Genomic DNA, 42,290 nt, shown 5'->3' with positions numbered 1-42,290 from the left:
CAATCGACGGGCGCCCAATCGGGCTGTAGAAGTCGGCGAGGTGATGGCGCAAATCACTCAGATCGAGACACCGATCAATGCTGCGCAGAAGGTGATTGGCTGGGATGTGATCTTCAAGGTTGAACGAGTAAAACAGTCGCTCCTGCCCACTCGATAACTGTCCCATCATGCTGTGTGATCCCCCGCCGGCCAATGCAGCAATTTTGCCGCAGCCCAGACATGGGAGCTACTTTTTCAACAGAATCGGCCGTTTTCTGCCTGTCACGAGGGGCAGAAAACGACCCCAAGCGGACGGTTCGCAGAAAGTATAAAGCGAATGTTGCGCGCTTTTTACTGGGGCACTAGCTCCGACCACAAAATGCTGCGCCCGATTCCCCTCATTAGCGTTCCGTAGTCTTCAAACTTACCGACGTTGACTTCCTCTTGGCTTTTCCATGTCGCTTCACACTCCTCGCAGACCCACAGCAAGATATTCGTAGAACGGATACGCATAGCTTGGACTGAACCTTGACCGCACCTTTTGCACTCAACCGGCATTCTAATAATCTCGAATTATTTTCTGACGCAAACCAGGCCGACGTGTCCGCCTTTGGCCGTTTTTTGCCCGTCGCGAAGGACAGAAAACGACTCAGAGTTGTCTGTCAGGCTGAATCCTCTCCTATGCATTCGCGACTAGAGTTTCACTGCCGACTATTCTAAAACCAGATTCTAAAATCAGGTCCTGTTTCAACGGTACAACGTCAGGACACGAGCGCTATTTCAGCCTCTGGGAAACCGGTATGACAAGTCCGCAAGATAAAACCGAACCTGAGGAGGATTTAGCTCAGATGGTTATAGGGCTAGGGCCCTGCACCTATCTATTGCTGCTCTTACTAGGGTTGATCCTTGTGTTTCCCTTTCTTGAGGAGGGCACGTTTGCTCGCACGTTGCTCGGCATTCTGTTTTCCATCGTGCTGCTCGTGGGTGCTTTCGCCACCAGGCAGACTCGGCAAGGGTTCATCCTCAAACTGGGCCTGGCATTGCTTGGGGTTGGCCTTCAATGGGCCGCTTTGTGGGCTGAGAGCATCGCCATTCTTAACCTCGCCGGAATATCTTATGCGGCKTCTCTTGCCGTCTCGTTTAGCGCAGTGCTTAGCTATATTCTCAAGCGCGGGCCAATTACAGCCGACAAACTGCATGGCGCGCTTGCGGGGTACATCATGCTGGCCTTCGTTTGGTCCTTCGTTTATGCCCTGGTCGAGATATCCAACGCTGGCTCATTCGGCCCTGGTCACCTCGATTTCGTACAGCCCGGCACTTTCTTCAAGCTGATTTATTTTAGCCTCACGACGCTCACAACCACCGGTTACGGTGATGTTATCCCGTTGACTAACCACGCCCGCTCACTTGTGATGGTCGAAGAGTTTTCAGGCGTCTTTTACGTTGGTGTTGTGATTGCGCGGCTTGCCGGTCTTTATCCATCGAATCAGATGAAGTGACTCTCGATTTGCCTGAGCCACCTCCGACCGAATGCAAATGGCCGGTTTCAGTCCATCACCACCGGCTGCAAACAAACCCTGGTGGGTAAAAAAGAACGTTTTTACAGCTCCCGTGAGGGGCCGATATCAGCCTTGAGAGCCGCTCTCAGAGGAAATGATGACGTCTTGACCGGACTCAGCCGCAAGCTTCAATCGGTCCGCTTTACTGATGTATTTAGAGGTGTTTCGTGGTGCCAGTTTGGCGCTGGCCTTTTTGGCGTGGGCCTTCAATAACTGCTTTATTTTTTTCTGGCGGTTCATCTTTTTCAACTCGGCTCGTAAATGTTTGAATGATATCAGCTTAAGGTATTGGGCCAGACTCCCGTGGCGCGCACCGAGTGCATAACGTTACACACCTTGCGATATGGACTGGACGCGTCGGCAACTCAAGCGCACGAGGTAAAACAACGCAACGGATCTGCTTCATCACTCCTCTTCTCGAAGTGCATTAATCCGCCCTGATTTTTCTGCGGCGATAAGCGCGGCATGATCTTTCGCATTCTGATTGGCATAGGCGATGGCAAATTTGCCGATGACCTGGTCGAAGGAGTCCGACTTGCCCAAGTAACCACTGATCAGTGCCGCATCCCCGGATTTGGCGTGGGCACGCGCCAGGGTATGACCGCACCACTCGGCATACATTTTCATCCGTGCGGCGGACATGCCTTCAATGGGCGCTGACATTTTCATGTCTCGTAACTGGCGTACAAAAAAATGCCGATCGTTTTTACCGCGTGTCCAGCCCAGAAAAATGTCGCTGGAAGACTGCATCAACCGTTGCCCCGTGACCACGCGTTGCCCTTGGTTCTCGTACTCGCTCTTGCCGGCATAGGGCGCCAGTACCGAGGGGCAGGCTTCCTTGAATTGCAGGAGCAACGGGTGGTTTTCCGCGGAAAAGAACAGGCCGACGAAACAATAGGTGCCGACGCTGCCGATCCCGACCGCTTTGACTGCAATGTCCTCGAGGCGGTAACGATCGAAAAGCACGCGTCGTTCATGGGGCAGTGACAAGCGATAATCCAGCAGTGCCAAACGGACGCGCTGGTTGAAGCCTTTTTCATACACATGGAACAGTAAGGGCGGTTGATCGATCAGCCGTCGACGCCCACCCACTTCGCTGCTGATTTTTGGAAAAAGGTAATCGCCAAGACGCGTCTTGGCCTTGGCGACCACTTGCTCACGAGTTTTCTTTATTTCAGCATTGGGCGCCATATCGATGATCGCTTGGGCATCCAGGCAGTCATACCAGACCTCCAGCGGGCCCATTTTCGAAAATTTGCGCAGGCCTTCGCGGTAGGCACAAACGCATTTGGCAGCAATGGCCCGAGCGTCTTTATCGCTGAGTCGGTTATCGCGTGCGGCCACGGCAAAACTGATCGCCAGGCGTTTCACATCCCACTCCCAGGGGCCGGGGAGTGTTTCGTCGAAATCGTTGATGTCAAAAATCAGATTGCGCTCGGGTGTCGCGAACAACCCGAAGTTCATCAGGTGGCAATCCCCGCAGGCCTGAACCTCAATTCCAGTGGTCGGGATCGTGGCCAGGTCATGGGCCATCAAACCTGCAGAACCGCGCAAAAAGGTGAAGGGACTGCGCAACATGCGCCCGTAGCGCAGTGGCACCAGGTTGGGCATTCGATAGCGGTTGGACTCTTCGAGAAGCTCTATGGGGTCGCGGTGTTTGCTCGGTGGTTTCCAGACGGAGTGAACCGCATGTGGCAGACGCTCGCGTAATTGCTCACCCGCGTACAGACGCTCCTTGCGCGAGAGAAAGATTGACTCGTCACCTGTGTTTTCCGATGGCCTTGTCAGGCTGCTGGCAGGCCTGCTTTTGCGGGGGGGCATGTCCACTCCTTTGCTCAACGAAGTCAAACTTGCGCGGGCACAGGATCTGGTAATGCGACTGTTCCATCAGCCCACAGAGCGCGCGTGCACCGGTGTCCAGGAAAGCGCTAAAAGGCTATTTGTTTGAAGCGTAGCAGCTGGTAAAACCGGCGCCTGTAGAAATGAGGTGGTTGTTACAGCGGGTACTTCTGACAGTTATTCCTGCGCTCACCGACCAGCGGAAACCCGCTTCCTTGTAGGGCCGCCTACGTCGTCTATCGTTAAATTCCACCCTGTGAGGAGTGTTTTTGTTTGCACGCTACAACAGCTCCCGTCCGCCCYGTGCGATGAGTGATTGGGGCACAACGGGATCGATGACTCTGGAAGGAGGAACATCATGATTCGCAAACGTTATTTGCCTGTGTTGGTCACGCTGGCCATTGCTGCGGGCAGTTGCTGGGCGCCGACGCTGGCCTATGCGACCGACCAGGCTGACCAGCGCCGGGATTCGCGCGACACCAAGCAGGAAGGGCGCGACACTGCCCGGGAAACCAAGCAAGCCTGCAAGTCTGGCGATGAAAAGAGTCGTCCTGATTGCCGCCAGGACAAGCGCGACACCAAGCAGGACACGCGCGACACTGCGCGTGACATCAAATATTAATAATCTGGATCATGCCCCCGAGCATCGCTGGGGGGCTGAGAAGGTTGATCCTGCCGGCCATTGAATGCCGACCAGGTCTGTAGCTACCGCGATCACTGGGCGCTGGCGTTGACTTCGTGCTCGTCTGCAAAGGCCATGAGCACTTCCAGATCGAGCACATCCAGCTTGATTCGGGAGATAAACGCCGAGAAGGCCAGGTTGGCGGCGAGCAGGCGCAGGTCGCTGGCCCAGGCCGGAAGATGGGTGGGGCCCTGAAGCCAGCCTGATTCGAACAGTGGCGCCAGACGCACGGTGTCACCCAGAGTGAGGCGCCCCGCAAACAAGTGGCTCACCAGTTCCGGACGGTTGTCGCGGATGGCAATGCGCAACAGCGTGTGGACCCCGATCAATCCGGTCAAGTAAGCGGCATCCTTGGTAAACGCCGAGCCGCCCTGCAGGTTGGCGCCCCGAAAAATCCGTTGGGTGGAACGGAAAGACTCCTCTTGGGATTGCCCGGCCGCCAGAAAACCTTCGAATACCTGGATAAAATCGGCGCCATCCAGCGCTTGCTGAACCGCGAGCACGCGCAGGGCGAGGCGACGCAAGCGGTTGATGTCCATGCTGCCGGTGAACAGTTCGGCCAGCGTGGCGATGCCCTCTTGAGTCTGGGTTGTACGTGGTGCTCCCAGGCCCAGGCTTCGAAGGTTGGGTTGGCGCGCGCCGTTTTGGGCCGTGGCGACATGCACGAAGGCCTCATGCTGCAAAAGCTGATGCTTGTCCAATTCGCTAAACAGAGCACTGGTACGCAGGCGGATGCGGCTTGAGCCGGCGATGGCCTTGGCGGCCAGACTCGAATCGAGCACCACCGTGATCCGGCCCGGGCCGAAAAACCGGTCCAGTTCCGGCTGCATCCAGGCGGCGAAAGCCTCGGCCGGGATGTCGGCCTGGCTCGCTGGAATTCGGGCATTGCCCAGCAGGGCGTCAGTGGTCTTGAGGAAAAAGCGGGCCGCGTCGAGCATGCTCAGGTTCAGGCGTGGGTAGTAGAAATCCGGCCGCCGGTACAGCGCTGATGAATACTGAGTAAACGCGGGGGTGCCTATGGCGCCCAACAGGCGGCCGGCCGTGGCATAGCTTTGCGCGGTCATGGCCAGGTGATTCCCGGCCGGATGCCCCAGGTCGCAACGGCTGACAAAATCTTCCAGGGCAGCAATGTCGGTGCTGTGGTCGCGCGGGTGCAATTCGACGGTGGGCAGTTTTGCCCGTCCGCCGCGCCAATGCGCCAGGAAGCTTTCCTCGACGCCATCCGGCCAGGACAGCGCATCCAGCACGCGGATCTTGCGCGCCAGGCAGGGCAGGGCTGCATCGAGTTCGGACAGGGGCGCGGCGCTCATGGACGTCTCCTTGAGAGGCGAGGTTCAGTCGCTAAAGCTTAGTCGTTGTCGTCCCGGAATCATTTATTGTGGTCACTGCGTTTCTCGGCCACCAACAGCAACGATTGAGGCACAGGACTTTGCGGGTGCTGCGGCTCTTGCAGCGCGGCGAGGCAAAAACCGGCCATGTCCAATGCATTGAACCAACTRGACAAGGTCCGCAAATACCACGGCATGGGTTGCCATTGCCCGTTGAACCCGGCAAAGGTTTCTTCGCGCCAGCCATCCTGATAGTCGCCCGCCGCGACGCTCCATGGATGCAACGTCTGGATCACCAGCGCGCCGCCGGGGGCGAGCAGTGCGTTCATGGCGGCAAGCAGCGCAATGATGTCCTGATGCAGCAGGGCGAAGTTGGCGCAGATCAGATCGTAGTCGCGGCCGACGTCCACCTTCGCCTCCACCAGATCTGCATAGCTCGCCAAATACACTGGCGAAGCGCTCGCCGCCCGCGCGGCCTCCACCAGCGTCGCATCGCCATCCACGCCGACCGCGGTGATGCCTCGTTCAGTCAGCGCCCGCAACAACCAGCCCTCGCCACAGCCCAGGTCGAGCACGCGTTCGGGCTGGCGGCCCAGAACCGCCAGCACCATGGCCTGGTCGGTGACCTGAACGCGGCTTGCGAGGGTGCCGCTGCGAATGGCTTCGATCCAGGCGCGGGCGTTGTGGTGCCAACTCTGGAGGAGGGTGGATTCGGGATCGGGCATTTCATTGTTCGCATCGATGGGTTTGATGCAAGGATAGGACACATGCCGGTGGCGCGGGAGCCAGGGCCGGTTAAATGACGCTGCAGCAACCATAAACGAGTGCCAGCACCGCAGCGATGGCAAAGGCTCCCACTGCTTTTTCAATGGCATGGTGCGCGGGCTCGGACTCGGTCGATTGTTGCCAGAAGGGCTCTGAATACGCCGACTGTTGGGAGCGGCGTTGGGCGATGACCTTGTAGGCGTATCGCGAACTGATCAGCAGAAACAGAGCGATCAGGCTCAAGACAATCCGGCGAGTGACAACCGGTTTGAGGTCTGACTGGTATTCGTGAAGGCAGGCAGCACTCTCGACTTCCACAACGCTGATTCGCCCTAAGGCCATTGGGGACTGCTGGGCGCCAGTGTGGATGATCGGCTGTTGTTCCATGTCCAGCGCCTGATACTTCCAGAGTGTTAACGAGCCTTCCCGGCAGTAGGTGAACGTCATGGGAGTCGCCGCCGCAATAATGCAAGCGTCGTTGATGTTCAGTTTTTTCAGCGTTTGGTCAGCTGACCTTGTGAAATCGAGATCGATGACAGGAATGACCCCGTTGGCAGAAACCATGGCCGAAAAGAGCACGCTGAACGCAAGGCACACTGTTGAAGCCTTCAAGGTTAGCTTTCCTTGTTTTTCATCAACATAGGGGATGGCGTATGGAGCGGGGCTCCGCCTGATTCGATGAGTCTAGAAGACGGTTGGCCGCTGAATGAGTGATAGCAATTAAAGCGTCTAAAATGGCGTAAATGGCCTCAATAGGGGGGGTGGCGGTCGGGCGACTCAATTGCTCATTCCATCTTCGATCGCGATCCCTTGCGCGCGCATTTCCTTGATCAACTCTGCCCGTGTGCCCGGCAGGTTCAGCATGGCTTTGTGGCGTAACTCCGCAACTTCCTCCGCGCTGTAAGGCTGGTAGTTTGCTGGCGTGCTTTTGCCCGCCAGGCCGTCTTCGCGCATCAACCAGTTGAGTAGATCGGCCAACTGCGCATTGTTCAGTGCCGATTGCGACATGCCGGGCACACGCACCAGAAACTCTCGGCCCCCCGGCACCTTCAGAAAGTTGCCGACAAATCCGGTGAGCCGAGGCGTGTCATTGGCGGCCGAGCCCATGCCGTTGCCCAAGTGGCAACCAGCGCATTGCAGCTGGTAATTCACGCCAACGCCGTAGCCGGCCTCGGCGATGGGTTTTTGCGGTGCTTCGTTGCCCGGCGCATGTCGCTGCGCCGGGTCGGGAATGGCACGGGCATAGGCGAGCGGGGCGCTCATGACGCAGACCAGACCGAGAAAGAGCAACTTACGCATGACAAGCACCTCTACGGTAAAACACACGTTTATGTAGCAGCTGGCGAAGCCTGCGTCGGCCGGTCCGCGCTCGGGCGCAGCAGCCGTAAAATCAGCGCACACGGTTTTTCAGGAAGACCTTGTTCACAGGGTTTACGACTGCTTTGCCCGAGCGCGGACCGGCCGACGCAGGCTTCGCCAGCTGCTACAGGGATTGCGTTGGGCACAAAAAAAGCCGTCGATTGCGTGAGCAACCGACGGCAATGCGCGTTAAACGGCGACGCCACGGATGATCGAAACGGTGCAGTGGTAGATGTGCGATTTGGCGGCCAGGCACCAGTTCACATCGTTGTTGTTGAACGGGCGATAAGCCGGTTCTTCACTGTCGTTACGGGTGCAGGCGCACTGGGCGCAGCTTTGCTTACCGCAGCAGTCGTTGTACGAAATGATGTAGTCCTTGCCGTCCGCCGGGTTGCGGCAGGTACCGATCCAGGTCACTTGCGAGGCTTCGGTGCCGGGTGGGCAAGAGGTCACCGACCCGCCGCAGCAGCTGCACAAGAAACCGTCGATGGAGCAATAGCGCCAGTAGTCGCAGCTGTTGGGATCGCCCGGGTCACCGGCCTTCGGGTTATCGGCGGCCAGGGCTTTGCTGGTGCGGTCCAGCGGCAACAGCAGCGGCAATGCGGCACCGGCGACCATCAAGGAACCCATGCGCGACAACAATTTGCGGCGTGAGGTGGTGTCGGCCACTCGACGTGTCGAGCGCTCGAACAGCAGGTCTAGCAGTTTCATAAAAATCTCCCTGCCTTAATCAGTGGCTATGGCCGTGGCTGTGGTCGTGTGGGTGCGGCTGGCTGTTGAGGTATTCCTGCAGCGTGGACTTTTTCAGGTGCTCGACTTCGAACAGGCTGTCCAGGTGCTCGCGGGAATTGACCAGGCCTTTGGCGCGCAGGGTGCCGGACTTATCGATCAGGGCGGCGTAAGGGAGCTTGCCGATCTGATAGGTCATGCCGACTTCCGGCCCGACCACGTAGGTGGCGTCTTCCAGTTTGTGTTCGCGGATCAGCTTTTGTTGGGCGTCCATGTCGCCGTCACTGATAAACACCACGTCCAGGCGATCAGCCTGCTCCTTGGCAATGGACTTGATCGCCGGCAACAGCGATTTGCAGATCGGGCAGGTCGGCGAGAGGAAGAACAGCAGCTGATTCTTTTCGCCGGCATAACCGAAGTTCACCGGGCGACCGTTACGGTCGGACGCGGTGACTTGCGGCGCGGCTTCGTTGACCGCCACGCCTTTGTCCATCATCAGCGCCCCGGCCGGAGCCAGGCGGCCGTGCAGGACACCAATCTGACGCACCAGGCCCATGACGGCAAACGCCACGGCCGCGAGCAGAATCCAGAGCAAAATGTTGGAAACAATTAAGCCTTCCATTGATCACCTACCAATCAGTTTGAGCAGAAGAGGGGAGTTCGCCAGCAAGCCATCGGCTGCGGCGTACAGGAGCAGCGCAACGGCGCTGGCGGCAACGGTGACGAAGCCATCAAAAAAACCAAGGTCGCGAGCCATCGGCAGGGTGCTGGCCAACAGCGCCAACCCCACCAGCACGCTGTTGCGCAGCAGCAGGACCGGGCGCAGCGGTTGCGCCTGGTCCGGACCGGCACAGCCGCAGTCGATGTCGCGGCGACCGCGCCACAGGTTGATGCCAATGGCGGCGGCGTACAGCGCAATCAGGCTGGCTGCCGTCAACGCTGCCCAATGCCGGCTGACCGGCACCAGCAGCGCAAACGCGATCGCCAGTTCTACCACCGGGATCACACGGGCAACGGGACGCACCAGCGCGTCGGGCAGCAGTTGGTAGTCCGCCAACTGTTTGGCAAAGCGTGCCGGAGCGCGCACCTTGTGCGTCGCGGCACTGGCCAGCAACACCGCAATGGTGAGGGCGCAGGCAATGATGAAGATCGGATCTAAAAGCATGGCCGAACCTCGTTTAGTAGCTCATGACCTGAGTCGCGGTTTTGGCGACTTTTGGCATGCTGGCGGTGAGCTTGTTGGTCTTCAGATCAAAAATCTGCAAACCGCCCTCGACGTCGGCGCCCAGCAACAGCGGCTTGTCATCGCCAGTGGCTTGCATGCTCCAGACCGGCGCCGGCGCTTCCAGCGTCGCCACTTTTTTGTGGGTCTTGAGGTCGAACGCCCAGATCAGCGGGCTCGGGTCTTCCCACTTCATCGGTTCGTGCGCGTCATGCATCAGCACGTACAAACGGTCGAGCTTCGGCGCCACGGCCATCAACTGCCAGCCACCTGGCGCCCAACCGGCTTTCTTTTCCGCGTCGGTGGTCAACGACCACGACGGCAGGATCTTTGGCGCATCGGCCGAGAAATCCACCGGGCGAACGGTGCCGGTCGTGGTGGTGAAGTAGTACGTATCGCCGACGTTTACCGCGCGCTCGATGAGCTTTTCAGCATTCGGGTCGAAGAACGGCGTGCGGCTGCGCGCGGTTTCCTGGCCCTGATCGTTCAGCGTGATCACCTGCAAACTGCCATCGCCGCACAGCGAAGCGAAGCGACGAGCGCCGACCGGGTAGTTGAGCACGCAGCCCGGAATCGCCAGTTCGCCGGCGACCGACTTGGTCTGGGTGTCGACCACGGTCACCGACGTCGACGGCGTGAAGTTGTAGACGTAGACGAAGCGGTCATCGCTGCTGGTGCCCAAGCCAAAGCGCTGGGTCAGCGATTCGGCCCGCTTGGTCGGAATCAACAGCTCCCAGGCCGGCGCCAGGGTCGACGTGTCCCACGCGGTCAGCACATCGGTGCGCGTGCCGCGGGTGCCGCGCGAGTAAAAGATGTCGGCGCTGTAGAGGGTTTTCTTGTCGCGGCTGAGCGTCGAAGGCGCGGCAAAGCCCGTCGGCACCATACCGAGGATGCGTTTTTTGTCGGGGTCGACCACGGTGACGCGGCCAGCCACGAAACTGTCGAATTCGACGTCGACGATATACGCCCGGTGAGCTTCTGGCGGAAACGCCAAAACGGTCTGGCCGATGGTGTCAGCCGGCAGGTCTGCACGGGCGCTGGTCAAGCCGAGTACAAGCAGGCTCAGACCTAGCGCTGACTGTACGTTGATCCTGTTGGTTCGCATTAGGGGAACTCCCTGAATTGTTATTCACGCAGATCGCGGGTGCTTGGGCAGATTTTTACAATTCGATTCTGCCTCGCCGGGAAACCCCTGGAATTGCTGTGGCTGCCAAGTGTTTGTGTGTCTGTGCCAGTCGCGGAAAACCGGCGAAAAGCACTGCAAACGCGGCGCACCTGTGGCTTCTGCCGAAGCCTGCAACGCGGCATACCTGTAGCAGCTGCCGAAGGCTGCAACGCGGCATACCTGTAGCAGCTGCCGAAGCCTGCAACGCGGCATACCTGTAGCAGCTGCCGAAGGCTGCGTCCGGCTGCGAAGCAGTCGTAAACCCTGATGACACGGTCCCTCTGACACACCGCGCGCTCTGGTTTTACGACTGCTGCGCAGCCGGACGCAGCCTTCGGCAGCTGCTACAGGCCGGCGTGGGATTTGGGTGTCAGGCGGGGTTTGCGAGGGGAAGGGAGAAGGTAAATACCGCGCCGCAAGGCTCCAGGTTTTGCGCCCAGATATCCCCGCGATGGCGGCCGATGATGTTTTTACACAACGCCAGGCCAATGCCGTTGCCGCTGACTTTGGACGAGAAGAACCCGTCGAAGAGTTTCTCTTGCGCCTGGGCCTGGATGCCGCGACCGCAGTCTTCAATGCGCACCAACGCAACCTCGTTGTCGGCGCTGGCATGAATGCGCAGCACGCGTCGTTCCGGCGGTAAATCGCTCATCTCTTCAATGGCATTAAAGGCCAGATTCAGGATGACCTGTCCGATCAACACCTTCTCGCAACTGATCAGCAGCGGTTCAGGGCTGGTGACGATCTCGACCTTGATCAGGCTCGGGTCGGCACGCAGGCTGATGAAATACTGGGAATCGCGTAGCAGCTCATTGAGGTCGATCAGCTCTTCGGATTGCTCCAGCTTGACCACGTATTCACGCACGCTCTTGATGATCACCGACGCATGCTCGATTTGCCGCACCGCGTTCTGCAAACCCCAGGCCACGCCTTGCTCGGTGGTGTCAGCATGGCCCAGACGGATCACCGCGCCTTCGATGAAGTTGCGCGTGGCCGCCAACGGTTGACTCAACTCATGGGCAATCGCCACGGCCATTTCGCCCATGGCGTTATAGCGCGCCAGGTATTCAAGCTTTTGCTCACTAACCCGCCGCGCTTCTTCGGCTTGCACCTGTTCGGTGACGTCGCGAAACAGCAGCAGATGCCCGACCAGATCATCTTCAATTTCAATAAAACGACACGTTGCCTCATGCCAGCGCCATTCACCGTCACGTCGCTGCACGTGGTAGTGGACGCTGAAGGGCGCGTGCTCGGGTGTCTCGCCGGCCAACTGTTGCAACAGGCGCTGGCGCGAATCGTCGTCGCACCAGGTCAGGAAATTTTCACCGATCAGCGCCGGCTCCTCGCTGTGCAGCAAGTGCGCACCGGAGTCGCTGATAAAACGAATCTCACCGTCCGGCCCGAGCACCGCCACCCCTTCGGCCAGGTCCTGCATAAAAGCCTTGAGGCGACTTTCGAAGCGCTTGAGGTCGCGCTTGACCCGGTCTTCCTTGGAGATGTCGCGGAACTGCACCATCAGTACATCGCGACCTTCCAGGTGCACCAGCGTCGCCACCGCCTCGGAGAGAATTTCCACGCCTTGCTTGGAGCGATAACACCACTCGATGGCGCGCTGACCCGTGCGCGCGGCGCCTTCCAGCCAGCGCAAACCCACCGAACGTCGGTATTTGGGCTCATTGCGGGTCATGTCCGGGGCTTTGAGCGGCGTCAGTTCTTCCAGGGTAAAGCCGAGCGCCGCCAGGGCCGCGGCGTTGGCCCACAGGATCTCCTTGCTCTGCGCGTCGTGAAGAATGATGCACAACGGCATGGCTTCGATGAGGGTGTAGAAGTCATTCGGTTTTGGCAGGTACATCGCGCAGCCCTTGACGACGGAGGGATCCACTACGGGTGAGGTAGAAGTATGGCGTTTTATACCGGCTTGCGCTTCGGGATGCGCTCAGAGGTAACCCGCCTGGGCCTAGGGGTTTTCTTTAGCAGGGAGGCTACACGCACCAATAGTGGCGAGCGGATGCGGTTTTTACACTGAACCCATCAACGGTCGCCTCGCCCCGAGGCAGGCTCCGTCTAATAACAAGTCAACGGAGAAGAAGCCCATGCTGCGTTCAGCTACCGCGCAGAAAGACCCTCTGCCAGGCGTCGACGACACCAGCGTCCACTGCCAGGAATTTCAGCGGGTGCTGGATGAAGTGCGCCAACGTCGCGATGAATTCGACGCCGGCTCCCATGTGCCACGGGACATGATCGAGCGCTTCAAGCAAGTGGGCATCTACCGCGCCGCCACGCCGAAATGCTTCGGCGGCGATGCGCTGGCCCCCGCGCTGTTCCTGCAGATGATCGAACGCATTTCTGAAGCCGACGGGTCCGCCGGCTGGGTGGCGAGCTTCGGCAGTGCCGGTGTTTATCTCGCTGCGTTGCCGCCAGAAACCCTCGCTGAAATCTACGCGGACAGTCCTGATCTGGTGTTCGCCGGCGGCCTGTTCCCGTTGCAACCGGCGGAAGCGGTTGATGGCGGCTGGCAGGTCAACGGCACCTGGAAATTCGCCAGCGGCTGCAAAGGCGCCGACCTGCTCGGTGTCGGCATCGGCGCGGCCGGCGGCAAGCCACGCACCGCTGTGTTCCGTGCGGATCAGGTCGACATCATCGAGAACTGGGACGTGGTCGGCCTCAAAGGCACCGGTAGCCACGACCTGCGCGTCACCGACAAACACGTCGATGAGCGCTGGACCTTCATCCGTGGCGGTGCTGCCACCATCGACGAGCCGTTGTTCCGCTATCCCTCGATTGCCTACGCTGCGCAAGTGCTGGCCGTGGTCAACCTCGGTCTGGCCCGCGCCGCCCTCGACGAAGTCAGCAGCATGGCCGCCGGCAGCGGCATCACAGGCGCGCCGAAGATGGCTGACCGCGCTTACGTGCGGATTGAAATCGCCAAGGCCGAAGCGCAACTGGCCGCCGCACGCGGGTTCTTCTACAACGCCACCGAGCAGGTGTGGAACTCGATCCTCGCCGGCAACCCGGTCACGCCAGAGCAAACCAGCCTGCTGCGCCTGTCCGCCATTCACGTGTCCCAGGCCGGTGCGGCCGTGGTGCAGAGCGCATACAGCCTGGCCGGCACCACCGCCATTTATCTGCGCCATCCACTGCAGCGCTACCTGCGCGATTCGATGGTGGTCACCCAGCACGCATTTCTCAGTGAAGGCCTGTACGACGGCGCCGGTTCGGTGTTCCTCGGTGTGCCGCCATTCCCTGGCTACATCTGAACCCTCTATTTCAAGGATCAAGTCCCATGTCCCAGACCACTCAAGAACCGCTGCGCGTCGTCTTTTGCATCGGCATCACCCAGAACTTTTTCGACCTGCCAACCGGCGAAGGCCTGAGCGTGTGGAAAGGCTTCAGCCAGATGATGGGCTCGCTCGGCGCCCTGCCGGGTATCACCGTGCTGGGCGCGATGGACGATGACCGCTTGATGGTCGGCCCGTCCACCACCTCGCCGTGGACCGTCTACATCATGGCCGACGTCGACTGCCATCAAACGGTGATCGACGCCTGCAACCTGTTCCGCACTACGCCGGTGAACGAATACAGCCTGTGGCGCTACGCCAAGGTCGAAGCGCGCATCGGCCGCCCACTGACCATTCCTGATGCAGCCAAGGTTTAAACCATGAACGAGGCCGTGCTGCAGCGTCTTGAAACGCTGGAAGGGGAGAGCCAGGTGCGCCGCTTGATGGCGCGCTACATGGACCTGTGCGATGTGCCGAGGGCACCGACGCAGGTGCGTGAACTGGCTGAATTGTTCAGCGAAGACGCGATCTGGGAAGGCATCGGCAGCCAGACGGTGCAGACCTTTGGCCAGCATCGCGGACGTGACGCCGTGGCTGCGTTTGTCGGCAGCTACTTGCCGCCGTCCGAACACTTTGCGCTGAACCTGCATTACCTCACCAGCGAGTCGATTGTGGTCGACGGCAGCACGGCCCAAGGGCAGTGGATCATGCAGCAGATTTCAACCTATGCCGATGGCCGCAGCGAATTGTTCGGCACGCGCTTGAACATCGATTTCCAGCGCGTCGACGGTGTCTGGCTGATCGCGCATTTCCGCACACAACGTTTGTTCAACACGGTGCTGGGCGCATGAGTACGTTTATCAGCGAATTTCTACTCGGTGGCAGCGGCAAGCGGGTCGCGATCAAGGATTCCATCGACATTGCCGGCCACCCGACCCAATCCGGCAGCCGCGCCTTTGCTCGCGCTTTGCCGGCCCTGAAAAACGCCGAGGTGGTCGATGCGATCCTCGCGGCAGGCTGGCAAATCGTCGGCAAGACCAACATGCACGAGCTGGCGTTTGGCGTCACCGGCATCAACGACTGGACCGGCACTCCGATTAATCCGCAAGCGCCGGACCGCGTGCCCGGTGGTTCTTCCAGCGGTTCGGCGGCAGCCGTCGCGGCCGGGCTGGCAGACATCGCCATCGGCTCCGATACGGGTGGTTCGGTACGTGTACCGGCAGCGTGCTGCGGCATTGCCGGGTTGAAACCGACCTATGGCCGTGTCAGTCGGGTCGGTGCGCATCCGGCTGAATCCAGCCTCGATTGCGTGGGCCCCTTCGCGGCGGACATGGCGGATTTGATCGCTGCGATGCAAGTGATCTGCCCTGGCTTTCAGGCTCAGGGTTTGCCATCGGCCAATGCCTCGGTGGGCTTTCTCGATGTCGCCTGCGATCCGCATTTGCAAGCGTGTCTGGGCGCTGCTGCCGACCGTGCCGGTTGGCGCCGCAGCACCGTGCAACTGAGTGAATTCGAAGCCGCATTTGCCGCCGGCCTGACCGTGATCAATTTTGAAAACTGGGCCGCGTTCGGTCATCTCACCGGTCAAGGCTTGATCGGTGCGGACGTCGAACTGCGTCTGCTGGCCGCCAGCCGCACCAGCGCTGCCGAACTGGCAGAAGCCGAAAAGGTCCGTGAGCGCTTCACCCGGCAGGTGGATGCCGCGCTGGAAAACGTTGAAGTGCTGCTATTGCCGACGATGCCGGGTTTGCCGCCGACACTGGTCGAAGCCCGCAGCGCGAGCAAAGCCGTGGCCGGCATGACGCCGCTGGTACGGCCATTCAACCTCAGCGGCCATCCGGCGCTGACGGTGCCGGTGGAACTGGATTGCGGCGGGCTGAAAGTCGGCCTGCAAATTGTTGGCCGCAAAGGTCAGGACGAAGTGGTCTGCGCCTTTGGTGCGCAGTTGCAACAGAGCATGACCGGTGAACGGTCGATCCCTAACAAGAAGTCATAAAAAGCCATGAGGAGAACCGCATGAGCACTCATGAATACCGGCTGATCGCTACGTCGAAAAGCCCTGACGAACTGGTCGAGCACGACCGCGTCGACGTCTCGCTGTACAACGACCCGGCGCTGTTCGAAGCCGAGCTGGAAAAGATTTTCTACCGCACCTGGGTGTGGGTCGCCCACGAAAGCGAAGTGCGCAACAGCGGCGACTTCAAGACCGCCACCATCGGCCGTCGCCCGGTGATTGTCGTGCGCGACAAGAAGAACAACATCAATGTTCTTGAAAACCGTTGCCGGCACCGTGGCGCCACAGTGTGCGAAAAACACAAAGGCAACGCCACCGGTTTCACCTGCCCGTACCACAGCTGGTCCTATGGCCTGGACGGCAAACTGCGCGCGCTGCCGTACCCGGACGGCTACGAAGGCATTCTGGAAAAGTCCGAACTGCCGCTGACCAGCCTGCGCGTTGAACGCTACGCCGGTATGGTTTTCGCCAGTTACAACGACGAGATCGAACCGCTGGAAGACTTCCTCGGCGGCGCCAAACACTGGATGGACCTGTTCATGAAACAGGGCGCCGGCTACCCGATCAAAACCCAGGGCGAACACAAGTTCAGCTTCAAGGGCAACTGGAAGATCCAGCTGGAAAACACCACTGACGGCTACCACTTCCCGATCGTGCACAAGTCGTTCATGTCGTCGGTGGATGAAGAAACCTCGGAAATGCTCTCGTTCATGACCGACGAACAAGCCGTAACCCATTCGTTGGGCAACGGCCACAGCGTGATGGTGATGGTGCCGGAACACGTCGATCTCGATCACGACGACGGCACCGAACAGCTGCAAGAGCGCTTTGCGCATGTGACTGAAGAACTGTCGAAAACCCTGCCGGCGGATCAAGTGCGCCGCATCGTGCGCTCGCTGCACGGCGCCGGGTTCAACTTGAACCTGTTCCCGAACGTGGCGATGTCGATGTCGTTCTTCCGCGTGCTGCGTCCGGTATCGGTCACCGAAACCGAGATCCGCCACGTCGCCCTCGGCATGGACGGTGGCCCGGAAATCGCCAACCGCGAACGCATGCGTATTCACGAACACTTCCAGGGCCCGTTCGGTTTCGGCAGCCCCGACGATGCCGAGGCCTGGGACCGCGTGCAGCGCGGCTCGTACGCCGGCGTCGATGCGCCAATCCTGGTCAACCGCGGCTTGAACCGCGAAATCATCGCTGAAAACGGCGACAAGGTCAGCCACGCCACCGATGAAGGCGGCATGCGCGGTGCCTACGACATGTGGAAAAGGATGATGAGCCAATGAGCAATCACGACACCCTGAACGGTTTTTCCGGCCCGTTGGCCCAGGCCATCGAATTCATCTGGCGCGAAGCCGAACTGCTCGACCACAAGAACTACGCCGAATGGGCGACCCTGTGGAGCGAAAGCGGCAAGTACATCGTGCCGATCGACCCGGACACCGAAGACTTCGAAGCGACCCTCAACTACGCCTATGACGATGCGCGCATGCGTGACCTGCGCATCGAACGCCTGACTGCGGGCTACTCGCCGTCGGCGGTGGACGCGGCGAAAACCATTCGCTCGGTCTCGCGTTTCCGTCTGGTGGAAGCGGCGGGGGATCTGGTTGAAGTGAATTCGGCGCAGGTGCTGTACGCCTACAAACGCGGCGTGCACACACCGTTCGTGGCCGACCTCAACCACCGGATTCGCTTCACCGACGGTGTGGCGAAACTGGAGCGCAAGGTCGTGCGCCTGATCAACTCCACCGACAGCCTGAGCGCGCTCGGCTTCCTGCTGTGAGGGCCAACACCATGAACCGAGTAGCCCTGGTGACCGGCGCTTCGCGCGGTCTCGGCGAATGCATCGCCCGTCGCTTGCACGCGGCGGGTTATCGCGTGGCCCTGGCCGACGTGCGCCTTGATGGCGTGCAGCGGTTGGCGGCGGAGCTTGATAGCAGCGGCGCGAGTGCCGTCGCCGTCGAACTGGATGTGCGTAACAAGGCCGACTTTGTCCGTGCCCGCGATCTGCTCGCCGAGCGTTGGGGCGGCACTGACATTCTGGTGAACAACGCCGGTCAATCGAAAGTGGCCGCGCTGATGGACATCACGCCCGAAGAGTTCGATGAGTCGATGGCGATCAACCTGCGCGGCACGTTCGTGGCTTGCCAGGTGTTCGGCGCGCACTTTGCCGAGCGCGGCTTTGGTCGCATCGTCAACATCGCCTCGCTGGCCGGGCAGAACGGCGGCACCGCCACCGGCGCGCATTACGCGGCGGCCAAGGGCGGCGTGGCGACCCTGACCAAAGTATTCGCCCGCGAACTGGCGCCACAAGGGGTGACGGTCAACAGCATTTCGCCAGGACCACTGGACTTGCCGATCGTGCACGAAACCGTGGCCCCGGAGCGTCTGGAGCAGATTCTGAAGGTGATCCCGGCCGGCACCCTTGGCGCCCCCGAATACATCGCCGACAGCGTCTTGCTGTTGGTCGCCGACCACGCCGCCTCTGTAACCGGCGCGTGCTGGGACATCAATGGCGGGTTGTTCATGCGCTGAAAAAGCGTTCGACGCAGCTTATGTAGCAGCTGTCGAGCAGCGCGAGGCTGCGTTCGGCTGCAAGGCAGTCGTGAAATCAGGCGATGCGGTGTTTCAGGAAGATCGCGTTTTCAGGATTGACGGCTGCTTCGCCCGAGCGCGGACCGAGCCGAACGCAGCCTCGCGGTGCTCGACAGCTGCTACAGGGCTGCTCATTTAACAAAATCAACCGAATTCAGGTGATGCAATGATGAAAGTGAGGATCGAAAGGATCGTCGACGAAGCGCTGGATATCCGTTCCTTTCGCCTCGTGCGCAGTGATGGTCAGCCGCTCGACGCTTATGAACCGGGGGCGCATGTCGACCTGACCGGGCCGACCGGCGTGACTCGTCAGTATTCGCTGTGCAGTCCGCCGCAGGATCGCCGTGCGTATCTGGTGGCGGTCAAGAAAGAAGCGCAATCGCGCGGTGGTTCCGCGGCCCTGCACGAGCAGGTGGAAGAGGGCATGGAGCTGGAAATGGGTGCCCCGCGCAACCTGTTCCGCCTCGACCCGACCGCCACCGAGCACGTGCTGTTCGCCGCCGGTATCGGCGTCACGCCACTGTTGAGCATGGCCTATCGACTGGCAGAAAGTGGCCAACCGTATCGTTTGCATTACTTCGCCCGCTCGCCGCAGTACGCGGCATTTTCCGAATTGTTGGCCAGCACCTTTGCCGATCACGTTCAGTTCCATTACGGCGTCGAGCCGGGTGACATGGACGCTGCATTGACGCAAAGCCTGAACCAGGCCGGCAGCGATGCCCACGTCTACACGTGCGGCCCGGCGCCGTTCATGAACAAAGTGGTGGAAGTGGCCGCCCGCAGCCGTAGCGAAGACGCGATTCACCTGGAGCATTTCCAGGCCGACCCGGCCGCCAATGCCGGCCCGAGCGGCGGTTTTGAAGTGGAACTGGCCAGCTCCGGCATGGTGCTGCAGATTCCGGCCAATACCAGCCTGGTCGACGTACTCCAGGCCCACGGCTGCGACATCGACACCGAGTGTCGCGAAGGTATCTGCGGCACGTGCATCGTCGAGGTCCTGGACGGGGTTCCGGAACACCGGGATAACTGCTTGTCGAGCAAAGAAAAAGCGGGCAACAAGCAAATTTGTGCCTGCGTTTCACGAGCGTTGTCCGCTCGTCTGGTATTGGACCTGTAAGCGCAAATCCCTGGAAACATTGCGTGGGAGTCGATTAAATCGACGCCCCACGACCGTCTAAGGAGGCGACGGTCACGAAACCGGTATTCATCGAACCGCTCGACGAAGCGGTCGAAAAATAACAATAAAACTGACGTGAGGCCTTGCGGTCATGATTACTTCATCGGCACTGCGCAACGATGCATTTGAAAGTTGGTTAAGTCAGGTCAATCAGGCCTGTGGGCGCTTCGACGCCCGCGCACTGGACACGAATTTCTACGGTGAACTGGCGGAGTTTCGCAGCGGCGCGATCAACCTCAGCGTGGTCGACATGGCCCACGTGCATTTGTATCGCACCAGCAAAGACGTCAGCACCAGCAGCGACGGCCACTACTACGCAGTGTTCCAACTGCGCGGCAGCTCGCAACTCGAACAGGGGGACAACCGCGCCCAATTGGGCTGTGGTGACATTGCCCTGATCGACGCCTGCCAACCCAGTGACATGACCTACAACGAAGACTCCCGGCAGTTGTCATTGATTTTGCCGCGCCAGGTGGTGCAGCGCGGTTCGCACTTCAACGCGCTCAACTGCGCCACGCGCATTGCGGCCACCACGCCACTGGCTGCGCTGGCCAACCGCATGGTCCTGGAAACGCGGCAGCATCAAAGCCTGGACATGCAGGAAAGCGAAGCGGTGCTCGACGCGCTGGTCAGCCTGTTGTTGCCGGGTATCAGCGCTCGCGACGCCAGCGTGGATGCCCACGAGCGGCAATTTCGTAAAACCATCGCTTACATCGACGAGCACATCAGTGCTGAAGAACTGTGCCCGGAGCTGATTGCCCGTGAGGTGGGGATTTCGGTGCGCGGGCTGTACCGGATGTTTTCCAAGCGTGGTCTGGTGGTGGCGCAATACATCAAGCATCGACGCCTGGATTTCTGCGCCGAAAACCTGCGCCGTTCGGATGTCGAGCAGAAGCTGTCGGCGCTGTGCTACGCGTGGGGATTCTCGGATTCGAGCTACTTTTCCTCAGCGTTCAAGTCGCGCTTTGGCGTGTCACCAGGTGAATATCGCAAGCGCTACAGTCACTGACTAATTGTGACGACCTCATCGCGGGCAAGCCCGCTCCCACAGTGATTTTGTGAACGCCAAAATCAACTGTGGGAGCGGGCTTGCCCGCGATGGCGGCCTGAAGACCGCCGAAGATTAAGGTCAGTGCCGGGCAGGTTCATCCACCGGCAAATGCAACACCTCGCGCACCAGCATCGCAATGCTGGTCACGCCCATCTTTTCCTTGATCTTGGTGCGGTGCACATCAACGGTTTTGACGCTGATGTTCAGCTCGCGGGCGATTACCTTGCTGGCCTTGCCATCGATCACCAGCATCAACACTTCCCGTTCCCGGCTGGTCAGCAGCGCCAGTTTGCCTTGCAGGTTCTGACGTTGCTCCTGATCGGCCTGGGCATGCACGGCGGTCTTCAGCGCCGCCTGAATGCGGTCGATCATCTGCTGCGGGTTGTAAGGCTTCTCGACGAAATCCAGCGCGCCGTTCTTCATCGCCGTGACCGACATCGGAATGTCGCCATGGGCCGACACGAAAATCGTCGGCAGGGTGCTGCCACGCTGGTTGAGGATTTCCTGCAACTGAAAGCCGCTGGTTTCCGGCATGCGCACGTCCAGCACCAGACACGCCGGTTGCTTGGGGTCGTACTGGCTCAGGAACTCTTCAGCGCCGGCAAAGCATTGCGCCTGCACACTGACCGACTCCAGCAACCACGCCAATGAGGTGCGCAGGTCTTTGTCGTCATCGACGATATACACAATCGGTTTGCGGGTTTCCATCTGGGACTGCCACGAGAATTTCTAATTATTGTTTTCGCACGCGTGCACGCTGCGGCGGACATCAGCTCATTACGGAGCTTAGTAGCAGAATACCCACTGCCGTGGGCCCTGACGATAAAGAAACCACCTAGTCGACTAGCGGAAAGCCTACCTCGCCATGGGGATCGTCAGAATGGTCGCGCGCCGCGCCGGGCCTTAATCTTGTTCCAACAACAAGGGGCCGCGCAACGACGGTCCTCCTGAAGGAAGGGGCATCGACATGGCCGACCTGAGCCAGCAGCAAATCGACTTTCGCAACGCCATGGCGCAGCTGCCTGCTGCGGTGAACATCATCACCACCAACGGCCCCGGCGGACAATGCGGCATCACCGCCAGCGCCGTGTGCTCGGTCACCGACTCGCCACCGACCGTGCTGGTCTGTGTGAACCGCAACAGCGCCACCCACGATGTGTTCCGCACCAACGGCCACTTGTGCGTCAACGTGCTGTGTGGCGAGCAGGAAGAGCTGGCCCGACACTTCGCCGGCATGACCAAAGTGTCGATGGCCGAACGTTTTGCCTGGGACCTGTGGGACGAAGGCGACACCGGCGTGCCGTTGCTGCGCGATGCGTTGGTACAGTTGGAAGGACGGATCACCGAATGCAAGGAAGTCGGGTCGCATTCGGTGATGTTTGTTGAGCTGTCGAATGTCGGTGTGCGCGGGGAGAGGGACAGCCTGGTGTACTTCAACCGGTTGTTTCATCGGCTTGAGCATGCCGGGGCGCATTGCTGAGACTGGAAGAGAGACCGCGTTATCGTTGATCGCGGGCAAGCCTTGCTCCCACAGGTTCAGCGTAAAACCTGTAGGAGCAAGGCTTGCCCGCGATGGCGGTCTGACAGGCACCGTTACTGTTGCAGATATTCCCGAGCCAACTGACACGCCCGATCAATCAACATCGGTGCCATTTCGATCGCGGTCGGTGTGCCTTTGCGGGTATGAATCCAACCCAGGTACGTCGTGCCGCGCAGCATCAGAAACAGCGCCAGCGTCCCCCGGTCGGCGTCTGTCAACGGTTTGACTGCGTGATACCCCTCCAGCAACGCCGCTTTGATCTGCTCATAACGCGGGTCGTCCAGGCAGAAGTACAGCGCCGTCGCCAACTCAAACATGTGCCAGCCAAAACCCGCATCGTCGAAGTCGATCAGGCGCAAGTTTGCGCCCTCGATCAGCAGGTTCTCTGGCACCAGGTCCGCGTGGATCATGCCGAAGTTGCCCAGCTGTCGACCGTATCGACGCAAGTCGCTGCGCGCACGGCGGCGGGCCTGTTGCAGCAGTTCACGTTGATCGACGCTGAGCTGTTCCAGGTCCCAGAACCGCCCCCAGAACGGATTGGCGCCGATCAAGCCATCCTCATCCCAGGCATGCCGGACAAACTCGTCCGGCTGTTGCCAATCCGCCGCGTGCAAATGAATGCGTGCGGCGAGGGCGCCGGCTTCGGCAAACAGAAAGTCGATTTCGGTGTCCGCCTGCACGCCCGCTTCAGAGGTGCCCGCCGTGGCGCCGGGCAGCCAGGCGAGCATGTCGACGTGGCGCGGTTCGCCGATGTCGGCATGCAGCACTTCGACCAGGTGGCGCTGGTTTTGCGCGCGGATGATCTGCGGCACGGTAATGCCGGCCGTGGCCAGCGCTTCCATCCATTGCAGCTCCGAACGCAGCGCCGCTTCGCAGTGATAGCCGTTGCGGTGGATGCGCAAGGCGACCCGTTGGCCGTCCTCACGGCGCGCCGAGAACACCGCGTTCTCGCGGAATTTCACCAGTTCGATCTCGGCAAAGGCGCCGTCCCACTGTTGCAGGGCGTGCCGGGCCAGATCGTGCAGTTTGGCGACTTGCTGGTCGTGGCTCAGGGTGTGGAAATCAGTCATGGCATGGCCTCAGATAGCGCTCAGGGCGGTGTCCAGCGTGTCGACGAAGAGGTCGGCGTGCTCGCGGTTGAACACCAGCGGCGGCCGTAGTTTGAGAATGTTGTCGCCGGCGCCGATCTTGCTGATCAGCACCCCCAGCTCACGCATGTGGTTGACCACCCGCCGCGCCTCCAGCCCGGCGGGCTCTTTGCTGGCGTGGTCGCGCACCAGTTCCATGGCGAAGAACAACCCTTTGCCGCGCACATCGCCAATGATCGAGTGCTTGCTGGCGAGCACCTGCAAGCGTTGTTGTACATAAGCGCCGACGGTGTGCGCATTGCGCAGCAACTGTTGCTCTTCAATGACATCGAGTACCGCCATGCCAACCGCCGCCGCCACTGGCGAGCCGCCGAAGGTGTTGAAGTACATCGCGTTACGACCGAACGACTCGACCAGCTCCTTGCGGGTAATCAACCCGGCCAGGGGATAACCGTTGCCCATCGGCTTGCCGAGGGTAACGATGTCCGGCACCACGGCGTGGGCCTGATGCCCCCACAAGTGTTCGCCGGTACGCGCAAACCCGGATTGCACCTCGTCGGCAATGAACAAGCCGCCCGCCGCACGGATCAGCTCAGCGGCTTTTTTGACGAAACCGGCCGGCACCCGTGGCAAGCCTTCGTTGGCAAACAAGGTGTCGATCAGCAACGCGGCAGGGCGAATGCCTTGGGCTTGCATCGAGGCGATGGCGGCTTTGATGTTGGCGGCATATTGCTCCGCCAATTGCGCTTCAGTGGTGCCAGCGGGCGCGTGATAAAGACACGGGATCGGCACGGCGCGGGCATGCGCGCCGAACGGTTCCGGTGACGGTAACGCGGTGGTGACTTCGGCCAGCGACGCCGAGTTACCGTGGTAGTTGTAATCGCTGACGATAATGCCGGTGCCGCCGCTGGCGAAGCGTGCCAGGCGCAACGCCAGCTCATTGGCTTCGCTGCCGGTGCAGGTGAACATCGCGGTGTCCAGCGGGTCGCTGAAGGTTGCGGTCAGGCGCTCGGCGTAGCGCACGATTTGCTCATCCAGATAACGCGTGTGGATGTTCAGCGTTTCGGCCTGGCGGTGCATGGCCGCCACCACGTGCGGGTTGCAATGGCCGACGCAGGGCACGTTGTTGTAGACGTCGAGGTAGCGCTGGCCATCGACGTCATACAGCCAGACGCCTTCGCCGCGCACCAGGTGCAAGGGCTTGTCGTAGAACAAAGGGGAAGCGCTGCCGAGTACGCGATGGCGGCGCTGCAAGAGCGTGTCTTCAGGCATGGTCTGGGGTCTCGATCAGTGGCGCGTTGCCTTGCAGACGGGCACGCAGCAGGAAGTTGAAAATGCTCAGCACGAAGGTCACCGCGAGGGCGATCAGCATCAGCATGTCGAGCTGGAAGCAGGCAGCGATCACCAGCAGCGTCAGGGCCAGGCCCAGCCAGGCGATCACTTTGCCGCCGGCCAGGCAAAACGGCCGTGGCAGGTCCGGTTGACTGCTTTTGATGCGCAGGTAGGCGCCGAAAATGAACAGGTAGCAAACGTTGAGCAGCAGCACGACCGCGAGCATCACTGTGGCCGGGTCGACGGCGGACAACGGCAGGCCGATGGCGCCGATCAACAGCAGTGCCGGGAACGGCGTGCCGCGCTTGCCGGTTTTGCCCAACCACTGCGGGAACAAGCCGTCGCGGGCCATGGCAAACAGTTGTCGCGAGGCGGCGTAGATCAGCGAGAAGAAGGTCGCGATCAAACCGAACACCGCGCCGCAGCCAATCACCTTGGCCAGCCACGAAGCGTCGCCGTAGACATTGGTGCTGGTCATCGCGGCGTACAGCGGGTCGCCTGCCGAACCGACCAACTCAACGCCACCGGCGCCCGGTGCGCACACCAGCACCACCAATGCGGTCACCAGCAACGTGGCGATGGCGGCAAGAATTCCGCGTGGCATGCTGCGCCCGGGGTTTTGCGCTTCTTCGGCGGCCGAGCCGGTTTGCTCGACGGTGATGAACAACCAGATCGCGAACGGCACACAGGCGAAAATACCGCCCAGGCTGATCGACGGCCCAGCGATTGCCGCCGGCATTGTCAGCAGGTTGGTCAATTCGACATGCGGTGCCATGGCCACGCCAAAGGTCAGCAGGGCGACGACCGCGATCACGCCGGCAATCATGGTCAGGCCCATGGCCTCACCGACGCCGCGCATGTGGATGCCGATGATGATCGCGAACAGGGCGATTTTGACCGGCCAGCCACCGAGGCCGAACATCGACTCGGTGTAGGCGCAAATAAACGTCGCCGCCGCGCCGGTGCCGATGGTCAGTGCCAGCGCGCAAGCGACGCCGACCAGGTAACCCACGAACGGTCCGAAAGCGTTTTGCGCATAGACGAATACACCGCCGGCACTTGGCAACGCGGTGGACAGCTCCGCCACACACAACGCCAGACCGCCGCACAGCAAGGCCATCAACAAGGTGGCGATCAGCATGTTCAGCCAACCGCCGGCCATCAACCCGAAGTTCCAGCCGGAAAACTGCCCGGCCACCACCAACGCAATTCCGAGGCCGGCAATCTTTGGCCAGCCCAACGCACTTTTCTTAAGCACAAGCGTCTCCCGCGACCCTGGGGTCGATTTATTGTTTTTGGGGGTTAGAAAAGGGATCGGTTTTGATACTACGCGGGGGTGGTGGTGGGGCTTGTTTGCGTGGATGCCATCCGGTTGTTTGTGGATGCCAGATTTGGTTGGGTGGAGGGCAGGGGGATCGCGTTATCGTTCATCGCGGGCAAGCCCGCTCCCACAGGATTTGAGGTGATCACAAAATGAGTGAGCACCACGCACACTGTGGGAGCGGGCTTGCCCGCGATGGCGCCCTCAAATCGAAGCACATGTTTAACGGCGTTTAAGGTTACTTCCTGAAAGCCACAGCACCTTGCGCCATTACCTACGACTACGCCAGAATCCGCCGGCTTGTGCGCTTCGGACGCCCTCGGTAACTTGATTCCCGTCACTGATTCCCAGTGATCGGGTTTAGTAGCCCGAGGTTCGAGTAGTGCGTCAGGCGTCTGTCAGACAGGTATTTCATTGCCTGCATTTGATGGTGGCTGTTCGCAGGGCGCCCTCGGGCGCGCCGGTCTTCTATTCGTTCCCCGGTCTACTAACCTGCGTACAGCCGCCACCCCTCGTATTAGTAGCGAGGCGTGGCTGCCCAATCAGGAACGCATAATATGTTCAAGGTAACGCCAAATCCGCCAGACACAGATCCGGCATCCCCCTACGAATCAGTCGATTCAAAAAAACTCCACGAAGCCGCCGAGCGCGCGCTGAATCACTACCTCAACCCCGCGGCCCTCAAATCACCCGCTACCCGCAAACCCAGCACGATGTTCATGCTCGCACCGAATATCAGAGACGAAGACCTGCTCGCCCATACCTGTGAGTCATTGGCCCAGGCCAGTGTCATGGCCAGCGATTTCGCGGGGTACCTGGAAGGACCGCATCGGCACACGGCGATGGCGATTCAGCAGATCATCATGCTGGCGGAATTGGCGGCGAACCGGATGATGGATAACGTTGAGGTGCCGAAGTAATACTCTGAGACCGCGTTATCGTTCATCGCGGGCAAGCCACGCTCCCACAGGTTTTGTAGTGTTCAAACGTTTTGTGATCACCTCAAAACCTGTGGGAGCGAGCTTGCTCGCGATGGCGATATACGAGGTGACGTGCAAGGAGGCCGCATGCGAAGCCAATGTTGCGACAGGAGAGTTGATCTGGTGTTTTCAAATTGCGCGAATTGCTAAAGCCACTAGTGTTTGGGATTTACGCTTACAGCGGGACTAAGAAAATCTATGTGATAGCCGGAGGACCCATCACCAATAGCTAAATGAACCCCGGCGATGCCTTCATTCATTTGGGAGTTTATTTTGTAATCGATGCTTGACGCGATAGCGTCATTTACGCCGATCGCGAACTCAGTCAGTTTTAATCCGCGAGAGCCCGCCGCAAGATCCAGAAGCTTTATGTGTTCCTCATTGTTAACTTTTAGTGAGGTGATATTGTTGTTTTTGACGGACAAAAATGCTCCTTCTTCCGATATTTTATCGCTTAGCCATTTAAGTGAGATTTTTACGCCGTCTGGCAGTGTCGGGTTCGGCTTTCTAAGAACAGTTAGTATTCCGGCGATTTTCAATGTGCCGCTAAACGAAAATGGGTAAGGCTCTTGCGGGTTCATGTGCGCATAATGAACTTCAAAAAATTCTGCAACGGACTGAACAAAGTCTTGAGACACGTCCTCGTAAAGTAAAGCGTAAGGCTGTGCATGCGGAAAAATTGAGACTTGCGCATCGGCATCGTTTCCAGATAAGAAAAATGAGTCGCTTGAATTGAGCATATGTAACACGGACCGCTGTGTGCATAGAGCCTGTTCAAAATTGCTGTTCAGTAAAAGTTTCAGGCTATAAAGGGCACTGGATACGGTAGGCTCGAACACTTGAGTTGCACAGAAAATACTTTTTTTGCGTTCCGTATTTTTTGCTAACTCAAACGTCATTTTTGCAGCGTCATTGGCCGAAGAGTGTCGAAATCATATTAGGTGCTGACATAAAACCCTCCTTGTTTTTACAATGCGCGGCAAGCTTGCTTGCCGCGCATTGGTTTTACTTAGTCTTCAGTGTGGGCCCAAGCCAGCGGTGCCCAACCGAAATTATCCGGGCCAGAAGTGATCCGGTTAAGCTTTTCTGCGACGACTTTTTTATTTGATCTTCCTTTTTCAATTTTGAGTTTTGCTCCCAGCACCGCTCGGGAGTGGAATAATTAATACATGATTTTTTAAGTGTTAAATGGATTGTTGGATGGTTTTTAGAATTAATTTGACTGTTGTGGCTATGGCTGAGTTTGATTCAGTTATTTGTGTGGGGTCTGTCTGTAGTCTCGTTCTGAAAGTTGGTTTTTTTATTTTTTTTGGTTGCGGTGGATGAATATGTGTCGTTAGTAATTAGGTTTGGTTTGTTGGCTCGACATTCAACTGTAAATTGAGGGGTTATATAGTGCATGTATCAAAGAAATATCTGACGGATACATCTGTCCATCAGGCCCTGCTAATGGTTGATCTAACCGAATCAAGCACTCCCGATCACGCCGTCCGGCTGCTGCTGAATGAAGTCCTCCAAGGACTCGCTGAAAAAGGCTGGCCCCAAGCTCAACAGCAGACAGGGCCGAGGATTGTGTCTGCTGAGGAAAATTACGGTTTGCTCGGTTATGACCCGGCAGAAGTCACGCTCGGGAGTGAACATACACGTTGGGTCGATGAGTGCTCGCTATTACGTACACAAACCACCAGTCAAATTCCAGCAGCGCTTCAGCGAGCCGCTCAAATGCGGCAACCGGGGCAGATGATCTTGCTCGCTGCGCCGGGAATTACCTTCCGTCGCGATAGTCGGGATCGTTGGCATTGTGCTGAACCACATCAAATGGATATCTGGGTGCTGGGTGATCCGGAACTGTCCACGCATGAGCATCTATTGCGTCTGGTTGGCGATATTCTCAATTCCGCCGTTCCTGAAAAAAACTGGGTCTACAGCGACAGTCCTCATCACTACACAGAGGGCGGAATTGAAGTGAATGTATTGAATGACGGTGCACAAGTCGAAGTGCTGGAGTGCGGTCGTATTGCGAGGTCTTTGCTGGAACGCTTGAAGATCGACCCGCTGCGTCATGGGGGGCTGGCACTTGGAATGGGACTGGATCGACTGACCATGTTACGCAAAGGCATCCCGGATATTCGCTTGTTACGCGATCAGAACACGCGAGTGCAGGCGCAGATGCATGATCTGAATGCATGGACTGCGGTATCTCGTTTGCCGTCGATTGCTCGTGACATTTCGTTGGCGGTAACGCCGGGGCTAAGCGAAGAAGTGTTGACCGAAAGGATGTTGCTGGCTGCGGGTGATAGTTCTGACTGGATCGAAGAGATGCAGATCAAGGGGCGTTGGGATTTCTTGGATTTACCCTCGCAGGCCATTGAGCGACTTGGGATGCTGCCGGGCCAGGAAAACGTGCTTTTGCGTGTGGTGTTGCGTGATTGCTCGCGATCAATCACTACCGCTGAGGCGAATGCGTTGTATGCGGACATTCAGGCGGCGATGCATGAAGGGGCGCCGGGGGCGGGTTATAGAATGGATCTTCCTAATGTTTGACATTGAGCGGCCCCAGTAACCACTCAAACTCCGCGTCATCGTTCATCGCGGGCAAGCCACGCAGGTTTTGTAGTGTTCAAACGTTTTGTGATCACCTCAAAACCTGTGGGAGCCGGGCTTGCCCGCGATGGCGGTGGGTCAGGCGACACCCATCTCAGATCCGAAAACTACCCACAAGCTGATTCAACCGATCCGCCTGCCTTTCCAGCTCAGTACACGCCCGCAACGTCGATTGCAGATTCTCCACCCCTTGCTGGTTCAGGGTGTTGATCTCGGTGATGTCGACATTCAACGCCTCAACCACCGACGTCTGTTCTTCCGTCGCCGCTGCCACCGACTGGTTCACATTGTCGATCTCGCCAATGCGCTGCGTCACGCTGCTCAAGCGTTTACCGGCCAGGTTGGCGATGCTCACGCTTTCCTCGCTGTGCTGTTGGCTCTCGGTCATGGTCGTCACCGATTCGCGCGCGCCGATTTGCAGCTCTTCGATCATCTGCTGAATCTCCGCCGCCGACGTCTGCGTACGCCCGGCGAGGCTGCGCACTTCATCGGCGACCACTGCAAAACCTCGTCCCGCTTCACCGGCGCGGGCGGCTTCGATAGCGGCATTGAGCGCCAATAAATTGGTCTGCTGCGAGATGCCCTTGATCACTTCGAGAATGTGCCCGATGTTCACGGTTTTGCCGTTGAGCACTTCGATGTTTGCGCACGAGGTGCTGATTTTGCCGGACAGTTCGTTCATCACCTGGATCGTGCGCTCCACCACCTGGCGGCCGTCCTCCGCTTGTTGCCGCGCAGCCGAAGCCTGTTGCGAAGCATCGGACGCGTTATGTGCGATCTCCTGCGCGGCGGCACCCAGTTGGTTGATCGCGGCGGCGACGCTGTTGGTGCGGGTCGATTGTTCGTCGAAGTTGCTCATCGACGAATTGGAGGCGAGCAGCACACGCTTGGCCACTTCATTCACGCCAATCGCTGCCAAAGACACCTCGCGTATCGACTGGTGAATGCGTTCGACAAAGCGGTTGAACGCGGTCGCCAGTTGGCCGATTTCATCCCGCGACTGCACCTCAAGACGCCGCGTCAGGTCGCCTTCGCCTCGGGAGATATCTTCCATGACCCGCGTCAGCACTTGCAGTGGCCGGGTGATGCGAAACGCCGTGTACCAGATCAACAGCAAACCGAGCAGGGCGGAGCCGCCACCCACCAGCATTTCGAGTGCGGTGCTTTGCACGCCTTGGGCATCAAGTTCTTTTTGCAACGTGGTCACCGGCGCCAACAGCACGTCTTGCGGCACGCCCACCAATACGCCCCACGGCGCGGCGCCGGCAATCGGTGCCAACGGTTCGAGGACTTTGATCTGCTGCTGATCGACAAAGACCTTCGGTTGACCCTGACGCAAGGCGTCGATCACCTCGGCATTGTCCAACGGTTGCCCGAGGCGGCTGACGTCCTGGCTGTTGGCCGAGATCACGCCACGCGGGCTGACGATGCTGATTTGCCCATGGCCGTCGAACAGTTGATGGGCGCTCGCTTCGCTGTTCTGTTGCAGGGCGGCGAGGTTGATGTCGAGGCCAACCACGGCGATGACTTTGCCGTTGTCCATCAGCGGGAACGCGACGCTGGTCACCAGTTTGCGGCTGCCGGAGGCTTCATCGAAATAAGGTTCGAGTACACAGGCCTGACGGGTGTCGCGGGCGCAGGTGTAGAACGCGTTGTACGGTGCGCCGCTGGGGCCGGGTGAGGTGTTGGCCAGCAATGATTCATCGCCGATCACGGCTTGCAGTTCGCCGGGTTTGCTTTGCACCCAGTAGAGGGAGAAGCGCCCGGTTTCGTTGCTGCCCATGGCGGCCTGGTCGGTGAAACCGGCGTCGGCACCGTCGAGGGCATCGGGTTCGAAAATGACATAAAGCCCGAGCAGGTCGGGCTTGTCGATCAGGGCTTGATGAAGCTGGGTGCTCAGCTCCTGGCGCAGTTGCGAGCGGGTCAGATGACCCTGCTGTTGCAGCTGCCGGAGGTAGAGCAAATACCGCGACAACCCTTGGCCATATTCGTGAGTCTGCATGAAGGTGCGTTGCACCTGCATCGCCTGCACGGTGCCCAGCGCTTGCATGTGTTCCCTGGCCGCGTTGGCGAGCATGTCGCTGCTGGCCTGGGCCACTTGCTGGCTGCTTTGATGGGTTTGGTACAGCGACAACCCCATCAACAAACCCACCACCAACAACAGGCAGAGGCCGGCGAGCAGGGCGATTTTGCTCTGAATCGTCAGAAATCTTGAGCGCATTGGAAACTCCGTTTCCGTTGAAGAACAATGTTTGCCTCAACCCGTTCCCTGTAGCAGCTGGCGAAGCCTGCGTCCGGCTGCGAAGCAGTCGTAAAACTTGAATGCGGGGCCTTCCTGACATGCCGCATTGTCTGTCTTGGCGACTGCTGCGCAGCCGGACGCAGGCTTCGCCAGCTGCTACAGGGATCGTGTTGGGCTTACAGACTTAGAACGAAGTGGCGAACACCACTTGGCTGTAGACGTTCTGGTCGTTGTTGCCCAGCTGGGTGCCACCCTGTTCGGCGCTCTTGTCCGGCTGGTAGATACCAACCAGCGGCATCACCGTCAGGTGGTCGTTGACGTGCCATTCGGCGTACAGGTCGACTTCGTGGCCATCGGTGTTGCCGAGGTTGCGATCGATGGTGTCGTAGTTGAAATACATCACGCCGACGTTGAGGTTCTCCAGTGGCGAAACCTTCATGGAAACGTTCTGGATGCGCGAGTTGCTGTTGAACGGCCCGGCATAGTTACCGGCCACTTCACCCTGGAACCAAGTGCCATAGCCGCGGCTGAAACCGTAGAACAACGTGTCGTAATTTTCCGAGAAGCGGCTGTAGCGGTAGCTGACATACGGCGTCCAGAGGGCGTCGGAAAAGGTCCAGCCCGCTTCCAGGTACCAGGCGTCTTCGTTGCCGGTGTGCGGTTTGTCCTGCTCGGCGTATTCACCGGACAGGAACAGGTTTTTCACCCCGGCATTGCCGGTCGCGCGCAGGCTGTAGGTCTTCATGCCGTCGCGTTCAGCTTGCAACGGGGACGCGAATTGCTCGTCGACATCGGTGGTGTCGATGTAGGTCAGGCCGACGGTGCCTGCTTCGGCCACGTGCTCAAGGGTGCCGACGTACATTTCGGTCTTGGCCTGGGCGCGGTTATCCGACTTCAACCACATCAAGTCGCTGCGCCAGCCTTGCTTGCCACCGAGGCGCAGCACGGCGGTTTCGTCGAAGGCTTTACGCGCGGCCAGGTAGTAGGCGCCGCCGCGGTTGAACTCACCGTCGGCCAGACCTTTGCCGATGTTCAGCGCGTCGCCATCAATCAGGAAACCATCGCCGACCACGATGTTCTGGCGACCGAAGGACAGGTCGACGCCGTCATCACCCATCGCTTCGAACAACTTGCCCGAGCGCCAGCCGAGGTAGGCGTCTTCGAACTTGGTGGTGCGTTCCGAGCCGTCGGTGAAACCGGCGGCATCGCCATCACCCCAGGTGCCGGAGCTGAGCATGTTGCCGGCGCCGTAAGCGGTGCCGACACCGCCCAGGGCCTGGTCGAAGCTCAGGCCGTATTTGATGTAGCCCTCTTGCCATGAAGAAGAGCCTTCACTGAGACGACCCGACAGCGCGTAGTTTTCCTGGCTGTGGAACGCGCCGAAGACGGCTTCCAGGGTGGCGTTCAAATGACTGTCGTCATCGGCATAGAGTTCGTAGGCATGAGCCTGGGTGGCGCTGATCATCAGCGCGAGCGTCGAAAGACGAAGCAAGGGGGACTTGAGCATGGTGTGGCATCCATTCTTGTTCATGACCACAGGGTTGAGGTCTGTTTCGATACTAAGGCGAGGAACTTTTTCGGCCTTTTGTGTGGTTGCCAAAGAGTTGCCTGTGCTTGCCAAAAAGCGTGGTTTGGCAGCCGGGCCAACACGACTGGCACGCAGGGCAAAACCTGTGCGTGAGTCAGCGCTGACAATCCGTTTCAACCCTGCTGTTGCTTCCCCCACGGATTTTCAAGGTCGCTTCTTATGTTCACTTCACACAAATGCTCGCTCATTGGTTTGCTGACACTGGCGCTGGCGCAAACCGTCGTGGCCGCCGACTGCGCGCCGGATCAAGCCCATGGCGCCCAGGTGTTCGCCAATGAATGCGGGGTTTGCCATTCGGTGAGCAAGGGCATGGCCGGCATGATGGGGCCGAACCTGTCGGGTGTGGTCGGACGCAAATCCGGCTCGCTCGAAGGCTTCAGCTACTCCCAGGCCATGCGCAGCAAGGACGTGACCTGGCAAGCCGAAACCATCAGCCAACTGATCACCCAACCCCAGGCCTATGTGCCCGGGACCTACATGCCCTACATGGGGCTGGCCTCCGCCGATGATCGCCAGGCGGTCGTTTGCTATCTCAAAGAACAACGCTAATCAGCCGGACTTCCAGGCTGAACCACACGTTTGAATGACAGGTGAATTATGAGCAACGTTGAAATTCTGCCGCAGGTTGCTGCCTTCCTTGAACGCCGCCATGGCTGCTTCATTGACGGCCATTGGGTGTTGGCCGACGGCCCGCAAATCGCCGTGGTCAACCCGGCCACCGGGCAAACCCTTTGCGAAACCCTGGACGCGCCGCTGGAACTCGTCGAGCAAGCCGTGCAGTCGTCGCACAAGGCGTTCAAATCCGGCGTCTGGTCGGCACTGCGCCCGGCGGACCGCGAACGCATCCTGCTGAACTTCACCGCACTGGTAGAAGCCCACGCCGAAGAACTGGCGCAGCTGGAGACCCTGAGCCAAGGCAAGTCGATCAACATGGCCCGCGCGCTGGACTTGAACGCCACCGTGGAATTCATGCGCTACATGTCGGGTTGGGCGACCAAGATTGAAGGCCAGACCTTTGACGTGTCGATCCCGCTGCCGCCGGGCGCCAAGTTCACCGCGTTCACCAAGCGTGAGCCAGTGGGTGTGGTGGTCGGGATTGTGCCGTGGAACTTCCCGCTGCTGATCGCGGCCTGGAAGCTGATGCCCGCGCTGGCCACCGGTTGCACGGTGATCATCAAGCCGGCAATGGAAACCCCGCTGACCGCCATGCGCCTGGCCGAACTGGCCCTTGAAGCGGGCATCCCGGCCGGCGTGTTCAACGTTGTCACCGGTGGCGGTGCTTCGGTGGGTGGCGTGCTGACCGCGCATCCGCTGGTGAGCAAAGTGTCGTTCACCGGTTCCACTGCCGTGGGCAAAAGCGTTGGCGTGGCGTGCATGGAAAACATGACGCGCTTCTCGCTGGAACTGGGCGGCAAAAACCCGATGATCGTGCTCGCTGATGCCGACATCGAAAAAGCCGTGCAGGGCGCGATCCTCGGTGGCCTGCTGAACAATGGCCAGGTGTGCGCAGCGGCTTCGCGCTTCTATGTACACCGCTCGATCCACGACCAATTCGTCGAAGCGCTCGCCGCAGCGGTATCGGCCATGCCGATCGGCGCGGGCATGAACTGCAATGCCGCGATCAACCCACTGGTGTCGCGCAAGCAACAACAAAGCGTGCTCAAGCACATCGAACTGGCTCGCCGTGAAGGCGCGCGCGTGGTCTCGGGCGGAGAGTTGGTGGAAGGCGAGGGCTTCTATGTGCAGCCCACCATTCTGGCCGACATCGACCACAGCATGGCCGTGGCCCGGGAAGAAGTGTTCGGCCCGGTGCTGGGCGTGATGCCGTTCGACGACGAAGACGCCGTGATCGCGCTGGCCAACGACAACCGTTACGGTTTGGCCGCCAGCCTGTGGACCAATGACCTGGGCAAAGCCATGAACCTGGTGCCACGCATCGAAGCCGGCACGGTGTGGGTCAACGCCCACGTACTGCTCGACCCGGCGATGCCGTTTGGTGGCGTCAAGCAATCGGGCATGGGCCGTGAGTTCGGTCGTGCGGTGATTGAGGCGTATACCGAGCTGAAATCGGTGTGCATTGCGCACTGATTGAGTGATTGGCAACGGCCCCTGCAATGGGGGTCGTTGGTTTGACTGACTGGCGGCGACGTTGGCGACGTAGTATCCATTGCTTCCAGTTAATAGGAAGCATTACTATTCGCGCCTCCATCCCCACAGCACACCGCAATGACCCCCAAGCTGCCCCGCAGACACGGCTTTTTCGAGCATTACGAAGAGTTGGTTGGCACCTGGACCCGTCGCCTGAGAAATCGTCAGCAGGCCGAGGACCTGGCCCACGACACCTTTGTGCGGGTGCTTGAGTCCGATTCGGCGGTGGTGGAGCAACCCCGGGCCTATTTGCACCAGACCGCGCGCAACATCGCGGTGGATGGTTATCGGCGTGAGGATCGGCGGGGCGCCATGGAGTCGCAGGCGAATGATCACAGTGTGTCGTCGTCCGGCGACCCGGAGCATTTCATGCAGGCGGTTCAGTTGGCTGATTCCATCGAACGGGCGCTCACCGAGTTGCCGATCAACTGCCGCAAAATATTCGTGTGGCAGAAGATCGAAGGCCTGACCCAGGCTGAAATCGCCGAACGCCTGGGCCTGTCCAAGAACATGGTGGAAAAGTATATGATCCGCACCCTGCGGCATCTGCGCGACCGCCTCGACGGACTGTACCCATGACTGGCCGCGCATTCTCATCCCCAGCCAAACAGGAACTTCCATGATGGATACTCGTGATTGTGCGTGCGGGCAAACAACCGTTCGCGACGAGGCGGCGCGCTGGTTTGTGCGTTTGCAGGAGCGGGCGATGGGCGTCGAAGAGGTCCAACGCTTTGAAGCCTGGCTGAGCGAACATCCTCAACACTGCGACGAATTCAAGATTCTTCAGGGCTTGTGGACGGCTGCAGATAGGCTGCCGGTCAAACGCCTGCAAGCCTTGTGCGAAACCCCATCGACCCGCCGCAAACGCCAGCCATTGGCGCGTTATGCCGTGGCGGCGAGCATCGTCGCGGTAGCACTGGGGCTGGGATTGTTCAGCGGTTTGAATCATCCGGCAGCGTATACGGCTGAATATTCCACCGCGCTGGGCGAGCGTCGCCATGTGGCGTTGCCGGACGGTTCGGTGATCGACATGAACAGCCGCAGCCGCGTGCAGGTGCGTTATGAAAAGAATCATCGGGCCATCGAATTGACGGAAGGCGAGGCCATGTTCAGCGTTGAACATGACACCAGCCGGCCGTTTGTGGTCGAGGCCGGCAACGGCAAGGTCACGGTCACCGGTACGCGTTTCGATGTACGTCGCGACCCCACGCAAACCCGGGTGGCGGTGGAGCAGGGCACGGTCAAGGTTCAGGGGCAGGGCGCTGATTTCATCACCGTCACTGCCGGCCTCGGTACCCGCATCGATGCGCAAGGGGTGGTCGCAGCCGCCTATGCGATCAATCCCGAGGAACTGACCGCATGGCGCAGCGGCAAACTGGTGTTCAACAACGCCAGCCTCAGCGAAGTGGCTGCCGAAGTGTCACGCTACCGGGCCAAACCCCTCACGGTCGGCAACGATAAAGTGGGCAATTTGCGCCTGACCAGCGTGTTCAAATCCGACAACACCGATGCACTGCTCAAGGCCTTGCCGAGCATCCTGCCGGTGGCCGTGCGCACCCTCGATGACGGCAGTCAGGAAATAATTTCCAATTAATTTCCAAACCGATTCAGGTTTTTTTCGAGTTCATCGTCTTCTTGTCCAACTGCAACTGGTTTGCATTAACAGACGCACACTCTTGCGATTCTCAGGACACTGTTCGACGTGAAGAAAACCACCGCTAAAAACAACAATTCCCCTTGGCTGCGGCTCGCGCTTGCCCTGGCCATCAGCTCGGCGCTGCCTCAGGCATTCGCCGCTGACGCCATCCGCATTCCGGCCCAGCCGTTGGGCGAGGCCTTGAGTGAACTGGGTCAGCAAACCTCGCTGCAGGTTTTTTTCAGTCCGGAACTGGTGGCCGGCAAAACAGCCCCGGCGGTAGACGGCAACTTCTCGCCTGAAGAAGCCTTGCGTCAATTGCTGCAAGGCAGCGGTCTGCAATACCAGATCGATGAAGGCTCGGTCACGCTGATGCCGGCACCGACTTCCGCCGCCAATGGCCCGATCGAACTGGGCGTGACCGACATCAAAGTGGTCGGCGACTGGCTTGATAATGCCGATGCAGCCCTGGTGCAGAACCACCCTGGCGCGCGGACGGTGGTGCGCCGCGAAGCGATGATCGAGCAGGGCGCGATGAACGTTGGCGACGTGCTCAAACGCGTTCCCGGCGTGCAAGTGCAGGACGCCAACGGCACCGGCGGCAGCGATATTTCCCTGAACGTCGGCGTGCGCGGCCTGACCTCGCGCCTGTCGCCACGCTCCACGGTGCTGATCGACGGCGTCCCCGCCGCGTTCGCCCCCTATGGCCAGCCGCAACTGTCGATGGCGCCGATTTCCTCAGGCAACCTCGACAGCATCGACGTGGTACGCGGCGCCGGTTCGGTACGTTACGGGCCACAGAACGTCGGTGGCGTGATCAACTTCGTCACCCGCGCCATCCCGGAAAAGGCCACTGGTGAAATCGGCACCACCCTGGAAACGTCCCAGTACGGTGGCTGGAAACACATCGACACCGCGTTCCTCGGCGGCACGGCGGACAACGGCATCGGCATGGCGCTGTTGTATTCCGGCGTCAACGGCAACGGTTACCGCGAAAGCAACAACGGCAACGACATCGACGACGTGATCCTCAAGACCCATTGGGCACCCACCGATGTCGACGATTTCAGCCTCAATTTTCACTACTACGACGCCAGCGCCGACATGCCCGGCGGCCTGACGCAGGCGCAGTACGACGCCGATCCGTTCCAGTCCGACCGTGACCACGACAATTTCAGCGGCCGTCGTAAAGATGTGTCCTTTCGCTGGGCGCGGCAGATCGACGACCGCACCCAGGCCGAAGTGCTGACGTATTACACCGACAGTTTTCGTGGCAGCAACATCGCCGCCCGCGACCAGAAAACCCTCAGCTCGTACCCGCGCACTTACTACACGTACGGCATCGAGCCACGGGTGTCCCATGTGTTTGATGTGGGCCCGACCACTCAGGAAGTCAGCGTCGGCTATCGCTACCTGAAGGAAGCCATGCACGAAGAATCGAGCCGCGTGGCGTTGGTGAACAATCAGCCGGTGATCACCAAGACCTCCGATGGCCACGTGTTCCAGGACCGTACCGGTGGCACCGAAGCCAACTCGGTGTATGTCGACAACAAGATTGATGTCGGCAACTGGACCGTGACCCCGGGTATTCGCTTTGAACACATCAGCACTGACTGGCACGACCGCGCCGTGCTCGACACCGCCGGCAAGCGTGTACCGGCGAAAAGCCGCAGCATCGAGAGCAACGAGCCGCTGCCGGCCCTGAGCGTGATGTATCACATGTCCGAAGCGTGGAAGCTGTTCGCCAACTACGAAACGTCGTTCGGCAGCCTGCAATATTTCCAGCTCGGCCAGGGTGGCATTGGCGACAACCCGGCCAATGGCCTGGAGCCGGAAAAGGCCAAGACCTACGAAATCGGTACGCGCTACAACGATGACGTGTGGGGCGGCGAAGTGACGCTGTTCTACATCGACTTCGACGACGAACTGCAATACATCAGCAACGATGTGGGTTGGACCAACCTCGGCGCGACCAAGCACCAGGGCATTGAAACGTCGGTGCATTACGACATGGCGGCGCTGAACCCGATGCTGGAAGGCCTGACGGCCAACGCCGGTTTCACTTACACCCGCGCGACGTATGAGGGTGAGATTCCGGGCTTCAAGGGCCGTGACCTGCCGTTCTATTCGCGCCAGGTGGCCACCGCCGGGTTGCGTTACGACATCAATCGCTGGACTTACAACCTCGATGCGTTTGCCCAGTCCAAGCAGCGCTCGCCGGGTACAGGCGTGAACGCCGATGGCAGTTTCAACGGCAATTACATCACCGAAGGGACTGCGGACGGCCAGTTCGGCGACATTCCGGGTTACGTGACCTGGAACGCGCGCGGCGGGTATGACTTCGGTGCGCAGTTGTCAAACCTGAAACTGGCGGCGGGGGTGAAAAACATCTTCGACAAGCAGTACTTCACTCGCTCCAGCGACAACAACTCGGGGATGTACGTCGGAGCGCCGCGTACGTTCTTTGTGCAGGCCAGCGTCGGCTTCTGATAGAGCGAGGTGACTTCAACGTCGGAACGCCGCCCGGACCAAGCCCGCTCCTACAGGTTTTGTGAACGACACAAAACAAATGTGGGAGCGGGCTTGCCCGCGATTGCTGTTTCAGGCTCTCAACACTTTCCCGCCAATCGCCACCGCCACCAGCAGCAATGCCATCAAGCCGAAGGCAAAACTCAAGCTGCTGCCATGGGCGATAAATCCGATCACGGCCGGGCCGGCGAGGATGCCCGCATAGCCCAACGTAGTGATGGCCGGCACGGCAATGTGTTCGGGCATGACCGTTTGTTTACCGACGGCGGTGTACAGCACCGGCACAATGTTGGAACACCCCGCGCCCAATAACGCATAACCGGCCAGCGCTGCTTCCCAGGCCGGTGCGAACGTGGCCAACGCCAGGCCCGTCGCGGCTGTCAGCCCGCCAAACACAATCACCCGCGTCGAACCCAGGCGTCGGACAATCCGGTCACCGGTTAAGCGCCCGGCCGTCATGGTCAGTGCAAATGCCGCATACCCAAGTCCCGCATACGCGGTATCGATCCCGCGTTCCTGCGCCAGAAATACCGCACTCCAGTCGAGCGCCGCGCCTTCGGCCAGGAACACGATGAAGCACATCCCGCCAATAAACAGCACGATGCCATGGGGCACGGCAAACGCAGGCCCTGTGCTTTCGCTGCCATAGGGCAACAGGTGGGGCGCCGCCTTGAGCAACGCCAGTACCAGCACCACAATGACCACGGCCATCGCGCCCAGCGGTGAAAACCCAAGGCCAAGCAGGCCACTGACACCGGCCGCGCCAACAATCCCGCCCAGGCTGAACATCCCGTGAAACCCCGACATCATGTTCTTGCCGCTGGCCCGCTCGACAATCACCGCTTGCAGGTTGACGGTCGAATCCACCGTGCCGAGCCCGGCGCCGAACAAGAACAACGCGGCGATCAACCCCGGTATGGACGAGACCGTCGCCAGCAGCGGCAATGCCACACAAATCAACAGCGTTCCCCCAGTCGCCACTCGCCGGCAACCGAAGCGCGCGGCCAGCAACCCGGCCATCGGCATCGCCAGAATCGAACCGACCCCCAGGCTCAACAGCAGCAAACCGAGCGTCCCTTCCTCCAGCCCGGCCCGTGCCTTGGCGTAAGGCACCAGCGGCGCCCAGGCGGCGATGCCGAGACCGGCGATGAAGAACGCGATGCGCGTGGACATCTGCTCCAGACGGCCGGGAACCAGCGGGGTTTGGGTGTGAAGGTTGGTCATATCAATCCTTGGCAAAAAACGTCGCGTCCCCAAAGGACACCGACTGACCCGCGGGGTTCGGTCAGTGTCCGCAGCGGTTCGCGGTCAGGCAGGTCCACATCCTTGCACAGCCAGCGGTTGTTTCGCGATATCGTCGACACTTTGATTGCTCAGGCAGGAGGCGACATGGCGGGGATGTACGATGCGCGAGGCAATATTTATATCGTCGTGGCGCCTGACGCCGTGCGCGCAAGCGGTATCGAATTACCTGAACAGGCCGACCTTGCCGCGCAAACCCTTGAGAAATGGGGACTGGCGGCCATCGAGAAGTTCTGCGCCTGGGCGCCCGGTACTCAACCGCCCGGCAGCAAAGATCATCGCAGCGACGGTTTGCTGGTCGGGCCGTTTCAATCGGCGCCACCTTATGACCTGCTGATCGTCAACACCGACGGCACACTGGCCGAACGCAGTGGCAATGGGCTGACGATCTTTTCCCAGTCACTGAGCGAGCAAGGCTTGATGCCGAAGGAGGGTGCCTGCCTGCTGCGGGTTCATCACGACAAGGCTGACGCGGTTTCGCCGGTTGAAACGACCGTCATACCGGCCGAGGTCGAGGGCGTGCACGGGTTCTGGCTGGATTTGGGCAAACCGTCGTTCGGGCCGCAAGCCGTGGGTGCGCAGGGGATTGAAGGCGAGTTGTTGAAGGGGTGTGATGTCAGCCATGTGGCGCCATTGGCCGCGCTCGAACCGGCGTGGAGCCGCAGCCAGTTTGTGCGCATCGGCAATCCTCATTGCGTGACGCTGGTGGCGGACGCTGCCGCGTTGCCGAGTAATGAGCAGATGCGTGAAGCACCGTTGGCGCAAGGACTGCTGCGCATTGCGTATGCCTTGCCGACCGGGGCAGGGGCGCCGTGTCCGGCGGGGGTGAACCTGCAATGGGCGATGCTTGAATCTGAAGGCCGGGTGGTTGCGAGGGTGTTTGAGCGCGGGGAAGGGCCGACGGCGTCATCGGGCACCAGCGCCAGTGCGGTGGCGTGCGCGGCGTGGTCGGTCGGTTGGGTGGCGGCGGGGGCCGTGAGTGTTGTGATGCCTGGGGGCACGGCGCCGATTTTGTTGGAAGAATCAGCAGGGGAATTGAGTCGGGTCAGGCTGTTCGGTACGGCGCGGTTGATGGGTTGAATTCAAGATTGCTATCGCGGGCAAGCCACGCTCCCACATTTGGAATGCATTCCACTGTGGGAGATTCTATGTTGCAGGGGAACCCTGCAGCCTTAAATTTGGCTGGTATTCGCTCTGGTTTTTCATGAGAGCGAATGCCACCCGGCATAGCTTGCGGG

39 protein-coding genes and 2 pseudogenes are annotated in these 42,290 nt (G+C 59.8%); 20 read left to right on the top strand and 21 right to left on the bottom strand.

The window, feature by feature from the left end:
- Positions 1-169 (bottom strand): transposase (locus AC1D2P_RS22530; RefSeq protein WP_477811600.1); only part of this gene is annotated, 169 nt, incomplete at its 3' end.
- Between the two features lie 610 nt (positions 170-779).
- On the opposite strand from AC1D2P_RS22530, the gene AC1D2P_RS22525 reads away from it, so the two are divergent.
- Positions 780-1,478, top strand: a complete 699-nt coding sequence (locus tag AC1D2P_RS22525) for an ion channel (protein ID WP_046032693.1) — start codon at positions 780-782, stop codon at positions 1,476-1,478.
- 126 nt (positions 1,479-1,604) lie between these two features.
- On the opposite strand, the gene AC1D2P_RS22520 is transcribed toward AC1D2P_RS22525, so the two are convergent.
- Both AC1D2P_RS22520 and AC1D2P_RS22515 read right to left on the bottom strand, forming a co-directional pair.
- Positions 1,605-1,778, bottom strand: a complete 174-nt coding sequence (locus tag AC1D2P_RS22520; RefSeq protein WP_077431725.1) for a DUF2986 domain-containing protein — start codon at positions 1,776-1,778, stop codon at positions 1,605-1,607.
- Positions 1,779-1,943: 165 nt separating this feature from the next.
- Positions 1,944-3,359: a DUF2252 domain-containing protein gene (locus AC1D2P_RS22515; RefSeq protein ID WP_477758523.1), complete on the bottom strand. Its 1,416-nt coding sequence runs from the start codon at positions 3,357-3,359 to the stop codon at positions 1,944-1,946.
- Positions 3,360-3,735: 376 nt separating this feature from the next.
- On the opposite strand from AC1D2P_RS22515, the gene AC1D2P_RS22510 reads away from it, so the two are divergent.
- Positions 3,736-3,999: a hypothetical protein gene (locus tag AC1D2P_RS22510; RefSeq protein ID WP_046032694.1), complete on the top strand. Its 264-nt coding sequence runs from the start codon at positions 3,736-3,738 to the stop codon at positions 3,997-3,999.
- Positions 4,000-4,091: 92 nt separating this feature from the next.
- On the opposite strand, the gene AC1D2P_RS22505 is transcribed toward AC1D2P_RS22510, so the two are convergent.
- The 9 genes from AC1D2P_RS22505 to AC1D2P_RS22465 form a co-directional block, all read right to left on the bottom strand.
- Positions 4,092-5,369 carry a flavohemoglobin expression-modulating QEGLA motif protein gene (locus tag AC1D2P_RS22505; RefSeq protein ID WP_477758522.1) on the bottom strand — a complete coding sequence of 426 codons (1,278 nt, stop codon included), beginning with the start codon at positions 5,367-5,369 and terminating at the stop codon, positions 4,092-4,094.
- A gap of 59 nt (positions 5,370-5,428) precedes the next feature.
- A complete protein-coding gene (locus AC1D2P_RS22500) occupies positions 5,429-6,112 on the bottom strand; it encodes a class I SAM-dependent methyltransferase (RefSeq protein ID WP_046032696.1) in 684 nt (227 codons plus the stop codon).
- 70 nt (positions 6,113-6,182) lie between these two features.
- Positions 6,183-6,764 (bottom strand): hypothetical protein, encoded by a 582-nt coding sequence (locus AC1D2P_RS22495; protein WP_046032697.1) that lies wholly within the window; start codon positions 6,762-6,764, stop codon positions 6,183-6,185.
- A gap of 165 nt (positions 6,765-6,929) precedes the next feature.
- Complete coding sequence (locus AC1D2P_RS22490; RefSeq protein WP_046032698.1) at positions 6,930-7,451, bottom strand: hypothetical protein; 522 nt, start codon at positions 7,449-7,451, stop codon at positions 6,930-6,932.
- Positions 7,452-7,700: 249 nt separating this feature from the next.
- Positions 7,701-8,222 carry a methylamine dehydrogenase light chain gene (locus AC1D2P_RS22485; protein ID WP_218436500.1) on the bottom strand — a complete coding sequence of 174 codons (522 nt, stop codon included), beginning with the start codon at positions 8,220-8,222 and terminating at the stop codon, positions 7,701-7,703.
- A 19-nt stretch (positions 8,223-8,241) separates the two neighbouring features.
- The gene (gene mauD / locus AC1D2P_RS22480; RefSeq protein ID WP_477758521.1) at positions 8,242-8,862 is read right to left on the bottom strand and encodes a methylamine dehydrogenase accessory protein MauD; all 621 of its coding nucleotides are present in this window, start codon (positions 8,860-8,862) and stop codon (positions 8,242-8,244) included.
- 3 nt (positions 8,863-8,865) lie between these two features.
- On the bottom strand, positions 8,866-9,405 hold the full coding sequence (locus AC1D2P_RS22475) for a MauE/DoxX family redox-associated membrane protein (protein WP_077431730.1): 540 nt from the start codon (positions 9,403-9,405) through the stop codon (positions 8,866-8,868).
- Positions 9,406-9,418: 13 nt separating this feature from the next.
- Positions 9,419-10,567, bottom strand: coding sequence for an amine dehydrogenase large subunit (locus tag AC1D2P_RS22470; RefSeq protein ID WP_109787257.1), 1,149 nt, complete (start codon positions 10,565-10,567; stop codon positions 9,419-9,421).
- A gap of 430 nt (positions 10,568-10,997) precedes the next feature.
- On the bottom strand, positions 10,998-12,479 hold the full coding sequence (locus tag AC1D2P_RS22465; protein WP_046032703.1) for a sensor histidine kinase: 1,482 nt from the start codon (positions 12,477-12,479) through the stop codon (positions 10,998-11,000).
- Positions 12,480-12,720: 241 nt separating this feature from the next.
- Between AC1D2P_RS22465 and AC1D2P_RS22460 the strand changes: the two genes are divergently transcribed.
- From AC1D2P_RS22460 to feaR, 9 genes are all read left to right on the top strand, one after another.
- Entirely contained in the window at positions 12,721-13,884 is a 1,164-nt protein-coding gene (locus AC1D2P_RS22460) for an acyl-CoA dehydrogenase family protein (protein ID WP_046032704.1), read from the top strand.
- 26 nt (positions 13,885-13,910) lie between these two features.
- Positions 13,911-14,282 carry a hypothetical protein gene (locus AC1D2P_RS22455; RefSeq protein ID WP_046032705.1) on the top strand — a complete coding sequence of 124 codons (372 nt, stop codon included), beginning with the start codon at positions 13,911-13,913 and terminating at the stop codon, positions 14,280-14,282.
- Between the two features lie 3 nt (positions 14,283-14,285).
- A complete protein-coding gene (locus tag AC1D2P_RS22450; RefSeq protein WP_046032706.1) occupies positions 14,286-14,756 on the top strand; it encodes a nuclear transport factor 2 family protein in 471 nt (156 codons plus the stop codon).
- The gene (locus AC1D2P_RS22445; protein ID WP_223522647.1) at positions 14,753-15,901 is read left to right on the top strand and encodes an amidase; all 1,149 of its coding nucleotides are present in this window, start codon (positions 14,753-14,755) and stop codon (positions 15,899-15,901) included. The genes AC1D2P_RS22450 and AC1D2P_RS22445 overlap by 4 nt, the downstream gene beginning before the upstream one ends.
- Before the next feature lie 20 nt (positions 15,902-15,921).
- Positions 15,922-17,205 carry an aromatic ring-hydroxylating oxygenase subunit alpha gene (locus AC1D2P_RS22440; protein ID WP_046032708.1) on the top strand — a complete coding sequence of 428 codons (1,284 nt, stop codon included), beginning with the start codon at positions 15,922-15,924 and terminating at the stop codon, positions 17,203-17,205.
- Positions 17,202-17,702 carry an aromatic-ring-hydroxylating dioxygenase subunit beta gene (locus AC1D2P_RS22435; RefSeq protein WP_046032709.1) on the top strand — a complete coding sequence of 167 codons (501 nt, stop codon included), beginning with the start codon at positions 17,202-17,204 and terminating at the stop codon, positions 17,700-17,702. Before AC1D2P_RS22440 ends, AC1D2P_RS22435 begins: the two co-directional genes overlap by 4 nt.
- A gap of 11 nt (positions 17,703-17,713) precedes the next feature.
- The gene (locus AC1D2P_RS22430) at positions 17,714-18,454 is read left to right on the top strand and encodes an SDR family NAD(P)-dependent oxidoreductase (protein WP_046032710.1); all 741 of its coding nucleotides are present in this window, start codon (positions 17,714-17,716) and stop codon (positions 18,452-18,454) included.
- Positions 18,455-18,680: 226 nt separating this feature from the next.
- Positions 18,681-19,631 carry a PDR/VanB family oxidoreductase gene (locus AC1D2P_RS22425; protein ID WP_477758520.1) on the top strand — a complete coding sequence of 317 codons (951 nt, stop codon included), beginning with the start codon at positions 18,681-18,683 and terminating at the stop codon, positions 19,629-19,631.
- Between the two features lie 151 nt (positions 19,632-19,782).
- On the top strand, positions 19,783-20,700 hold the full coding sequence (feaR, locus tag AC1D2P_RS22420) for a transcriptional regulator FeaR (protein WP_077431734.1): 918 nt from the start codon (positions 19,783-19,785) through the stop codon (positions 20,698-20,700).
- Between the two features lie 120 nt (positions 20,701-20,820).
- On the opposite strand, the gene AC1D2P_RS22415 is transcribed toward feaR, so the two are convergent.
- Entirely contained in the window at positions 20,821-21,450 is a 630-nt protein-coding gene (locus tag AC1D2P_RS22415) for a response regulator transcription factor (protein ID WP_109787256.1), read from the bottom strand.
- A 259-nt stretch (positions 21,451-21,709) separates the two neighbouring features.
- On the opposite strand from AC1D2P_RS22415, the gene hpaC reads away from it, so the two are divergent.
- A complete protein-coding gene (gene hpaC, locus AC1D2P_RS22410; protein WP_077431735.1) occupies positions 21,710-22,222 on the top strand; it encodes a 4-hydroxyphenylacetate 3-monooxygenase, reductase component in 513 nt (170 codons plus the stop codon).
- A gap of 113 nt (positions 22,223-22,335) precedes the next feature.
- On the opposite strand, the gene AC1D2P_RS22405 is transcribed toward hpaC, so the two are convergent.
- The 3 genes from AC1D2P_RS22405 to AC1D2P_RS22395 are packed head-to-tail and all read right to left on the bottom strand — an operon-like array spanning position 22,336 to position 25,960.
- Positions 22,336-23,352 carry a phosphotransferase enzyme family protein gene (locus tag AC1D2P_RS22405; RefSeq protein ID WP_477758519.1) on the bottom strand — a complete coding sequence of 339 codons (1,017 nt, stop codon included), beginning with the start codon at positions 23,350-23,352 and terminating at the stop codon, positions 22,336-22,338.
- A gap of 9 nt (positions 23,353-23,361) precedes the next feature.
- Positions 23,362-24,642, bottom strand: coding sequence for an aspartate aminotransferase family protein (locus AC1D2P_RS22400; RefSeq protein ID WP_223522652.1), 1,281 nt, complete (start codon positions 24,640-24,642; stop codon positions 23,362-23,364).
- Entirely contained in the window at positions 24,635-25,960 is a 1,326-nt protein-coding gene (locus tag AC1D2P_RS22395; RefSeq protein ID WP_223522653.1) for an amino acid permease, read from the bottom strand. The genes AC1D2P_RS22400 and AC1D2P_RS22395 overlap by 8 nt, the downstream gene beginning before the upstream one ends.
- Positions 25,961-26,580: 620 nt before the next feature.
- Here AC1D2P_RS22395 and AC1D2P_RS22390 point away from each other — a divergent pair.
- Entirely contained in the window at positions 26,581-26,943 is a 363-nt protein-coding gene (locus AC1D2P_RS22390) for a DUF6124 family protein (RefSeq protein ID WP_077431739.1), read from the top strand.
- A 215-nt stretch (positions 26,944-27,158) separates the two neighbouring features.
- Here the strand turns inward: AC1D2P_RS22390 and AC1D2P_RS22385 are convergent, their stop codons facing one another.
- Complete coding sequence (locus tag AC1D2P_RS22385) at positions 27,159-27,902, bottom strand: CgnE/CgnB domain-containing protein (protein WP_477811599.1); 744 nt, start codon at positions 27,900-27,902, stop codon at positions 27,159-27,161.
- Positions 27,903-28,398: 496 nt separating this feature from the next.
- Between AC1D2P_RS22385 and srmL the strand changes: the two genes are divergently transcribed.
- Positions 28,399-29,547 carry a PheS-related mystery ligase SrmL gene (gene srmL / locus AC1D2P_RS22380; RefSeq protein WP_185752290.1) on the top strand — a complete coding sequence of 383 codons (1,149 nt, stop codon included), beginning with the start codon at positions 28,399-28,401 and terminating at the stop codon, positions 29,545-29,547.
- A 154-nt stretch (positions 29,548-29,701) separates the two neighbouring features.
- Here the strand turns inward: srmL and AC1D2P_RS22375 are convergent.
- From AC1D2P_RS22375 to AC1D2P_RS22365, 3 genes and pseudogenes are all read right to left on the bottom strand, one after another.
- Positions 29,702-30,733, bottom strand: a pseudogene (locus tag AC1D2P_RS22375) (methyl-accepting chemotaxis protein); the annotation flags it as partial.
- A 366-nt stretch (positions 30,734-31,099) separates the two neighbouring features.
- A pseudogene (locus tag AC1D2P_RS22370) lies at positions 31,100-31,609 on the bottom strand (cache domain-containing protein); the annotation flags it as partial.
- 424 nt (positions 31,610-32,033) lie between these two features.
- Entirely contained in the window at positions 32,034-33,356 is a 1,323-nt protein-coding gene (locus tag AC1D2P_RS22365) for an alginate export family protein (RefSeq protein ID WP_109787251.1), read from the bottom strand.
- Between the two features lie 240 nt (positions 33,357-33,596).
- Between AC1D2P_RS22365 and AC1D2P_RS22360 the strand changes: the two genes are divergently transcribed.
- The 5 genes from AC1D2P_RS22360 (at position 33,597) to AC1D2P_RS22340 (ending at position 39,711) form a co-directional block, all read left to right on the top strand.
- Complete coding sequence (locus tag AC1D2P_RS22360; protein WP_077431742.1) at positions 33,597-33,986, top strand: c-type cytochrome; 390 nt, start codon at positions 33,597-33,599, stop codon at positions 33,984-33,986.
- Positions 33,987-34,034: 48 nt separating this feature from the next.
- Complete coding sequence (locus tag AC1D2P_RS22355) at positions 34,035-35,525, top strand: aldehyde dehydrogenase family protein (protein ID WP_223522656.1); 1,491 nt, start codon at positions 34,035-34,037, stop codon at positions 35,523-35,525.
- A gap of 138 nt (positions 35,526-35,663) precedes the next feature.
- Complete coding sequence (locus AC1D2P_RS22350) at positions 35,664-36,164, top strand: sigma-70 family RNA polymerase sigma factor (RefSeq protein WP_046032725.1); 501 nt, start codon at positions 35,664-35,666, stop codon at positions 36,162-36,164.
- A 40-nt stretch (positions 36,165-36,204) separates the two neighbouring features.
- Complete coding sequence (locus tag AC1D2P_RS22345) at positions 36,205-37,179, top strand: FecR family protein (protein ID WP_477758517.1); 975 nt, start codon at positions 36,205-36,207, stop codon at positions 37,177-37,179.
- A gap of 108 nt (positions 37,180-37,287) precedes the next feature.
- Positions 37,288-39,711, top strand: coding sequence for a TonB-dependent siderophore receptor (locus AC1D2P_RS22340; protein WP_109787249.1), 2,424 nt, complete (start codon positions 37,288-37,290; stop codon positions 39,709-39,711).
- Positions 39,712-39,822: 111 nt separating this feature from the next.
- Here the strand turns inward: AC1D2P_RS22340 and AC1D2P_RS22335 are convergent, their stop codons facing one another.
- Complete coding sequence (locus tag AC1D2P_RS22335; RefSeq protein WP_477758516.1) at positions 39,823-40,974, bottom strand: MFS transporter; 1,152 nt, start codon at positions 40,972-40,974, stop codon at positions 39,823-39,825.
- A 165-nt stretch (positions 40,975-41,139) separates the two neighbouring features.
- On the opposite strand from AC1D2P_RS22335, the gene AC1D2P_RS22330 reads away from it, so the two are divergent.
- Positions 41,140-42,132, top strand: coding sequence for a diaminopimelate epimerase (locus AC1D2P_RS22330; RefSeq protein WP_477758515.1), 993 nt, complete (start codon positions 41,140-41,142; stop codon positions 42,130-42,132).
- Positions 42,133-42,290 lie beyond the last annotated feature (158 nt).

Source organism: Pseudomonas sp. P1_F1_2 (assembly GCF_056405815.1).
The sequence above is the reverse complement of the archived record's forward strand: the minus strand, read 5'-3'. Positions and strand labels throughout refer to the sequence as shown.

Bases quoted from the DNA above. Each gene is read 5' to 3' on its own strand.
- mauD (WP_477758521.1), bottom strand. From the start codon at position 8,862: ATGGAAGGCTTAATTGTTTCCAACATTTTGCTCTGGATTCTGCTCGCG.
- AC1D2P_RS22465 (WP_046032703.1), bottom strand. From the start codon at position 12,479: ATGTACCTGCCAAAACCGAATGACTTCTACACCCTCATCGAAGCCATG.
- AC1D2P_RS22400 (WP_223522652.1), bottom strand. From the start codon at position 24,642: ATGCCTGAAGACACGCTCTTGCAGCGCCGCCATCGCGTACTCGGCAGC.
- AC1D2P_RS22490 (WP_046032698.1), bottom strand. From the start codon at position 7,451: ATGCGTAAGTTGCTCTTTCTCGGTCTGGTCTGCGTCATGAGCGCCCCG.
- AC1D2P_RS22335 (WP_477758516.1), bottom strand. From the start codon at position 40,974: ATGACCAACCTTCACACCCAAACCCCGCTGGTTCCCGGCCGTCTGGAG.
- AC1D2P_RS22355 (WP_223522656.1), top strand. From the start codon at position 34,035: ATGAGCAACGTTGAAATTCTGCCGCAGGTTGCTGCCTTCCTTGAACGC.
- AC1D2P_RS22460 (WP_046032704.1), top strand. From the start codon at position 12,721: ATGCTGCGTTCAGCTACCGCGCAGAAAGACCCTCTGCCAGGCGTCGAC.
- AC1D2P_RS22455 (WP_046032705.1), top strand. From the start codon at position 13,911: ATGTCCCAGACCACTCAAGAACCGCTGCGCGTCGTCTTTTGCATCGGC.
- AC1D2P_RS22345 (WP_477758517.1), top strand. From the start codon at position 36,205: ATGATGGATACTCGTGATTGTGCGTGCGGGCAAACAACCGTTCGCGAC.
- AC1D2P_RS22440 (WP_046032708.1), top strand. From the start codon at position 15,922: ATGAGCACTCATGAATACCGGCTGATCGCTACGTCGAAAAGCCCTGAC.
- AC1D2P_RS22330 (WP_477758515.1), top strand. From the start codon at position 41,140: ATGGCGGGGATGTACGATGCGCGAGGCAATATTTATATCGTCGTGGCG.
- AC1D2P_RS22390 (WP_077431739.1), top strand. From the start codon at position 26,581: ATGTTCAAGGTAACGCCAAATCCGCCAGACACAGATCCGGCATCCCCC.
- feaR (WP_077431734.1), top strand. From the start codon at position 19,783: ATGATTACTTCATCGGCACTGCGCAACGATGCATTTGAAAGTTGGTTA.
- AC1D2P_RS22425 (WP_477758520.1), top strand. From the start codon at position 18,681: ATGATGAAAGTGAGGATCGAAAGGATCGTCGACGAAGCGCTGGATATC.
- AC1D2P_RS22350 (WP_046032725.1), top strand. From the start codon at position 35,664: ATGACCCCCAAGCTGCCCCGCAGACACGGCTTTTTCGAGCATTACGAA.
- AC1D2P_RS22520 (WP_077431725.1), bottom strand. From the start codon at position 1,778: ATGAACCGCCAGAAAAAAATAAAGCAGTTATTGAAGGCCCACGCCAAA.
- AC1D2P_RS22360 (WP_077431742.1), top strand. From the start codon at position 33,597: ATGTTCACTTCACACAAATGCTCGCTCATTGGTTTGCTGACACTGGCG.
- AC1D2P_RS22385 (WP_477811599.1), bottom strand. From the start codon at position 27,902: ATGACGTTTGAGTTAGCAAAAAATACGGAACGCAAAAAAAGTATTTTC.
- AC1D2P_RS22450 (WP_046032706.1), top strand. From the start codon at position 14,286: ATGAACGAGGCCGTGCTGCAGCGTCTTGAAACGCTGGAAGGGGAGAGC.
- AC1D2P_RS22470 (WP_109787257.1), bottom strand. From the start codon at position 10,567: ATGCGAACCAACAGGATCAACGTACAGTCAGCGCTAGGTCTGAGCCTG.
- AC1D2P_RS22485 (WP_218436500.1), bottom strand. From the start codon at position 8,222: ATGAAACTGCTAGACCTGCTGTTCGAGCGCTCGACACGTCGAGTGGCC.
- AC1D2P_RS22505 (WP_477758522.1), bottom strand. From the start codon at position 5,369: ATGAGCGCCGCGCCCCTGTCCGAACTCGATGCAGCCCTGCCCTGCCTG.
- hpaC (WP_077431735.1), top strand. From the start codon at position 21,710: ATGGCCGACCTGAGCCAGCAGCAAATCGACTTTCGCAACGCCATGGCG.
- AC1D2P_RS22405 (WP_477758519.1), bottom strand. From the start codon at position 23,352: ATGACTGATTTCCACACCCTGAGCCACGACCAGCAAGTCGCCAAACTG.
- AC1D2P_RS22510 (WP_046032694.1), top strand. From the start codon at position 3,736: ATGATTCGCAAACGTTATTTGCCTGTGTTGGTCACGCTGGCCATTGCT.
- AC1D2P_RS22515 (WP_477758523.1), bottom strand. From the start codon at position 3,359: ATGCCCCCCCGCAAAAGCAGGCCTGCCAGCAGCCTGACAAGGCCATCG.
- AC1D2P_RS22475 (WP_077431730.1), bottom strand. From the start codon at position 9,405: ATGCTTTTAGATCCGATCTTCATCATTGCCTGCGCCCTCACCATTGCG.
- AC1D2P_RS22430 (WP_046032710.1), top strand. From the start codon at position 17,714: ATGAACCGAGTAGCCCTGGTGACCGGCGCTTCGCGCGGTCTCGGCGAA.
- AC1D2P_RS22445 (WP_223522647.1), top strand. From the start codon at position 14,753: ATGAGTACGTTTATCAGCGAATTTCTACTCGGTGGCAGCGGCAAGCGG.
- AC1D2P_RS22365 (WP_109787251.1), bottom strand. From the start codon at position 33,356: ATGCTCAAGTCCCCCTTGCTTCGTCTTTCGACGCTCGCGCTGATGATC.
- AC1D2P_RS22415 (WP_109787256.1), bottom strand. From the start codon at position 21,450: ATGGAAACCCGCAAACCGATTGTGTATATCGTCGATGACGACAAAGAC.
- AC1D2P_RS22435 (WP_046032709.1), top strand. From the start codon at position 17,202: ATGAGCAATCACGACACCCTGAACGGTTTTTCCGGCCCGTTGGCCCAG.